General features: G+C 46.6%; 42 protein-coding genes, 1 pseudogene and 1 riboswitch (1 of these 44 running past the window's edge). Of the genes and pseudogenes, 21 read left to right on the top strand and 22 right to left on the bottom strand.

All coding sequences use genetic code 11. From position 1 onward, the window contains the following. Window positions 1-1,292, top strand: a pseudogene (locus ACED36_RS16360) (hypothetical protein); the annotation flags it as partial. Window positions 1,293-1,850: 558 nt separating this feature from the next. Here the strand turns inward: ACED36_RS16360 and ACED36_RS16355 are convergent. Both ACED36_RS16355 and ACED36_RS16350 read right to left on the bottom strand, forming a co-directional pair. Next, a complete protein-coding gene (locus ACED36_RS16355) occupies window positions 1,851-3,005 on the bottom strand; it encodes an amidase family protein (RefSeq protein WP_016962276.1) in 1,155 nt (384 codons plus the stop codon). A gap of 66 nt (window positions 3,006-3,071) precedes the next feature. Beyond that, window positions 3,072-4,226 carry a hypothetical protein gene (locus ACED36_RS16350; protein ID WP_017002906.1) on the bottom strand — a complete coding sequence of 385 codons (1,155 nt, stop codon included), beginning with the start codon at window positions 4,224-4,226 and terminating at the stop codon, window positions 3,072-3,074. Between the two features lie 431 nt (window positions 4,227-4,657). Next, a riboswitch (glycine riboswitch) is annotated at window positions 4,658-4,784 on the top strand. A 112-nt stretch (window positions 4,785-4,896) separates the two neighbouring features. On the opposite strand from ACED36_RS16350, the gene ACED36_RS16345 reads away from it, so the two are divergent. Continuing rightward, on the top strand, window positions 4,897-6,279 hold the full coding sequence (locus tag ACED36_RS16345; RefSeq protein WP_016962281.1) for a sodium:alanine symporter family protein: 1,383 nt from the start codon (window positions 4,897-4,899) through the stop codon (window positions 6,277-6,279). An 83-nt stretch (window positions 6,280-6,362) separates the two neighbouring features. Here ACED36_RS16345 and ACED36_RS16340 read toward each other — a convergent pair whose 3' ends face one another. Then, window positions 6,363-7,043, bottom strand: a complete 681-nt coding sequence (locus ACED36_RS16340) for an HAD family hydrolase (RefSeq protein ID WP_016962282.1) — start codon at window positions 7,041-7,043, stop codon at window positions 6,363-6,365. A gap of 622 nt (window positions 7,044-7,665) precedes the next feature. Between ACED36_RS16340 and ACED36_RS16335 the strand changes: the two genes are divergently transcribed. From ACED36_RS16335 to ACED36_RS16320, 4 genes are all read left to right on the top strand, one after another. Then, window positions 7,666-9,822, top strand: coding sequence for an adenosylcobalamin-dependent ribonucleoside-diphosphate reductase (locus ACED36_RS16335; RefSeq protein WP_017002909.1), 2,157 nt, complete (start codon window positions 7,666-7,668; stop codon window positions 9,820-9,822). Between the two features lie 91 nt (window positions 9,823-9,913). Further along, complete coding sequence (locus ACED36_RS16330; protein ID WP_016962286.1) at window positions 9,914-10,615, top strand: NrdJb; 702 nt, start codon at window positions 9,914-9,916, stop codon at window positions 10,613-10,615. A 188-nt stretch (window positions 10,616-10,803) separates the two neighbouring features. Next, window positions 10,804-11,394, top strand: a complete 591-nt coding sequence (locus ACED36_RS16325; RefSeq protein WP_017002910.1) for an FMN-dependent NADH-azoreductase — start codon at window positions 10,804-10,806, stop codon at window positions 11,392-11,394. Between the two features lie 224 nt (window positions 11,395-11,618). Continuing rightward, window positions 11,619-12,095, top strand: a complete 477-nt coding sequence (locus tag ACED36_RS16320) for a hypothetical protein (RefSeq protein WP_017002912.1) — start codon at window positions 11,619-11,621, stop codon at window positions 12,093-12,095. Window positions 12,096-12,191: 96 nt separating this feature from the next. Here ACED36_RS16320 and ACED36_RS16315 read toward each other — a convergent pair whose 3' ends face one another. Together ACED36_RS16315 and ACED36_RS16310 are read right to left on the bottom strand one after the other, a co-directional pair. Then, a complete protein-coding gene (locus ACED36_RS16315; protein ID WP_017002913.1) occupies window positions 12,192-13,586 on the bottom strand; it encodes a MipA/OmpV family protein in 1,395 nt (464 codons plus the stop codon). 163 nt (window positions 13,587-13,749) lie between these two features. Beyond that, window positions 13,750-14,385, bottom strand: a complete 636-nt coding sequence (locus ACED36_RS16310; protein ID WP_016962294.1) for a 2OG-Fe dioxygenase family protein — start codon at window positions 14,383-14,385, stop codon at window positions 13,750-13,752. A 344-nt stretch (window positions 14,386-14,729) separates the two neighbouring features. Between ACED36_RS16310 and ACED36_RS16305 the strand changes: the two genes are divergently transcribed. After that, window positions 14,730-15,500, top strand: a complete 771-nt coding sequence (locus ACED36_RS16305) for a hypothetical protein (RefSeq protein ID WP_026023797.1) — start codon at window positions 14,730-14,732, stop codon at window positions 15,498-15,500. Between the two features lie 81 nt (window positions 15,501-15,581). Here ACED36_RS16305 and ACED36_RS16300 read toward each other — a convergent pair whose 3' ends face one another. After that, on the bottom strand, window positions 15,582-16,724 hold the full coding sequence (locus ACED36_RS16300) for a glycosyltransferase family 4 protein (RefSeq protein WP_016962296.1): 1,143 nt from the start codon (window positions 16,722-16,724) through the stop codon (window positions 15,582-15,584). A 283-nt stretch (window positions 16,725-17,007) separates the two neighbouring features. On the opposite strand from ACED36_RS16300, the gene ACED36_RS16295 reads away from it, so the two are divergent. Beyond that, window positions 17,008-17,934 carry a glycosyltransferase gene (locus ACED36_RS16295; RefSeq protein ID WP_016962297.1) on the top strand — a complete coding sequence of 309 codons (927 nt, stop codon included), beginning with the start codon at window positions 17,008-17,010 and terminating at the stop codon, window positions 17,932-17,934. A 6-nt stretch (window positions 17,935-17,940) separates the two neighbouring features. Further along, window positions 17,941-19,374: a lipopolysaccharide biosynthesis protein gene (locus ACED36_RS16290; RefSeq protein WP_016962298.1), complete on the top strand. Its 1,434-nt coding sequence runs from the start codon at window positions 17,941-17,943 to the stop codon at window positions 19,372-19,374. A 257-nt stretch (window positions 19,375-19,631) separates the two neighbouring features. Here the strand turns inward: ACED36_RS16290 and ACED36_RS16285 are convergent, their stop codons facing one another. From ACED36_RS16285 to ACED36_RS16245, 9 genes are all read right to left on the bottom strand, one after another. Then, complete coding sequence (locus tag ACED36_RS16285) at window positions 19,632-20,405, bottom strand: class II glutamine amidotransferase (protein ID WP_016962300.1); 774 nt, start codon at window positions 20,403-20,405, stop codon at window positions 19,632-19,634. A gap of 105 nt (window positions 20,406-20,510) precedes the next feature. After that, complete coding sequence (locus ACED36_RS16280) at window positions 20,511-21,698, bottom strand: NnrS family protein (RefSeq protein ID WP_017002917.1); 1,188 nt, start codon at window positions 21,696-21,698, stop codon at window positions 20,511-20,513. Between the two features lie 192 nt (window positions 21,699-21,890). Then, entirely contained in the window at window positions 21,891-22,835 is a 945-nt protein-coding gene (locus tag ACED36_RS16275; RefSeq protein ID WP_016962304.1) for an ABC transporter permease, read from the bottom strand. Continuing rightward, window positions 22,832-23,800, bottom strand: a complete 969-nt coding sequence (locus ACED36_RS16270) for an ABC transporter permease (protein ID WP_371733543.1) — start codon at window positions 23,798-23,800, stop codon at window positions 22,832-22,834. The genes ACED36_RS16275 and ACED36_RS16270 overlap by 4 nt, the downstream gene beginning before the upstream one ends. Next, window positions 23,797-24,813: an ABC transporter ATP-binding protein gene (locus ACED36_RS16265; RefSeq protein ID WP_371733542.1), complete on the bottom strand. Its 1,017-nt coding sequence runs from the start codon at window positions 24,811-24,813 to the stop codon at window positions 23,797-23,799. Before ACED36_RS16265 ends, ACED36_RS16270 begins: the two co-directional genes overlap by 4 nt. 11 nt (window positions 24,814-24,824) lie before the next feature. Next, window positions 24,825-25,772, bottom strand: a complete 948-nt coding sequence (locus ACED36_RS16260; RefSeq protein WP_371733541.1) for an ABC transporter ATP-binding protein — start codon at window positions 25,770-25,772, stop codon at window positions 24,825-24,827. A 9-nt stretch (window positions 25,773-25,781) separates the two neighbouring features. After that, entirely contained in the window at window positions 25,782-27,437 is a 1,656-nt protein-coding gene (locus tag ACED36_RS16255; protein WP_016962308.1) for a peptide ABC transporter substrate-binding protein, read from the bottom strand. Window positions 27,438-28,055: 618 nt separating this feature from the next. Beyond that, window positions 28,056-29,066 (bottom strand): acyltransferase, encoded by a 1,011-nt coding sequence (locus ACED36_RS16250; RefSeq protein ID WP_017002920.1) that lies wholly within the window; start codon window positions 29,064-29,066, stop codon window positions 28,056-28,058. Between the two features lie 156 nt (window positions 29,067-29,222). Then, entirely contained in the window at window positions 29,223-30,065 is an 843-nt protein-coding gene (locus ACED36_RS16245; protein WP_371733540.1) for a TauD/TfdA dioxygenase family protein, read from the bottom strand. Window positions 30,066-30,386: 321 nt separating this feature from the next. On the opposite strand from ACED36_RS16245, the gene sbcB reads away from it, so the two are divergent. The 7 genes from sbcB (at window position 30,387) to purT (ending at window position 37,041) form a co-directional block, all read left to right on the top strand. After that, window positions 30,387-31,811 (top strand): exodeoxyribonuclease I, encoded by a 1,425-nt coding sequence (sbcB, locus tag ACED36_RS16240; RefSeq protein ID WP_016962311.1) that lies wholly within the window; start codon window positions 30,387-30,389, stop codon window positions 31,809-31,811. A gap of 122 nt (window positions 31,812-31,933) precedes the next feature. Continuing rightward, window positions 31,934-32,443, top strand: a complete 510-nt coding sequence (locus ACED36_RS16235; protein ID WP_017002923.1) for a hypothetical protein — start codon at window positions 31,934-31,936, stop codon at window positions 32,441-32,443. 116 nt (window positions 32,444-32,559) lie between these two features. Beyond that, window positions 32,560-32,907, top strand: coding sequence for a CidA/LrgA family protein (locus tag ACED36_RS16230; RefSeq protein ID WP_016962314.1), 348 nt, complete (start codon window positions 32,560-32,562; stop codon window positions 32,905-32,907). Continuing rightward, a complete protein-coding gene (locus tag ACED36_RS16225; protein ID WP_016962316.1) occupies window positions 32,907-33,611 on the top strand; it encodes a CidB/LrgB family autolysis modulator in 705 nt (234 codons plus the stop codon). The genes ACED36_RS16230 and ACED36_RS16225 overlap by 1 nt, the downstream gene beginning before the upstream one ends. A gap of 135 nt (window positions 33,612-33,746) precedes the next feature. Beyond that, a complete protein-coding gene (cdd, locus tag ACED36_RS16220; protein WP_016962317.1) occupies window positions 33,747-34,634 on the top strand; it encodes a cytidine deaminase in 888 nt (295 codons plus the stop codon). A gap of 122 nt (window positions 34,635-34,756) precedes the next feature. Further along, the gene (locus tag ACED36_RS16215) at window positions 34,757-35,641 is read left to right on the top strand and encodes a DMT family transporter (RefSeq protein WP_083248045.1); all 885 of its coding nucleotides are present in this window, start codon (window positions 34,757-34,759) and stop codon (window positions 35,639-35,641) included. A 224-nt stretch (window positions 35,642-35,865) separates the two neighbouring features. After that, window positions 35,866-37,041 (top strand): formate-dependent phosphoribosylglycinamide formyltransferase, encoded by a 1,176-nt coding sequence (gene purT, locus ACED36_RS16210; RefSeq protein ID WP_016962320.1) that lies wholly within the window; start codon window positions 35,866-35,868, stop codon window positions 37,039-37,041. A gap of 125 nt (window positions 37,042-37,166) precedes the next feature. On the opposite strand, the gene ACED36_RS16205 is transcribed toward purT, so the two are convergent. Continuing rightward, window positions 37,167-37,808: a thiopurine S-methyltransferase gene (locus ACED36_RS16205; RefSeq protein ID WP_371733539.1), complete on the bottom strand. Its 642-nt coding sequence runs from the start codon at window positions 37,806-37,808 to the stop codon at window positions 37,167-37,169. A gap of 198 nt (window positions 37,809-38,006) precedes the next feature. Here ACED36_RS16205 and ACED36_RS16200 point away from each other — a divergent pair, with 198 nt between their 5' ends. Together ACED36_RS16200 and ACED36_RS16195 are read left to right on the top strand one after the other, a co-directional pair. Beyond that, a complete protein-coding gene (locus ACED36_RS16200) occupies window positions 38,007-38,534 on the top strand; it encodes a hypothetical protein (RefSeq protein ID WP_371733538.1) in 528 nt (175 codons plus the stop codon). 194 nt (window positions 38,535-38,728) lie between these two features. Beyond that, a complete protein-coding gene (locus tag ACED36_RS16195) occupies window positions 38,729-40,150 on the top strand; it encodes a basic amino acid/polyamine antiporter (protein ID WP_016962323.1) in 1,422 nt (473 codons plus the stop codon). A gap of 122 nt (window positions 40,151-40,272) precedes the next feature. On the opposite strand, the gene ACED36_RS16190 is transcribed toward ACED36_RS16195, so the two are convergent. Both ACED36_RS16190 and ACED36_RS16185 read right to left on the bottom strand, forming a co-directional pair. After that, entirely contained in the window at window positions 40,273-40,683 is a 411-nt protein-coding gene (locus ACED36_RS16190) for a hypothetical protein (RefSeq protein ID WP_017002928.1), read from the bottom strand. Window positions 40,684-41,076: 393 nt separating this feature from the next. Then, window positions 41,077-41,454 carry a hypothetical protein gene (locus ACED36_RS16185; protein ID WP_016962326.1) on the bottom strand — a complete coding sequence of 126 codons (378 nt, stop codon included), beginning with the start codon at window positions 41,452-41,454 and terminating at the stop codon, window positions 41,077-41,079. 283 nt (window positions 41,455-41,737) lie between these two features. Between ACED36_RS16185 and ACED36_RS16180 the strand changes: the two genes are divergently transcribed. Further along, a complete protein-coding gene (locus tag ACED36_RS16180; protein WP_016962328.1) occupies window positions 41,738-42,442 on the top strand; it encodes a DUF2982 domain-containing protein in 705 nt (234 codons plus the stop codon). 4 nt (window positions 42,443-42,446) lie between these two features. On the opposite strand, the gene ACED36_RS16175 is transcribed toward ACED36_RS16180, so the two are convergent. Continuing rightward, window positions 42,447-43,100 (bottom strand): MBL fold metallo-hydrolase, encoded by a 654-nt coding sequence (locus tag ACED36_RS16175; RefSeq protein ID WP_016962330.1) that lies wholly within the window; start codon window positions 43,098-43,100, stop codon window positions 42,447-42,449. 254 nt (window positions 43,101-43,354) lie between these two features. Here ACED36_RS16175 and ACED36_RS16170 point away from each other — a divergent pair, with 254 nt between their 5' ends. Further along, window positions 43,355-44,194, top strand: a complete 840-nt coding sequence (locus ACED36_RS16170; RefSeq protein WP_016962332.1) for a UDP-2,3-diacylglucosamine diphosphatase — start codon at window positions 43,355-43,357, stop codon at window positions 44,192-44,194. 21 nt (window positions 44,195-44,215) lie between these two features. Continuing rightward, window positions 44,216-45,985: a GNAT family N-acyltransferase gene (locus tag ACED36_RS16165; RefSeq protein ID WP_371733537.1), complete on the top strand. Its 1,770-nt coding sequence runs from the start codon at window positions 44,216-44,218 to the stop codon at window positions 45,983-45,985. Window positions 45,986-46,074: 89 nt separating this feature from the next. Here ACED36_RS16165 and ACED36_RS16160 read toward each other — a convergent pair whose 3' ends face one another. The 3 genes from ACED36_RS16160 to ACED36_RS16150 form a co-directional block, all read right to left on the bottom strand. Next, window positions 46,075-46,626 (bottom strand): DUF882 domain-containing protein, encoded by a 552-nt coding sequence (locus ACED36_RS16160; protein ID WP_371733536.1) that lies wholly within the window; start codon window positions 46,624-46,626, stop codon window positions 46,075-46,077. A gap of 296 nt (window positions 46,627-46,922) precedes the next feature. Continuing rightward, window positions 46,923-48,578: a murein L,D-transpeptidase gene (locus ACED36_RS16155; protein ID WP_017002932.1), complete on the bottom strand. Its 1,656-nt coding sequence runs from the start codon at window positions 48,576-48,578 to the stop codon at window positions 46,923-46,925. A 101-nt stretch (window positions 48,579-48,679) separates the two neighbouring features. Beyond that, on the bottom strand, window positions 48,680-49,384 hold the 3' portion of the coding sequence (locus tag ACED36_RS16150; RefSeq protein WP_371733535.1) for a DUF1513 domain-containing protein. It continues 408 nt past the right edge of the window; the window shows 705 of its 1,113 coding nt (coding positions 409-1,113); its start codon lies beyond the right edge, outside the window; it ends in the stop codon at window positions 48,680-48,682.

Below are 49,384 nucleotides of genomic sequence, written 5' to 3'. Positions count from 1 at the left end.
CTGATTACCTCGACTTGGAAAGCCAAAACGCAGAGAACGACGGCACGGCCTTTGATATGGCCGCCAGTGACTTTGCGGCGTTTGATTCCAACGGCGATGGCATGCTCGATGGCAATGACGAACTCGGCGGTCACGACGTCAACAACAACGGGGTCGATGATCGCGCAGAAGATGCGGACGGCGACGGCCTCTCGAACCCGAACGATGACGACGATGACAACGACGGCACGCTCGATGTCGATGATGCGTTCCCGTTCGATCCAAATGAAGACACCGACACCGACGGTGATGGCGTCGGTGACAACGGCGATGCCTTCCCAACGGATGGCTCTGAAACAACAGATACAGACGGCGATGGCGTGGGAGATAACCAAGATATTGACCGTGACAACGATGGCCTAACCAACGACGGTGAGTTGAGAGTGCCTGAGGCTGTATTAGATTGGCTTTTACTCACTGGGAACAGTAACGTCTCCAATGGTCTACTCAATGCCAATGGCGGCTCGTGGACTTGGCAGGCTAATTCCTCACGTTTTTCTACCTACGGTTTTGAAGACAATTACCGCCTGAGCTTCAACGTTAAATCGTTGGGGACTTACAACATGATTGGTCTTGGAAACGTTGAGTCTTCTGCCAGCTACACTGATATTGACTATGCCTTCTATATCGTGGGGTCATCGTTAAGAATCTATGAGAATGGGTCGAGTCAGGGAACCTTTGGCACGGTTTCCATTGGAGACACATTGACGATTGATGTTCTGCAAGGGGTCATTGTTTATCGAAACAACGGCAACATACTCAGAACAACCACCTACAACGGAGGAACGCCAGACTTCTACATTGATACCAGCTTTTACAGTGGTGCATTGAGTTTGGGAGACTTCCAGCTGATCCCATTGTCACCCATGGCCAGTGTTGCTTTCACCATTGACACCGATGGCGATGGCTACTCAAATGACGTAGATTTGGATAGTGACAATGACACCATTCCAGATGTCATTGAGATTGGCCTGACTGATAACGATGGTAACTTACTGGTGGATAATCCTGGCTTCCAAGGACTCATCGCGTTCGCCCCCGACTCAGACAATGACGGCATCCCTAACTATCTAGATTTAGAAAGCCAAAATGCCGCTAATGACGGAACAGCCTTTGACATGAGTGCTAGCAATTTTGCTTCTTTCGATACAAATGGAGATGGCCAATTAAACGGAGAGGATGAGTTTGGCGGAAATGACGCAAACGGAAATGGTGCGGACGATCTGATCGAACCCTCAGGCGCGTCCTTATAGCAAATAGAGAGTTTGCAAATGGCCACGATTCTGTGAATTAAGCAAAGAGGTAAGTCAAATGACTTGCCTCTTTTTCCTTTGACAAATTCAATCAAAAACACCCCTATAAAGTGGCGAATTTTGAAACAATTGCTGATCACTATGTGCGCCAACATTTAACAGATTACATTCACAACGACACCCGTCGAAATAAAATCGTCAAATTCGAAAATTAGACTATTAATATCATGGCGTTACAAATCAACCCCCCAAATAACTCACGTGGTTATCCACAGATTCTGTTGATAGGTTCACGACAGGCCAAATGCAATTTTTTTCATTTAAAACATAATGTTAAGGCAATAAAATCAAAATAATAAATTTTTCTTGACCTGTTGGTAAATTACGATGTCATTACGCCATGAAATAATATGAAAATTATTGGTGCATTAAGAGTGAACAAACAGTATGCACATCACTATGTTACACAAGAGTGTCTGCTTGATAAGCAACTGTGATTTGAGGACTCAAACGGATGGAAAAAGGTAGGAAAGGACGATTCGTTGCATAACATTAAGATCAGATAAACCAGCGGCCCGCCGCTTCAAAAAGCAAACGATCTTCACCAGGGTGAGCAAGTAGAGAAACTCCCATAGGCGTGCCATTGACGTTCAAAAAAGGCAGCGTGAGTTGTGCTAGGCCTGCCACTTCAGCAATGGCATATAAACGGCGTTGATTTAAAAGAAACGTGTCATCAAGAAACATATCGTCAGGCGGTTGCCCAGGTGAAGTTGGAATCATTAACAACTCACCGCTAGAAAAAAAGCCTTGGATGCTGTCACTAAATAGTTCTCTTTTTTTCTTCGTTTCAACAAATTCTTTAAAGCTATTCCCTCGAATACGGCTCAAAAATTCTGCGGTTTCATCTGAAAATTTAGGCTTGTGAACATCAAACCATTGACCATACTGCAGATCAATTTCTCTTCCCAATATCACGGTGTGTATATTATGGGCTTGAGTTAGTGCAAGCTTGCCAAAATTTGGCACATCTTGGCTACGAATCTTCGAATCATTCATCGCCACCTCCCATTCCAGCATCGCTTCAATAGGTAACAATTCTTGAAACAAGGTCGGTGCATATTTTAAAGCCTTGAAACGGACAGCTTTAGGCGGTTTCGTCCAACATTTCTCTGCTATTTGCTGCAGTATAGGGAGCTTTTTGGACATAAAACCAACGGCATCAAATGATGGTGATAGTGCCGAAATGCCTCTCAAATCGACCATACCCTGTGAAGGTCGATAACCATAGAGATGACAGTAAGACGCGGGAATGAGTACACCACCACAACAATCGTTTCCAATCGCAATGGTGGCTGCACCTTTAGCTACCGCTAGCGCCGCTCCGGATGATGAACCACCAAGACGAGCGTCCGGTGCAATGGGGTTTTTCAATCTCGCAAGGAAAGGATTCTGCCCACTGATACTGGTACCAAAATCATCCATTTGCGCTTTGCCGATAAGACGACAACCTGAATGCATCAAAGCAGAAACCACACTTGCATCATTCTTAGCGGGTTCATTGCCATCAGACCAATCTGGGACACCTATTCCCGTGACCAGCCCTTTTATGCTAACAGAATCGCTCACGACGAGACGCTGTCGGGTCAGTACACCAACCGGAATATCCTGCCGTTCAGGCTTTATCGCTGTGAGAAGGTAATTTTCCTCTATCATCGATACTATTGACCTTTTTTCCGTCCAATATTCATAAGGTTATATCTAAACTAAAGATCCTGCTTATTACAGCATCATTTTTTGACATTGATTGACTAATGCAACACGACTCGTTCTGAAAGATTTACTCGTAAACAGCTCTTCATTGATTTCGAGTTTTCGACTTTGCAACCAGCTTTCAGGTGACGAGCCTTGACCATAAGGAATTTTATAAACATGAAAATGTTGATTCTGATGCTGATAAATTAAGTTTGCAGCAACACGAAGTGGCTTTAACTGTTCGTTAAGATATAAGCGAAAATCGCCAGTACAATCATTGACGATGTATGACCCATTGTCGCTGCGAATAGCGATATAGGGTTTATCAGATTCAGTATAGGATGCTAGCGCCCATACACCTGTTTTCTGAGTCAGCTTAAGGAACGGTAAGCTGCTAGTACCGGTGTCATCGTCTTGGGCTTCCAGTGCACCACGTTCTATTTTCTGCACCTCTTTTTCGCTGGGTTTAGCATGAACGACGCGTACTCTAGGTGGTGCAACTTCTGGTGACGTATCATCAAGCCAGCCAGTAACGAATGACCAATCCAACATTTTCATACCCAAAGCAACGACAACAACAAGCGACGACATCGCCATTGCAGGCAGCCAAAACTTCTGTGCCCAAAGAAGTAATCCCGGTGTCTTCACACCGGATTTTCTATCGAGTTCTGTTTCCATCACCTCGTTGTCGGAAAGCGCGCGTCGTAATTCTCCCGCCAATTTATGCTGTTCGGCAATGGCGCTGTCTTTTTGATTGGAGAGTCTGTTACGCTCTTCTTTAAGTAACACCAACTCCCCCTCCAACTGCGCAATTTTTCTCGAAAAGTCTGCGCCAGATGCGCTACTTGTGTTCGCACCTACGCTTTTGCCTTTTTGTGCCTGACTGAGTTGGACTTTAAGTAACTGATTTAATGCGGTGAGCTCATCTCGCTCTTTCTTTGTCTTGAGCAGTTCTCGCTCTAACGCGCCACCGTCACTGAAACTCGCAGACGCCGGTATAGACAACGCGTTTTCACCGCGTCCTTTAATGGTGTTGTCATAAGCGTGACGCACAAGTTGCATCAGGGCTTTAGACCCACCTTTGTCTGGGTGTACGCGCGTAGAGAGCAGTTTATATCTCTGCTTTACGGTCGATTCAGCGTCACCTGGCTTTGTGCCTAAGAGTTCATTAAACGTCGTCATTTCTTATAGGTTATTTACTAATTGGTTAATTTATAAGATGAAGATTTATCGGCGGAAATAGGGAAAACTTGAATGCAGATGACTCACTAGTTCTCTGCATCTATCACGAGCTCATGTGTATCATAAATAAGATAGTAACCTGTGGTACTTTCTGCCTCACGAATTGTTGACGTTTTGTACTGCATCTCCTTTTAATGTATCAATGTAACCACATCCAGTTAACACACCCTGCCAATTTCACCTTGTTTAAGTTCAAATTCGCCTAAGAGCCTTATTTATCATTGCATTCGTATTTCTGTGATCTATGATGCTTTCGACAATTTGACGTTCCGTTGAAGACAGCAGGAGAGAGATGGCATTGCCATCCGCCGAAGAAGTAAATCTTTCAGGCACCCAATATGTGCATTTGCACGTGGGTATGGACTGTTGTTGGAGGAGCCTCTGGAGAGATCCGTTAAATCGGGCGCCGAAGGAGCAAGCTTGCGTATTCGAGTACATCCACCGTGATATCGAATAACTTCAAGTGAAACTCTCAGGCAAAAGGACAGAGGAGATAACCGCAATAAAGTACCCACTTTACTGCTGCTTTTTGCGGCTATTCTCCTCCTTTTAATCAAAGCCTGCTTTTTCTTACATTTACTCAAGAAAAGTGGATATTAAAGGGGGATAAATGAACTATTCACTACACAACCTACTTGAGATCATCGATAACCTCGTTTGGGGTCCACCACTTTTATTACTGCTAGTTGGCACGGGTGTATATTTCACATTTCGCCTCGGTGCAATCCAGTTTCTTAAACTCCCTTTAGCACTAACGTATCTTTTCACCAAAGAGAAAAACGTAAAAGACAAAGGCGATGTATCCAGTTTTGCCGCATTGTGCACCGCCCTCTCCGCCACCATTGGTACAGGCAACATCGTCGGTGTAGCCACTGCCATCAAACTTGGCGGCCCAGGTGCGCTTTTTTGGATGTGGATGGCAGCCTTATTTGGTATGGCGACAAAATATGCCGAATGTCTACTCGCGGTGAAATACCGTGAACAGGATGCCAACGGTAATATGCTGGGCGGTCCAATGCTTTACCTTGAAAAAGGTGCAGGGCAAAAATGGCTCGCTCGCCTATTTGCATTCTTCACTATCGGTGTGGCGTGTTTCGGTATTGGTACTTTTCCACAAGTGAATGCCATTGTGGACGCGGGACATATCGCATTTAACATTCCCCATGAAGTCACTGCCATTGTGCTGACCTTGTTAGTCGCAGCAGTCACTATCGGTGGCATCAAATCAATTGCCGGCATGGCGAGTAAGATCATCCCAACCATGACGGTCATTTACGTCACAGCGTGTGTGGTGATTTTATTCAACAATGCCAGCGCGATTCCTTCGGCAATGAGTTTGATTGTTAACTCAGCATTTACTGGCGCAGCGGCAACAGGCGGTTTTGTTGGTGCAACCATCATGCTGGCAATTCAGTCGGGTGTGGCGCGAGGGGTATTTTCAAATGAATCAGGCCTTGGCAGTGCGCCTATGGCAGCAGCTTCTGCCCAAACGAACTCCTGTGTTCGTCAAGGTTTGATCTCTATGGTCGGTACGTTCCTTGATACCATTGTGATCTGCTCTATGACGGGTCTTGCTCTGGTTCTAACCGGCGTATGGTCAATGGACATAGAAGGCGCGAGAATGACCACCGAAGCCTTCTCTTTGGGACTTAACCAAAGCTATGGCCCGATGGTAGTCGCCATCGGACTCATGTTCTTTGCCTTTACAACTATCCTGGGCTGGAACTACTACGGCGAGCGCTGCGTGGTGTATTTGTTTGGACAACGCGCAGTGCTGGCTTACAAAATTGTGTTCTTAGCGCTTGTGCTGTCGGGGGCTTTTATTAAGCTGGATATGATTTGGTTAATTGCAGACATTGTTAACGGATTAATGGCAGTGCCTAACTTGATCGGCCTGATCTTACTGCGCCATGTCGTTGCTGATGAAACGAAAGCTTATTTTGATTCCCTGAAGCAAAATCTGAGCGAAGAATCTACACATGTGAATGTATAATTCCGCCTACCAACTCATGATAACTACACAAATAAAAACAGCGCCAGATGGCGCTGTTTTTACTTTAAATCATGATGGGAAAATCAGGCTGATTTAGCATTTAACATGTTAATTAGCCCAAGTTTTCCGAAAATAGCATCATAATGAACGAAGTTAGGAATCCGCGTGTGGTGCTGTACTTTTGTTCCCACCGCAACAAATTCATACCCTAACGTATTCGTCGCCATCTTGTCCCACTCACCATCACCAAAATACACGCGACGGCTAAACACGGCGCCAGTATCTTGCTTGGCGCGAAACGCGGCCAGTGCCATTATCTCACTGCGCGTCATCGCATCCGAGCACGAAGCAAAGCTCACACCACTCACGTCAAAACCTGCGGCTTTGAGCTTCATTCGTGCAGACTCTTCCCAGCCGCCCGTCGCAATAGCGAGCACGACATTTGGATGAGACTTCATATCGTTCACAAATTTAATGGCACCAGGCGTTGCTACCAGTTCATTCGCATTTGACGTGATGTAAGCACGCAGTTTATTCAGAAATAGGCTTTTTACCTCACGAAGAATTCGCATTCTTTCGTGACGCATACCTTGCTGTTCAATCAGTTCTTCTAAAATGCCTACGTCAGTCACATTAGTGAACGCGCCCCAGTCTTCTGTTAACTGCAGACCTAGCACTTCTTCGACGGCTGATCGAAAGCAGTCGGAATCGAAATCATAACTATCGATGAGCGTACCATCGACATCGAGCATAAACAGGTTCATTCGCGCCTTTCCTCAAATCTTGTCATTACTCTGTTCTCAAGGCTGATTTGATATCGCGCTTGGCTTTCTCCACACAGAAAAATCAACATTGTATTTACAATCGCAATCTCATGGCAACATTATTTGTTGGCTTCTAGAGATAGTAGACCGTCATCAAACTCGACGCACCATGTATTGAAAACTGGCGAACAGACAAAAGGTTGCGCTTTAATACAGTAAAAATAGCCATATGTGTTGAACGATTCCCTATCATCACGAGGAAATCACACTATTTTTTGTCATTTTGACGGAAGAATAGAGGTAGGATGACAAAAAAATTCAGCGCGCCGACTAAAAATCGCTCTTCTTTCAGCCTTTCACCTTGGTGTTTCTGATCTGACGAATATGGCTAATTTCCGGTCATTGTCTCTCTAATTGGTTTCATGATCAGAACAGTTTGAACACACAACACACTATACCGTAAAGAGAAGTAAAATTTGTTCCATAAACTCTGCTTGTCAAGACTTGAAGATCACACGATATAGTGGTTTGATCTGCGCCCTTGCCAATCAGAGACACAATATAGTGTCTTTGGCCAAGCTTCGCTCAACAAGTCGGCATTACTCTCGAGGTGCAATTCATAATGGCCAAAACCAAGTCAGCTTCTGAAATCGAACCTACTGGTGTTCTAGCAATTCCATACCAAGATACGTCTATGGAAATCTGGGACAGCAAGTACCGCTTAAAAAGCAAACACGGTGAAGCAATCGATGTCACACTCGATGACACATTCAAGCGTGTTGCTCGTGCACTTGCCGATCTCGAAGAGAAATCGGTACAAGACAAATGGTACCAAGAATTTTTGTGGGCACTTCGTCACGGTGCAATCCCGGCAGGACGCATCACGTCTAACGCTGGCGCTTTCGAGCACAAGCCTGCAACGTCTACCATCAACTGCACGGTAAGTGGCACCATTGAAGATTCAATGGATGACATTCTAGGTAAAGTTCATGAAGCAGGCCTGACCCTAAAAGCGGGTTGTGGTATTGGCTACGATTTCTCTACCTTACGTCCACGTGGCGCGTTTGTATCAGGCGCTGGTGCGTACACATCAGGCCCACTGTCGTTCATGGATATCTACGACAAGATGTGCTTTACCGTGTCGTCTGCAGGTGGTCGTCGTGGCGCACAAATGGGTACCATGGATATTCGTCACCCTGACGTGATGGAATTCATCCGTGCCAAGCGTGAAAATGGCCGTCTGCGTCAATTCAACTTGTCACTACTGATCAACGAAGAATTCATTGAAGCAGTGAAGAACGACGGCGAATGGCAGTTAATCTTCCCTGTCACTGAAAAAGAAGCACGTCAGGATAAAACTGATCTGCACAACGATGCCAATATCGTGTGGGCAGACTGGCCAAGCAGCGAAGGATTTGTTGAAGACGAAATCGGCCGCATTGCGTGCAAGATCTACCGCACCATGCCAGCGCGCAATCTTTGGAACGTCATCATGACGTCAACCTACGACTACGCAGAACCTGGCTTCATTCTGATCGACAAAGTTAACCAGATGAACAACAACTGGTTCTGTGAAGAGATCCGTGCAACGAATCCTTGTGGTGAGCAGCCTCTTCCACCGTATGGTGCGTGCCTACTAGGTTCAGTTAACCTGACCAAATTCGTTCGTGACCCATTCACAGAGAAAGCACGTTTCGATTGGGAAATGTATCGTAAGGTTGTCGCGACTTTCACCCGTATGTTGGACAACGTGGTGGAGATCAACCAACTGCCGTTAGCAAAACAGCGTGAAGAGATCGAAACCAAACGCCGTCACGGTATGGGTTTCCTTGGTTTGGGCTCTACGCTGACGATGCTTCGCCACAAATACGGCAGCGCTGCGTCTATCGCGTTCACTGAGCAAGTTTCTCAGGAAATGGCGATCACCGGTTGGGAACAAGCTGTTGCACTTGCCGAAGAGAAAGGCGTTGCACCTGTGATGGACCAGGAATTCGTTGTTACCGCTAAAATGCTCCGTCTACGCCCAGAGATGGCAACAGACGGCATTAAGATTGGTGACAAGGTGAAAGGCAAAGTTCTTCACGCCAAATACAGCCGTTACATGCAGCAAATTGGCGATATTCGCCCAGATTTAATTGCAAAGCTGGTTGAGAAAGGCGGTCGCTTTACGCACCACAGTTCAATTGCACCAACAGGAACAATTTCACTGTCGCTAGCGAATAACGCGAGTAATGGTATCGAGCCAAGCTTTGCGCATCACTACACGCGTAACGTGATTAAACCGGGTAAGAAATCGAAAGAAAGCGTCGACGTGTATAGCTTTGAGTTGCTGGCCTACCGCGAGATTATCAACACCAAAGCGATGCCATACAGCACCAAAGAAGACGAGCAATTACCTGAGTATTTCATCACCGCCGACGACATTACACCAAGTCAGCACGTAGAAGTTCAGGCTGCTGCGCAACGTTGGATAGACTCTTCAATCTCGAAAACCGCCAATGTGCCAACCGACTTCCCGTTTGAAGACTTCAAGAACATCTACATGGATGCGTATGATAAAGGTCTGAAAGGCTGTACGACCTTCCGCTTCAACCCAGAAGTGTTCCAAGGTGTATTGGTGAAAGATGAAGATCTTGAGAAAACCACGTACGTGTTTACGCTGGAAGACGGCTCTACCTTCGAAGCCAAAGGCAACGAGAAGATTGAGTACGACGGCGAGATTCACTCAGCAGCAAACCTTTACGATGCGCTGAAAGAAGGCTACTACGGTAAGTTTTAATCCTATCCCCGAGTAACCTCAAGATACTCGGGGATACACATTGTCAGGATGGCTTGCGATCAAGCTGTCCACTCTGAAGAAGTAATTCGTTATGACACGTAAAATCGAAAGCAAAATTGTTTCTTATAAAGTAAAAAGCAAAGACGTCGTTCAAGAATCACCGGTTAAATTGGTAGAAGACGTCGCGCCAGTGCTAGAAACCATGCATGAAGAAATGCCACGTCCAGAGGTTTTGCTGGGTACCACCTACAAGCTGAAAACCCCTGAGCACGTTTCTGAGCATTCTCTGTTCATCACCATCAACGATGTCGTGTTGAACGAAGGCACCGATCATGCAATGCGTCAGCCATTTGAGATTTTCATCAACAGTAAGAGCCTTGAGCATTACCAGTGGATTGTGGCGTTAACGCGCATTATCTCTGCCGTATTCCGTAAAGGTGGCGATTGCACATTCTTGGTTGAAGAGCTTCGCTCAGTGTTCGATCCAAAAGGCGGTTACTGGAATAAAGGCAAATATGTGCCTTCGTTGATTGCAGAAATCGGCAACGTTATTGAACAACATCTGATGCAAATCGGCATGCTGGATAATCCAGAAATGGATGAACACCAAAAAGCATTCCTTGAAGCGAAGCGTGCTGAAAACACAGCGAAAGTGGAACCAAAAGCAGAAGAAGAAGTGAACACAGGCTTCCCGCCAAGTGCGACGCTTTGCTATAAGTGCCACAACAAAGCGGTTGTTGTAAAAGACGGCTGCCAGACTTGCCTAAACTGCGGCGATTCTAAGTGCGGTTAAACGCATAATTGCTCGAGAAGGGCTTCCTGTAGGAAGCCTTTTTTATAGGTTCACATTCAGCAAGCGTTATCTCATTCAATATTTTCGAACACTACCCCCAGATTTTTCCGCTTTTTTGCCTGCTATCCTTTCTCTATAGTTGTTATCACAATAAGACACAGTAAACACGAATATTAATAGGGCATGAAATGGCAAATGTACTGGTTCTAAAATCGAGCATTCTTGGCGAGTATTCTTCTTCAACAACATTGATTGATGGAATGGTTGACCAACTTGGCCGCGACAATTTCATTATCGAGCGTGATTTGGCCGCGCACCCCGTTCCCGTGCTGGATGGTGAACTTGCGACAGGTTTACGTGGAGCGAAAAACCCCACTCAGAAACAGCAAGATGCGCTAGCGCTGTCGGACCAATTAATTAACGAAATCCAAGCCAGTGATACGTTGGTTATCGCTGCGCCAATGTACAACTTTTCCATTCCAACACAGCTAAAAAACTGGTTCGATTTTATTGCACGTGCGGGAGTGACATTTGCATATACAGAGCAAGGCCCGCAAGGTCTATTGACTGGCAAGAAAGCCATCATAGTGACAACGCGAGGCGGCATTCACAAAGACACTGAAAACGACCATGTCGTCGGCTACCTCAAAACGGTACTTAGCTTTGTTGGTATTACCGACATTGAATTTGTTTACAGCGAAGCCTTAGCAATGGGTGATGAACCTGCCAAGGCTTCAATGGAGCAAGCTGCAAAAGACTTACTAGGCTTAGTTTCCTAGCCCGCGCGTCCAATTCATTGCAAATATATTGCCAACATCAAACGCGAGAAGTAGCCAACACTTGGTCACGTTTCGCGCTTTGATTTTCTTTATTTGGGCTCCCTGAGCCCCCTTTTTTTACCTTATCCCCGAGCAACCTCTCAGCCTTGTTTATCTCCCATTTTCTTTTGTCCTTAAATCCCGTTTTATAAGCCATCAGCGAATTCATACTGTTGGAGTCATAAATGATTAAAAGCAATCCATTTTCAGATAAAGATCCCGATCGCGCAGAAATTTGGGACATGCTCGTCGCCAAAGATATTCAGGCTTACACCCAAGCGAATTGGTCAATGGTGGAAAACGACTTTCTGGAGCATGAATTTTTTGCCGTGAATGCAGGATTCGATCAAGACCCGGGGAAATGGAACTTGGCATTTTCACGTTTCGGAGATTACCGAGACTCATGGTTAGAAGCTGCGCGTGCAAGTCTTGATACGAAATACGCAGAGCCTCTAGAAGACGCTATTCATAAGCTCACCACGCTTGAACAAATCGAAGTAAAAGACGGCAAAGCCATCGCGCGTAAGCAGTTTGATGGCACCATTCAGGTTGTCGGCAAAGAACCTGAGGTGCTGAAGTGGCAAACGCTGTATTACCTGAAGCAAACCGAATCAGGCTGGAAAATTGTAGGCTTCACGGGTTACCTTCCCTACACTGCCTAAATACCAAACATAAAGAAGCGGGCCCTAAAGCCCGCTTCTTTGTTCATCAGATTGACCATCGCATACATTCCAACACGTAGGTCCTAGCTTCTTAGTCTAGAAGTCCATCTGCAAGTAAATCGTGTTGTAGTTACTGCCACCTTTGATTCGACCAAACTGGCTCGCTTTCTCAAAAATCGCCGAACGGTGATGAATTGAATAACCCAACCACAGATTGTTCAATTTCTTCTGACCAATCAAATCACCGACATTCACATCAACAGAAAGATCAATGTAGTTGAGCAAATGGCTTGGCTCATAACCTTTGCGCTCCATTTCAGAGCTTTCTACATAGGTGATGTTATTGACGTATGACAAACCTTCTGCCGCACCGATTCGCCATTCTGTTGGCCAATCGAACGTGTAATAGGCCTTAATCGCCATCACAAACTCGGCTGACGAGGCTTGTACCTCAGAACTCCAGTGCCAAACAACGCCAGGCGTCAAGTAAATATCCAGTGGGACGCCAAACAGAGAGTCAGTCAACGGATGCCCATAAAACACCGAGGTTAACGTATTACCATAGGGGTCTTTTTCCGTACCACCTGCAATGATCTCACCAATGTTAGAAGGCGTTGCCCAACCATACGCTAATCGCCAATATGGACGAGTCGAAATCTCTCGTTCGCCATCGCGTTTGTGATCATTGAAGAAACCGAAACCAGCGAAAACCTCCCCTTGCCAATTCTTGTCGATGGTAGCCGCATGGCGAACATTCTTATCAAAATACGTCGCGTATGCCGCCCCGACGAGATAAAGATTGGAATAGACGTGGTAACGCCCTTTCATGCCCGCTTTGAGATCAACGCCAGCTCCAATGTGTACCCCTTCATTTCGGTATTCTGACAACCCGTAATAGAAGCTATTGAAGTCTGCATCTTTGTAACGTGCCGAAACCGTCGCGTCGAGGTCAAAATCCTCTGTATGAATTGTTTTACCGAGCGTGGCAACACTGTGGAAACGATAATCTTTATCCGATAACACATCGAGATCTGCATACCAGCCATCACCAAGTTGGCGTTTTAGTTGGAAACCAAAGTCGCCGGTATCACCGCCGATATCGTTCTGCACGGCCGTCGGCAAATCAATAAATCGCATGCGAAGGATAGCATTGACCCGCCACTCATCTTCTTCCCAAAGACGGATGCCGCCTTCTGTTCCATTGATGAAAAACGCTTCATCTTGGTAGAACATCATAGGGACGAAGCTGGAGACATTCGCGCTGCCACCTTCGGCGTAAGGAACACCAGCAGAACGTAACGTGGCGGCTATGCCCCAGTTTTCGCTTCGCTTAAGGCGCAGTGTTTCGACAGTATCGACGTCAGGCTTCTTTGTCTCTATCGCCACATCGAGACGAGTTTCAGTGGTATCTGTGGCGTCAACAACTTCAGCCCAACACACAGGGGTTAATAAGGTTGCTACTAAAGCGAGGTATTTGGGAGTATTCAACATTAAAGACGCGGTTTATTAGTTCATATTGCGACCAGTTTAACTTAAGGACAAGTAACTGTGTGATTTTAAAGATAAGAATAAGCAAAATTATGGTTGATTCCCTTCGGGTCAAGGCTAGCAAAACTCATCATTTCACTTGCCCTAACCCGAACAGGAGAAGGCATCAACGTTCGCGCGCCGTCAACACAAACAAGTCAACATGTCCCAGCAAGGAAGGGTTAATAGGCCGGATCGGGTTTGCGTTGTGCCAAACGGCATGATCGTCGAGCAGCGCCACATCTCCGTCGTTCATTGCCAGCGAAAAGAACGGCTGCTCGGCTTTGTCTTTGTACACCAAAATTTCCCCGCCTTGCACGTTTTTCCGATGAATTGCCGCTATCGCAATATGATCAAAGCCATCCTGATGCACTCCTTCTGGCGACACGGGAGTGATGTCATTTAGGGTAATCACTCTCATTTGATGGATCTCGATGTCCTGCTGATCGTCCAGTTCATTGTTGTCTTTAAACAATCGACAAAGCTCAAAGAACCCTTCCGAATGAAGAACATTCGGCGACAAGTCTTCAAAATGGCGAACAACACCACCTTGGTGTTGGTTAATGGATCGGCTTTGCACAAAGGTGTGTTGGGGCATTTGGCGGACAGCGCCAGCATCACACTGCACGATGGAATAGCGTCTTAATCTGTATTGACCATCGGCGTGTGCGGTAGTTGGCAAATGGTCAAACGTCGGTTCGAGTTCTTGTACTGCTAGGTCGCTGATATGACATAGCTGCATAAGATAATCTGGATGATACATGTTACGTCCTCCATATCGATCTCTTAACGAGCATCTCTGGGTAAGAAACACACGATAACTGTCATTACATTAAGTTAACGTCACCACATCAATTTTGACAAACATTCACAGAGTGATTAATTAATCGATATGGGATATACGCACAGATAAACTATACATATTACAAATGCCAGAATAATAATTTGCATAATTTGATCTGCGCCTCGTGTAAAAACACAGATTGAGAACTTCACCTCGAACCTCGCCCTTCCATTCAGCTAACATTCATCTTCAGTCGATATGATGAAGTTGTAGTCACTCACAGGACGCTAACCGAGTGACCCTCAACCAACAGAGGTATTTAGATGGGAAGAATGTTTAAAGCGCTGATTATCGTTCCAATTCTGGTGATTCGTGTGCCGGCTTATGCTGAGCAACTCGACGTAAAAGTACCCGAAAATAGCCAGAGCATTTCTTATCAGCAGCCACAAGCCGGTCACGAAGCGAGCCTTTCAGAGCTGTTTTCTATTCCTTCATTCCGCGCCCAAGCCATCGCACAACCACATGCCGATTTAACCAAGCTTTATGCCTCAGCCCCAGCTGCTCAGGCAGAACTAGAACAACTTGCCAGCGATATTGCCAAACAAAGTAACGGCAACGTGTTATCCGCTGGATTGAAAGGACTGGAGCGCGCAACCGAAAAGGTCAATAAAGAACTCGATGGTGATGTATCACGCCTCACTGACCTTGTTCGAATCACTGTGGAAACGGACTCAATAGAAGATTTGAATATCGCTTATGAGCAATTAGCCGCGTCAGCGAAAACAATGGAAGTCATCAATCGTTTCCATACTCCTCGCCCGTCTGGATATCGAGATATTAAAGTCTTGGTTGCTTTGCCAGAAAGCAAAATGATTGCTGAAGTTCAACTTCACTTAAAAGCCATTTCTGGGGTTAAAAATGGTAAGGAACATGAGAACTACGAGCAGATACAAACCATCGAGCGCAGTGCGACGTTGAATGCTCGCGATTTGAGCCAATATGAAGTGGCAAAAATTGAAAAGCTACGAAAAGAGTCTCGTGCCTTGTATGACCATGCATGGCAAGGTTATGAACCGTACGGTATTGCCATTTAGTGCATTTCAAATACTTTAAGGGCGCACTTTGCGCCCTTAAACTGTTCATTAACCCCGCCGCGTCACTAGAGCCCACTAGCCTCAAACACTTTCGATCCATCCAGATAATCGCTTGGCTTGCACGTAAGCATTAAAGCTATCAACGACTCGCTTGTGAGCGTGGTAGCCCATTTTTAGCCGCTCTTGAAAAGTAAGCCGAGCAAACTGAGCCAAGCTGGTAGCTAACTGTTGTACATTTTGCTCATCCACTAAATAGCCTGTTTCTGGAGTGACGATTTCTTTACAGCCCATGATATTGGTCGTAATGACGGGCGTCCCCACCGCCATTGCTTCTTTAAGAACCAACGGCCCTGTATCAACACATCCTGTTTTGGAAAAGCAGAACGGTGCCACTAAGCAATCGTAGTCAGCCAAATGTTCTTTCACCCAATCATGAGGTTTTGCGCCGAGAAAAGTTACACGCTTAGAAAGTCCGTGCTCGCTGACCTGCTTAATTAGGTCTTCCTCCATATCGCCAGTGCCTACAATATCCAGTTGAAACTCAACCCGATCTTTCAAGGACGCTAACGCCTCTATGAGGTGATGCACACCTTTTTGTTCAACCAAACGCCCCAAGAACACAAGACGAAGGTGAGAAGAGGGCTGCTTCCCGCGAAGGATAAATTTATCTGTTGTCACACCACAATGGAGTAATTTGACGTTACCGCGCGCCACGTTATCAAAGTCATTGAGCATGTCTTGGCAGACTGCGACAACGAAATCACTCGCTTCGATTTTGTTCTTAATATCAAATGCTGCCTCGTACACATCGTGTCCATGTGCCACAAACGAACAACTGATATTAAGCAGTCTCGCTGCAACAATAGCGTGTGCAGCGGTATGTTGAGCAAAATGGGCATGCACATGATCCACTTTTTTCTCCGCCAATTGCATTGCAAGTTTAAGGCCATAGTAGAACAGTGAACGCTTAGGCAAACCAACTTGACCATGGACGAAATGCATAGCCTTGAGCAGTCCCCGTTGAGAAATCTGAGTCCAAAGATTCCAGTCAACATCTTGCGCAATTTCTGCCAAGTCGTAGTCAAAACGCTGCTCACTTTTATTGATATCAAAGGCAAACACCATAACCTCATGACCACATGCTTTAATGGACTCAACTTCGGTTTGAATAAAAGTTTCGCTCAGGACAGGATACGTAGGGGCGATAAAGGCGACTTTTTTCATTGGGACACGCTCAGGCTGCTGCTTTTTTATGTGTATTCAGCCAATAGCAAATAAAGTGCCAACTAAAGTTAGTGATATTTATTAATCAGTTAGCGTTAATAGAAGCTAACAACACTACGAAACCTGCATCGTTTTGTCAGTTTGACATTCAATATGCATCTTTTCGCCCGTACTAGGTACGCGCCCCTATCGCCCTTCTATAAAAATACTTATAAGTCAACAGCTTGAAATAATGGCACATTCTGTGCTGTTGTTGAGTTTCGTCTGGCCATAGGAGCACATCATGGACAAGGTTTCGGTTATCACCCCCTCACACAACTGTTTGCCATTTTTACCCAAAGCAATGGAAAGTGTGCTCAATCAAACGCACAAGAATCTTGAACTGCTGATCATTAATGACAACAGCAGTGACGATACAGAGGAGTACCTCACCACTATTACAGATAGCCGGATACGCGTATTCCATACCGCAGTTGGCAGTGCGGCCAAAGCACGCAACATCGGGCTTAGGCATGCTAAGGGCGATTACATCGCTTTTCTCGATGCAGACGACTATTGGTACCCCGATAAATTGGCACTGCAACTGAACTTACACAAACTCCACCCAGATATCGCGTTAAGTTTCACTAATTACGAACATGTTGATGAAGAGCTTCAGCCGATTGTCGATTGCTTTGCTTACTGGGGCCATTATCAACACGCAAGTGGCCAAGCCTTTCGGATTGACAGAGCGCTTGAGACGATTCTTATCAATAACATCATTGGTACATCAACCGTGATACTGAATCGCCACCAACTTGCACACCCCATTTGGTTTGATGACTCATTAAGCTTTGGCGAAGACTGGGATCTCTGGCTTCGCATTTGTGAGCAGCACCCTATTGGTGTGCTCAGCTCGGTGCAAACCGCTTACCTGATGCGGCAAAACTCTCTAACCCAAACCCAAAATCGCAAACTCGATAATTTGCGACATATAGAGAGGATATTTGACCAATATTGCCGAAAACATCTACACAGTGAGGTTTCGTATCAAGGGCTTACTAAAGGTAAAGCTCGCTTGCTTGAAGGCTATGCAGACTATTATCGCAGCAGACATCAGTACGCTAAAGCCATCTGGCTTGGACTAAACTCGCTTCGTCTTGATATGCACAAACGCCGTGTTCGCAGTCTGTTGGGTGATTGCAGAAGTGTACTCAAAATTGCTTGGTAAACCGTGATGGCTTGGATGACACAATCTTTCTACTACGCGATAGGCATTATCATGATGAAGGGCATTTCATTATTAATGTTGCCCTACCTGACGCATAAGTTATCACTCGTAGAATATGGCTCGTTAGAGTCACTGATCCTACTGGCAGATATCGGCACGATTCTATTCAGTTTTGGAATTGTCGATGCGATGTACCGCTATGTAGGAACCTCAGAAGGAAAGCAGCGCCAGCAGTTAGTCTCAAACTGTTTCACTCTCAGTGTCATCATTTGTTTTATTGGTAGTGGGGTAATCCTCTTAGTGACGCCATGGCTGCTCACTTTAATGCCAGTCGAGTTTGCTTGGTATCAAATCGCTTTGTTACTGATCCCTACTATGCTCGATGGCGTGATCGCCATACCGCTAACCTTGATGCGAATGAATGCTCTGGCCAAGCGCTTCTGCTATCTCAATGTAATCAAAGCTTTTGTGCAAGCCACTCTCACCGTCGTCCTGCTCGAGCTAGGATATGGGCTAGACGCCGTACTGATCTCAGGGGCCATTTCAAGTCTGCTTTTAACGCTCTGCCTTGTTGGATATCAACGAGGACAAATGGGAAAAATTGGTCACCTTGCAGATTCCAAACAACTCCTTTCTTTTGGCGTTCCCGTGCTGATTGGGGCAGTCTCAATCTATCTCGTCCAAGGCGCAGATCGCTGGTTCCTTGCCCATGGTGTCGGTATCGAAGAGTTAGCTGTTTATGCGGTTGCAACCAAGTTCACGCTGATTTTGGGCTTGCTGATGCAACCCTACGCACTATGGTGGTTCCCTACCCGAATCCCCATGTTGCAGAACCCAGATGGCAAACAACAATGTGCGGATAAGGCAATACTTGGCACTAATCTCGGTATTATGCTTGGGACCTTGCTCATCCTCACGGCGCCAATGGCAATTCAGTGGCTACTACCCGAAGTCTACGCCGATGCGAGTGTCGTTCTCGTATTCCTATTGTTGATAGCTATGATCAAAAATGCTGGTGATTACATGAATCTAGGCTGCTATTGTGGCGATTCCAGCCAAGCTCAAATGTGGATTCAGGCAGGGTGCGCGCTGTTTGCACTCATCGGATACAGCGTGCTCACTCCACAATGGGGTGTTTTGGGAATTGTCGCTGTGCTCTTTAGCGCCCATTCACTTCGCCTCATATTTTTCTATGTGATCAGTCAGCGAAAACAACCCCTCCCTTACCGACACGTCAAATGGCTTGCCTGTCTTGGAGTTTCGGGGCTTATGCTCACGCTGAACAGCATTTTGAATCAATGGCTATATCATCTTCCTACTATTGTCTTAACGCTACCGGTTGCCCTGATGACCTTGGTGTTTTACCTCAAACTCAATATCATCGACATACCGGTGACATTGCTGGTTAAATTGCGGTTAAAACGAAATCCGGCTCATTAAAATACACTTTGGCGACCATAGAGCACTCAGTGGAGCTCTAAAATGACTCCGCGCGTACTAACAGAGATAAGGCGTTTCGTCAGTAAAGAACAGCAACGTCAAATTAGAAAACTGAGTTGATCGGATTGCAGATCTGCAAAAACAGAATGGCATTGAACGAAAGGGCACACAGGGCCCTTTGTCCTGTTCATGATCACCGTGTCACCGGATAAGGTCATGACCATAGCTAATATTCAAGCGGTGCTATCATGCGTTTCCTATGCGATGTGAAATTCTGTCACTGTCACTTGCTCACCAACCATTTCAACAAAACTTTGAGCTGGAATACTTTTCCACTCATGTCTGTCTAGCTCAAACGGCTCAGATGCAAGTACAACACCGCTGTCGACACTTTTATAAAACATGGTTGGTGGCGTACCGAACGAGGCGTAACGCAAAGCCCAGTATTGATGACCATCGCTGATACACAATGCCGCCTTGAAAGGCTGATCATTAATGCCCTTATTGCCCATCTCTACTTCAATCATGCTAATCACTCGTCTTAATGCCAATTTGGGGTTTTGATCTAACCCGTGCTGCATTAAAAGGAGGAATATCAGCTCGCTATCTGTTGTACCTTTACGCTTTAAATAACAAGGCTCATCGAGCTGTCGCTCAAGTTGATAACGAACTCTTTCGAACTCTGGGATTTGCCCATTGTGCATAAAGAGCCAATTTTTAACGTTGAACGGATGGCAATTCTCTCGAGATGTGTTTGCACCTGTTGATGCCCTCACATGTGCCATGAAGCGATGAGATTTAGTATGTTGGGCGAGAGAACGTAGGTTGGCATCAGACCAAGCAGGTAACACTTCACGATACAACGCAGGCGTCGGCTTTTCACCATACCAGGCCGCACCAAAACCGTCAGCGTTGACCGCCGTCACTGCTTTCGACGCTTCCATGCTCTGCATCACCAATGAATGGTTAGGCTGATGTAGCATTTCATCCAGAAAACACGGTTTACCTTGGTACGCCAGCCATCTACACACGACAATTACTCCTTGATTATCATATCAGTAGTATGACGCAATCTCGGTTTATTGCAGTGCGACGTGCCACAGAACATTGACGTGCCGTAGATTTCTCAATAGCCGCTACCCTGGGTGCCCGTCTACGCGCGCCTTAATCAGCATCGGACCGAAACAAACAACAAAGCCACCAAAAGCCATACTCCAACCTATTCCCGCGATAACGACCCATGTTTGCAAATGTTCGGGCCAGACTATTGGTCCCAACACTCGCACCAGCGTCGCCAATACCAATGAAAAATACGCAAAGCTAAATGATGGGCCTTGATAAATCGCCCTGCCAGTATGTCCCATACTCACACGAGCAATCATTGCCAGAACAACACCAGCCAATGTGCCCATCGCAAAAAGGTGAATCAATGAATGTGAAATCCATGCATTACCGATATACAACGCTTTCGCAATCAAGCCGACAGGCAGCGCAAGATAAAACAGGTGCAATGACCAAACGAGAGGCTCACCGAATGATCGGACTCCTTGCCAACGGTATAAACGAATACACTGAGCGATACCCGCGACCCATAGTAACGACGCGTTGAACCACGTTGGCACCAAAGGGAAAAATGAGATAACAGCAAGCATCACAAGAGGAAGTATGGCCAACATCTCGAGCCATAATATGGGCTTGGGTGCTTCAAGCTGGAAACGCTTGGCGGTGAAAAACGGTATCACTCGCCCCCCCATGATGGAGATAAGAATCATGAACCACCACAACATCGCCTGCCACAGCGCATTAGCGGAAAAGGGTGGCATGCCCTTTACAGTGGCATAACTCGCCAAATTCGCACTGATTGCCACCAGCAACATCGGAATAAAAAACAGATTTCGCCAGCGTTTAGTGATCACCACTCGATAACCGATCTCCCACCCTGTCAGCACAAGAAATGACGTATCAACTAATGCGATGATAGATAAAGGCGTGTCCGTCCAAAACAGAACCCTCGCTGCAATCCACAGCATCACAATAAAGGCCAGCCGCCCACCGGAGGTGCCTTTCACACCCGTCCACGTCTGCACAGCGGTCATGAGAAATCCCGCGACAACAGCCATCGCAACACCAAACAACATTTCATGGGCATGCCACCAGATCGCAGGCACGTTAAGCGGCGATTGGCTTCCAGAGGTAAACAACCATACCCAAGTGCAGATCGAAAAAACGGCATAAATACCCGCCAGCAGAAAGAGCGGCCTAAAGCCAAGACGAAGTATGGGCGGGATTCTCTCTTCTTTTTCTTTATCAACAATATTGATCATCATGGGCACCTAGGAAGTATTGAAACTATAACATGTATAATATTTACATGTTTAAGGCTAATTAGAAAGAAGAGGCTGCAATTCGAGTACAAATCATTTCGACGAGAAGATTTCGGTGGGAAGATATATCTCGCTAATAGTCTGAATAAAAAGAAAAGCCAGCATTCGCTGGCTTTTTATTGAGTTTGAAAATCAGTTACCCGATTTAGGATCGAGCGCGTCTTGCAACGCATCACCGAGGAAGTTAAACGCCATCACGGTCACCAAAATGGCGATACCGGGATAGATCGCCAACCCTGGAGATTGCCAGATGACTTCTTGCGCATTTTGCAGCATGTTGCCCCATGAAGGCATCGGCGGTTGAATGCCTAGACCTAAAAATGACAACGCACTTTCCAGCAAAATTACGCCACCCAGCGCCATGGTGGTTGCGATGATCACGGGCGACAACACATTCGGCAATACATGACGACGAATGATCCGCCAAGGCGAAGCGCCATAACCGACAGCCGCTTTCACATAGTCACGCTCTCGTAATGACAACGTACCAGAGCGCACCAAACGCGCTGTCGTTGGCCAGCCAAACAAGGCGACAATCACAATGATGCGAATGAAGCTAGCGTTCTCACCTTGCGCCCAGCTTTCAGGCAGACCCAGTTTACTTAGGTCGACCGCCGCCATCACGATCATCAAAGGTAATGTCGGCAGCGACAGCGTGAAATCAGCAATACGCATTAGTACAGCGTCAAGCTTACCGCCAAAGTAACCCGCAAAGACGCCAACTAAGGTGCCTAGTATTGCCGTCATCAAGGCTGCAACCGCACCGACTGATAGCGACACTTGACCGCCATAGAGTAAACGGAGGAATACATCTCGACCTAGCTCATCGGCGCCCAACCAGTGAGCATCACTCGCAGGCTCAAACCGCGCAAAGAAATCCACTTCAAATGGGTCGTGTCCAAACCAACTCGCAAGCAGTGGTGCGCTAAAGCAAAGTATCGCAAACAGTATGATAAATACCGCACTCACCAAGCCGGCTTTGTGTTGACAGAACCGGTGCCACACAAGTACCCATGGCGAAGAAGCTTGGCGCTTCGGTGCTGCAACGGGAGCAGCATTGGAAACATGTTGTGTCATGCGGATGCCCCTTTTGTCAGGCTGATACGAGGGTCAAGTTTTGCATAGGCAATATCTGCAAGCAGGTTACCCAATAGCGCGGTAAAAGTGATCACCATGAGTCCCAACAAAGCGAGGTTATAGTCATTCCCCATGATGGCATCGAAGATCAGCTTACCCATGCCCGGCCACGCAAACACGGTTTCCGTGATCAATGCACCAGACAGTAAGAAGCCAATGTCCAACGCAATAATGGTTACTAAAGGGATCATCGCATTACGCAATGCGTGGTGAAAAATCACACGGGTTTTTGACGCCCCTTTCGCAATCGCTGTTCGAATGTAATCCTGACGCATGACTTCTAGCATGGTGCCGCGAACATAGCGGGAATGATTCGCCACATTCAAGACAGTCAACGATATGACTGGAAGGATAAGGTGTTGCAGTTCCACCCAAAAACCACCCCCTTCGGCCTCACCCGTGCCACCAGCTGGCAGCCAGCCAAGTGTGACTGAGAAGACAAGAATTAGCATTAGCGCTAGCCAAAACGCAGGTGTTGAGAAACCCACAAAGGCACTAAAGCTGATCACGTAATCCACCCAAGTACGATGTTTCAATGCAGCAATCACCCCAACAGGAATAGCGATCAGCAGTGAAAGCAAAGTCGCAATGCCCACCAGCTTTACCGTATTCCACACCGCTGGAATCAACACGTCTTCCGCAGGTTGGTAATACAGACGCGAATAACCAAAGTCACCCTGAACGGCGGCAGATAGCCAGTGCCAGTAACGTTCAATCAACGGTTGGTCTAATCCCTGAAGGGCTTTGAGTCTTGCGACATCTGCTGCTGTCATTGTCGGATCTGACGTTGCCATCAAATCAATCGGGTCTCCGGGCATGAGACCAATCAGCGCGTAAGAAACAAATGAAACTAAAAACAGGACAAATATGCTCTGTAGTGTGCGGCCAATAATGAAACGCGTCATACCGTGGCCTCCTTGCAATCAAACTTTTTTGCGTCAATCACTTCACTGGGGAAGTGGCAAGCAACAATATGCTTTTCATCACCGCCATACATCAACGCCTTAGGCGCTTCAGACTTGCATCGATCCGTCGCTTTCGCACAGCGCGGATGAAACGCACAGCCACTGGGCGGGTCTATCGGGCTTGGCACATCGCCTTGTAACGATAACCCTCGCTTGCGTTTCCCTCGCCCCACCTCAGGTACAGCGGCGAGTAGTGCCTGACTATATGGGTGAGCAGGGTTAGCAAAAAACGCATCGCGCGGTGCTTGCTCAACAATCTGACCGAGATACATCACAACAATGGTATCGGCGAGATAGTCCACCACGGCCATGTCATGGCTAATGAAGAAAAAAGACAGGTTTCGTTCGCGCTGTAACTCCGCAAACAAATTCAACACTTGGCTTTGCACCGACACATCGAGTGCCGACAGGGGTTCATCAGCAATGATCAACGAAGGTTCGAGCACCAAAGCGCGAGCGATACAGATACGCTGACGCTGACCACCGGAAAACTCATGCGGATAGCGATCGAGTGCGTCTTCACTCAAACCCACAGCGATTAATGCATCAATCACCTTGGCTTTGCGCGAGGCTTTGTCGCCAACGTTATAAACATCAAGCGGCTCCCCCACCAGTTCAGAAACTGGCATGCGCGGATTCAGTGCACAGTACGGGTCTTGAAATACTAACCCAAGTTTACGGCGCAACGCTTTAAGCGCCTCGCCTTTCAAGCCCGCGGTTTTCACACCGGCAAGCTCAACCGTGCCTTCAGCTGGCGCTTCTAGTAATGCGACCATGCGACCTAACGTCGATTTCCCGCAGCCTGATTCGCCAACAATCGCTATGGTCTCCCCTTCATTCAATGACAGGGATATCTTGGTCACCGCTTTCAGTTCTTGCGCAGGTTTTCCAAACCAACCTTTTTGACCAATGGGATAGCGCTGACAGACATTGTCTAGTTTTAATAATGTCATAAAGTCCGTCCTTATGTATGGTGGCACGCCACCGTGTGAACGGTGTTGAGTTCAACCGATTCAGGCATTGCAGACACACAGGTCGGCGTCGCTTTGCTGCATCGATCGGCGAACGGACAACCAGAACCGCGTAAATCGAGCGGGGGCACGGCACCTGGAATCGCAGGCAACACATCACGTGCAGCGCCAATTTTTGGCAATGTCGCCATTAGCCCTTGCGTATAAGGGTGCTGAGGATTAGCGAACAGTTCTTCAGCGGTTGCTTGCTCAACAATGCGTCCCGCGTACATTACGATGACGCGCTCAGCAAGCTGAGAGACAACACCCAAATTGTGGCTGATGAATTGAACCGCTGTGCCTGTGGTATCACGAAGCTCTTCCAGCAAATCGAGAACCTGAGCTTGTACCGTGACGTCCAATGCCGTCGTGGGTTCGTCAGCGATAATCAGTTCAGGTTCACATGCCAGCGCCATGGCGATCATGACACGCTGCCGCATCCCACCAGAGAGCTCATGTGGGTAAGCAGTTGCACGTCGAACTGGATCGGGAATGTGCACCCTTTCGAGCATGTCAATCGCGCGCTCTTTCGCTTCCGCTTTATTGTTACCACGGTGAAGTTCAAACATCTCCGCAATTTGATCCCCGACCGTCACAACAGGGTTAAGCGCAGTCATGGGTTCTTGAAAGATCATGGCGATACCTTCGCCGCGCACTTTCTGCCAATCCGCATCGCTGTTGCTTAGCAGGTTTTCACCACGAAAGACCACTTCACCACTGGCTTTCATGACGTTTGGTTGCAGCCCCATTAGCGTCAACGCAGCAAGGCTTTTGCCACACCCTGATTCACCGACAACGCCAAGGATCTCGCCTTTGTTGATATGAAAGCTGATATCGTTAACCGCAGGGTAGCCTTTAAAGGCCACCCGCAGACGACGAACATCAAGTATCTTGTCGTCCATGTACGGCTCCTACTTCTTAGTCGTGTACCACTCTTCAACCCAGTTGGTGGATGGGAACATATGACCCGTCGGTGTCACACCTTCCAACCATTTCGGCATCACGAAGCTGTCTGCACGGAAATACAGAGGCAGTGCTGGCAGGTCTTCCGCATAGATATTCTGAATTTCATGGAAGATCTTCTTACGCTTTTCGGTATCCAGCTCTGCTTCTACCTTGTTTAGCAAATCATCCATCGCAGCGTTTTGGTAACCAATGTAGTTTTGACCAGACCAACCGTTTTCTTCCGTTGGGATGTTAGTAGAAAGCAGCGTGGTACGCGGTGGACTCTCAGGTGATGAGTACCATGCAAACATGGCTAGGCCTTTGTGCTTGCGCTTGTTTAACGTTTCACCGAAATAGACACGCGCTGGCTGGTTATTGATGCTCACCTTCACACCAATCTGTTTCCACTGGGATTGAAGAACTTGCTGCACCAGCTCACGGGTTTTGTTACCCGCTGTCGTCATTAATTCGATGCGTAGCTCATTACCTTCCGAATCAACCATCACGCCATTTTTTAACGTAAATCCAGCACCTTCGAGCAACTGCTTGGCTTTTTCAGGATTATATTCGTAGCGTTTTACGTCAGCAAAAAAGGTCGTATCACGTGGGCTCACGTTCGTATCTGCGACTGGCTGCTTACCAGCGAAAAGCTTATCCACCAATTGCTCTCGATTCGCGCCATAAAGAAGCGCCTGACGAACTTCCTTAATGGCCAGATGCGGGTTGTTCATCGTGGTGTCTAAGTGCTCGTAAAGCAGACCAGGCTCGTAGTGAACCTTGTATTTATCACCGTGACGCTTTTCAAGTTGCAGCACTTGATCCAATGAAAGGCCGAGTTCACCGGGCAAATAGTCCACAGAGCCAGAAAGAAGATGCGCTTCTAGCGCTGAGGTGTTTTCAATGGCTTTAAATATGATTTCGTCAATGACAGGAGACTTACCTTTCCAATGCGGGTTTTTCTGAGCGGTGATGAAACTTCCTGCATTGACTTTCGAAATCACAAAAGGACCGAAATACAAACCTGGGTTTGTTGGTTCAGTGGCGTACTTGGTGGTTTTTGAATAACTCGTTGGATCCTTGCTATACACATCTCCTTCCACATGAGCAGGCATAGCAGTAGGAATGAACGTATTGTATTTGAATGTGATTTTGTTCAGAACGACTTCAAAGTTCTTGTCATCAAGCACAACCAGCTTTTCCATGGTCTTGGCTTCTTGAAGACCTGGGTTGCCGACACGCTCATCGGTTTCAATCGCGTAACCAAGCGCGATATCTTTGGTGGTGACAGGAACACCGTCCCCCCAAAACAAATCATTTGGAATTTGCACTTTGAGTTTGATGCCTTCACGACCATCATCAAGCACTATTCGCTCTGCTAATCCGTTTTCAAAGCTGGGCACGTCGACACATGCGTTACATTGTAACAACCAGTCTTTGCCATAAATCACCGTGCCGCGGTGCGCTGTACTCAGAATGTATGATGCCGCGACGTTCGAAACGAGGATCGGGTGAAGGCCCTCTGGGTATTGAGACATCCCAATTTTTAACGTTTCAGCGCTTGCTGATGCAGCCGAAAAAGCCAGTGGCGCAGCCATCGCCAACGCGAGGATTGTTTTTTTCATTTTATCAGTTCCTTTGTATGCAACAGGGGCAGTTCCGTTACCCAAAAACTATGCGCAATAAAGATGGTTTTCTTAGCCCCAAAACTAAATGCAGCGAAAAATTGCGCATATTCATCCAATGTTAAACATATGTTTCATACAAAGTCGACAGCATACTGTTTAGTATTTATGCGGAATGATAAAATAAATAGCCGAAATGCTTGGCTGAGTCGCATTTCAACATATTTAACATTTTTTATACTTATTATTCAGTAGGTTACAAACTAAAACAAAGCAAGTTATTGAATATAAACCCATACGATACGCCTTTTTACCCAACACTAGATTTCAACATGTTATGCCGAGAGACACACACAACTGGCGTTCGCCCTTTTATAAAAGGGGGCATAAAGAGAATAAAGAAGAAAACGTCGACAGATAGACAGGAAAGCATGGTGCATAGATAGGCTGAACACACAGCAATAACACTTCTCGAGTTTTAGCATCACCTTCTACATTAATGTTATCAGGCAGCACATCCCTCTTAGCTCTCTGATGTAAGACGTCGTTTCACCCACCCTATTTGTCACATAAACAAGGATGCTAAGGAGCGATAAGCCCCCTAGAAAAGAAAGACCATCAAATGCAGCGCTTAAGTAACGGGATACGTGATAGGCACCATGCAGCAACGAGCGAACCGAGGTAAACGACGAAAGTAATAACAGGAATGGAAATCAAAGGTGTGAACGACATTGCGCCGATTCCTGCAAAATTGAGTATTTCTAGAACCATCGGATGGATCAGGTAAACGCCTAGCGTCAACGAAGCGAGCGCTTTGGTAACATCAGTAGTCCAAAGCGGTCGGTTTTTTCGCTTAAACATAAACATCACACTGATCGACATGGGAATGACAGTAAGACTCAAGTAATCGTAGAAATAGAGACCTATTTTTACAGATGAAGCGGATGCCAAGAGAAAGAAGCCTAATGATGTAACAACAAATGTAGTCACAAACACGCCGACAATCATGCGAAATGGCGGATAGCGTTCTGTTTGGCGTAACAAATAACCCAAAAAGAAATAGGGTACATATAACAAAAACCAATTGATGAACAAACCCGCGTCTTGCCCATTCAGCTTTTCAACACCTGAATTAATCGCAGCGATCGACATACCCGCAACAACGAGCACCCAAAGCGCATTTTCAGAGGCTTGCATGACAACCATTCGAAAAAATGGTGTAAACAGATACAGCCCTACGATCATGTAGAGAAACCACATGTGATAATAAGGTGTACCGTTCAATACACTAAGAAGAAGCGAAGACACCGATTCAGGCTGATTTTTAACCACCCCTTTAACAACCTGCCAGCCGAGATAGACCAACGTCCAAAACACTAACGGGATAAGCAGCCTTGAGACGCGCTTTTTGTAGAAATCTTGCAGGGATTCCGTTTTAGAAGGGTCAAGTAACAAAGCGCCACTTATCATGACAAAAACAGGCACGCACCACCTGACTGCGCTGTCATACACATTCCCTATCCACCAAGAGATGCTACCCAGTTGTGCATCAAACACAAAGTCTGCCGCGACATGCAACATCACGACCGCCAGAATCGCGAGGATCCTAGCGTTATCTAACCAAACCATTTACTTGTCCTTGCTAACCAATAAAAAATTGCGAGCTTCGCCAACCGATTTTGGGTATGTTTTTTGATTAACTATAGCCCAATATTTACGCTATTTTTCCAAGGGTTAGAGAGACAATAACATTCTGTGATAATGACACTCACTGGCTCTGTATGTTCACAACGTGCTGTAAGCCTGAGGCTCATCGCCTTTTACGACGACACGATGCAATCTTCTTGGTTCGTCACCGTAATCGGTAACAGCGAAATGTTGAGTACAGCGATTATCCCAAATGGCGATACTTCCTGTTTGCCAGCGAAAACGTACCTGAAATTCTTCAACATGACTGTATGAAAATAGCGACGATAATAATTCTTCACCCTTTTCTAAGTCTTCGTCATCGACACGCTGGCAAAATTGCTCGTTGATATAGAGGGTAGGTTTTCCTGTTTCTGGGTGTACTGTCACTAAAGGATGATGAATATCCTTTATCCCGCTTGAAATGTTACTTACTTTGCTCTCGCCCTGCGCATCCACTTCATCAAATCGACTCCCTGCAAATCCATGCACAGCATGGGTTGCTGTTTTGCCGCGTAGTGACTGTTTCAACGCATCGGGCAGTGCTCGGTAAACCGCTTCCATAGAAACCCAGATAGTATCTCCCCCAGCAGAAGGAAGATGCTGCGCGCAGAGCACCGAGCATTTGGGTGGTGCTTTCTGCCACGTCATGTCCGTGTGCCAGTAGCTCTTACCAGGCGGATTTCCGCGTGTGGTTTCGATAACGCTGACTTGAGGGAAGCCCTCGACATGAGGGAAGAATGGGTGTGGTGCTTCCAATTCGCCAAAACGCGCTGCTAGCTCAAGCTGTTGTTGCGGTGAAAGGTGCTGTTTGCGAAAAAAGATCACTTTGTGAGTTAAGAATGCCTGATAGATTTGCGCAAACTCATTCTCACTACAATTGGCCAGACTGACATCATCAATGCTGGCGCCAATATGCTGGGACAGCGGCGTTATTTTCATTTTCTTCCCTTAATGTTGAATTCGATATTTATCGCTATATTTCCAATAGAACGGACAACAACCGCTTTCCATTCATCGATGATACCGCGTTACGCGTTATGAGCCATACGCAGACGCTGACCAAATCACACAGATGAACAATCAGATGAATGCCATGGGTAACAACGCTCGCCCTGTGCAACCTCTGAACGCAAGGTTAGTACTCGACGGCGATTAACGTCATTTAGGGCCTGCGCATCCGGTCGTTTTCTTTTGCATTGCAAGATTTCTCACCAATTTTGCGGTAACATCCCCACGTCTTTCAAACCCTTGGATACCACCGTGGCAAACACCAACGAACCAACTTTTTTCTTCTTTGATTACGAAACCTTTGGCATCAGCCCTGCTCTAGATCGACCTTGTCAGTTTGCAGGCGTAAGAACAGACAAAGACTTCAATATCATCGGTGAACCGTTGGTCATTTATTGCCAGCCACCCAATGACTATTTGCCTCAGCCAGAAGCGTGTTTGATTACCGGAATTACGCCTCAAACTGCCGTTTCTCGCGGATTGCCTGAGCCAGAGTTCATTGCCAAAATTCATGAGCAACTCTCTATGCCAGGGACATGTTCAGTGGGCTACAACAATATTCGATTTGATGATGAAGTATCGCGCTATACGCTTTATCGCAATTTCTTTGACCCTTACGGGTGGAGTTGGCAAAACGGTAATTCAAGGTGGGATTTGTTGGACGCAATGCGTGCCGCGTATGCACTTCGCCCTGAAGGCATTGAGTGGCCAGTAAACGCTGAGGGTGCCACCAGCTTTAAGTTGGAACATCTTTCCGTTGCCAATGGTATTGAGCACGCGAACGCGCACGATGCAATGGCTGATGTGATTGCCACCATCGAAATGGCGAAGAAATTCAAACAAGCCCAACCTCGTTTGTTTGATTACCTGTATACACATCGCAATAAAAATAAGCTAACAGCATTGATCGACATCGTCGCGATGAAACCGCTTGTGCATGTTTCAGGCATGTTTGGCACTGAGCGCGGTAACACCAGTTGGATTGTTCCCGTTGCGTGGCACCCAGACAACAAAAACGCCGTTATCGCCATTGATCTTGCGCTCGACCCATCCCCATTGTTTGACTTAGATGCAACGGCACTTCGTGAACGTTTATATACAAAGCGTGCCGACCTCGCACCTGATGAGTTACCTGCTCCTATCAAACTCATTCACATCAATAAATGTCCTGTCTTAGCTGAAGCAAAAACCTTGCGTCCAGAAGATGCTGAAAGATTGGGTATTGATCGCCAACGCTGTCTTGATCACTTGAAGAAACTTCAGGCACACCCACAGGTAAGAGAAAAACTGGTCGAGCTTTACGCTGAAAAGCCCCAGTATGGCGATGCTAACAATGTGGATGCGGCGCTCTATGATGGTTTCTTCTCGCCGTCTGATCGCTCCACCATGGATATCATTCGTCAAACCAAACCGGAAAATCTCGCGGCGCTTGAAATCAATGTCGCTGACAAGCGTATTCATCCGCTGTTGTTTCGCTACCGTGCCCGCAACTATTCTTGGACGCTGACTGACAGCGAGCAAAAGAAATGGCACCTTCATCGCCGAGATTATTTCGAAACACACTTGCCTGAATACATGGCGCGATTGGAAGATCTCGCTGAAGAAAATCAAAGCGACACAAAAAAATTAGCGATTCTAAAATCCATTTATCACTACGTCGAATCGCTTGTATCTTAGTGATTATCACTAACCTTTGCTGAATACCGCGTGATGTACGCTATACACCTCCAAAGAAACAGAGGTGTTACATTTGAATTTCCGTGATTTGAGTCCACACTTTTCTAATAAGAGATAGTGAGGTGGATGAGAAAATGGTAACCAAAGTAAACAGTCGGTGCTACCGCTTTTCTAACGTCGATTTTGAACCAGAAAGCCGTTCCTTGTTTTGGCAAGACAGTACAGTAAGCACACTCACCTATGAAGAGTGTCGCTTACTAGAAATGCTTTGCTACCATGCTGGAGAAGTGCTGTCTGCTCGTATTCTGTATGCTTCTACATCGTTACCCGACTCTTCTTTTTCTCAGCACCAAAATAGCCTGTGCTCACTGCTGGCTAAATCTTATCGCCATGGCGAAAAAACACTTCCGTTAGATGTGGTGGGCGATCATGGCTACCGCGTTGCGTTGCCTCAAAAAACCTATCAACGACAAGCTGAAGTGATACCCAATCCCTCAGAACCTGACCCTCTTGACATTCACATCGATGAACCCGTACAAGAATTGAAAACACAACGTAACGTTGTGCCCATCATTACAGGTACGCTTCTTTCTGTGCTCAGTGCTGCTGCAGCGATTATCTATCTGATGTAACGCCCTTCACGTTGCCTAACTATTGTGCAATGGTAGGAATTACCATGTTTTGAACAAGATTTTCATAGCGAGCTCAGTCTAGAATAGTTTCACGACTGTCTATCAGGGTCTTCGACGTGAAATATCTTCTTGGTTTCGCACTCATCGCGATTTATACCCTTGTGGGTAGCTTACTGACTCAACTGTTACACCTTCCTATACCCAGCAGTATCATTAGCATGCTGTTGCTTTTCGTGAGCCTAACAACGGGCATCGTACCGGGACGTTGGGTAAAAGACGCCTGCACGGTACTGATTACCATCATGCCACTGTTCTTTATCCCTGCCAGCATGGGGCTAATGGATCACTTTCATCTGTTGATCACCGATTCGATGCCTCTATTGGGCGCCACGATATTGAGCTCTACGGTGGTGCTGATTGTTATGGCAAAAATTCTGGATAAATATCAAGGGGAAGATAACTAATGTGGCTTATTGCAACCCTTGTGGTGTACTTCATCGCCCGTCATATTGCCTTAAAACTACGTCATCCTATTTTCAATCCTTTGCTGATCAGCTTACTTGTACTGATGCCAATGGTGATTTATTCAGGCAATACCTACAAAGAATACTTTGACCAGAACAAAGCCATAAATTTCATGCTTGGCCCTGCGGTAATTGCATTGGCGTATCCCTTATACGAGCAAATGCACGTGATTAAACGACACTGGAAAACCATCTTACTGGCATGTCTTGGCGCGAGTTTGCTCTCAATGACTCTTGGCACCACATTCGCGTTGCTGGCGGGCGGAGATCTCCAGATAGCAGCATCTGTGTTGCCAAAATCTATCTCAACGCCTTTTGCCTTGGGCACGGCTGAACATATAGGCGGTATTCCCGCGGTCACGGCTGCACTCGTGGTGGTTGCAGGGCTTTTCGGTGCACTGATTGGCTATCCGCTACTGAACATCATGAAGATTAAATCCTCTCTTGCTAGAGGCCTTTCAATCGGCGCGGTGTCTCACGCCATAGGCACGGCAAAAGCAGCTGAAACTCACTATCAGGAGGGCGCATTAAGTTCATTAGCGTTAGTGATATGTGGGATCATGACAGCCATTCTTGCCCCGTTTGTTTTTCATGTCATTGAGTTCTTTGTTAATTGCAGCCCAATCTCGACCTGTATCAAATGAAATCGAATTCATGTGAGGTCACTTATATTTATGAAATGATACGTTTCATTGCACTATTTAAGTGATCAAAATCACATTAATAGGCAGGCGTTTGCTCTTAAAATGATTCCCCATACAACAACACTTGGAGCAAGCATGCGAGTTAGCATTCAAGACGCGATTGCAGCCCTACCCTCACCACTCAAAGAGGCTATGGAACAACTCTGCACCTCGCCAGATTTTGACGCGACAATCAGTGCCCAAGACTATGAAAACCTACTCAAGCTAACGGGCTTAGCAGACAAAGACCTGCGTGTTGCCATGCTGCCTATCGCTGCGGCTTACTCTATCGCCCCTATTTCAAAGTTCTATGTTGGCGCGATTGCTCGTGGCGCGTCGGGTCGTCTCTATTTTGGTGCGAACATGGAATTTGAAGGTGTGCAGCTCAATCAAGCGGTACATGCCGAACAATCTGCCATTAGCCACGCTTGGTTGAAGGGGGAATCTGCGCTTAAAGACATCACCATCAACTACAGCCCATGTGGCCACTGCCGTCAGTTTATGAATGAGATCAACGGTGCGGATACACTAAACATTCAACTTCCCGATCGTGAAGCCAAGTTATTACACGAATATCTGCCAGAGCCTTTTGGCCCGATTGATCTCGGTATCGACCAGCCACTGCTGGTTCCTGTTAATCATGGTTTAACGGCCGAGGAAGACGATGCACTTATTCAGGCTGCTGTCAGCGCAACGAATCGCAGTCATGCACCGTATTCACACAATTTGAGCGGTGTGGCTATCCGTGACAATAACGGGCAGATCTTCTCAGGTATGTACGCAGAAAATGCCGCGTTCAACCCTAGTCTTCCCCCGTTGCAAGTCGCGCTCATCGCCATGAACTTGGCAGAAGTAGCATTGAAAGACATCCAAGAAGTTGTTTTGGTGGAAAAAGCCAATGCCGTGATCAGCCACTTGCAAGATACACAAGCGGTTTTGGAGGCCCTAAACCCAGACATTCCGTTGGGTTATTTGGCCATTTAATGCCCAGTTGATGCGTTTATCGTCATAACATTGAAAAACGCTGGGTAACGCCGGCGTTTTCGTTATACCCCGCAGACAAAGTTCGCTACTATCACGTCACTTTTCCTAATTTCTGTACACGCATGAGCCAATCTCACAACCCCGTTCTTGGCGCTTCTTGGATGCTCACCGCTGGCGTATGCTTTGCGATGATCAATAGCCTTGCGCAATATGTCAGCTTCAAAATGCAACTACCTTCCACCACGGTTGCGTTTGTTCAGTACTTTATTGCGCTGATTGTGATGATCCCTTGGCTGAGAAGCATGGGCATTCGCCAAGCACTTAAGACCGACCATCTCGGCATGCACTGTTTACGCGTTTTCTTCTCAGTCATTGGTATCCAACTTTGGCTATGGGCACTCGCTTATCCCGTTCCGATTTGGCAAGGCATTGCGTTACTGATGACCTCCCCACTGTTTGCCACAATTGGTTCAGGCCTATTTCTGGGTGAGCGAGTAGGCCCTGCCCGCTGGCTTGCTACATTGAGCGGTTTTGTAGGCGCAATGATCATTCTTGAGCCTTGGTCAGACGATTTTAGCTGGGCAACCATGCTACCTATCGGTGCTGCGTTCTTCTGGGCAACTTATTCCTTGATGGTTAAGAAACTGTCGCACAACGACTCACCCACCACCATGGTCGTTTACCTGCTATTGCTCATCACGCCGTTTAACATCTTGCTAGCGATACCAGATTGGACAATGCCAAAAGGAGAAATGGTGTGGCTTATGCTGCTTGGTGCAGGCCTGCTCACTGCTGTTGCTCAATGGGCTATCGCCAAAGCGTATGCCGCTGCGGATGCGTCATTCGTTCAGCCTTTTGACAATGCCAAACTGCCTTTGAATGTGTTGTTCGGATTTTTGGTGTTTGGTTGGGTCCCGCCGGGTCGCCTTTGGTTGGGCGCTGCGATCATCGTCGCTGCGGTGTTCTTTATTACCCATTGGGAAACGCGTAAAGCTAAAAATAGCTAATACGACTTTTTGTCGTTTTCCGCCGCCTTTTTAGGCGGCGGTACTTCTATCGACCACTTATCACTGCTAAGCATTAATCACCCCGTCATCGTCAACCCGTCGCCAATAAACACTCACTTAGTTCATTCTTCCTAAAACCTTACAAACCACACAGGCAAACGCTTGCGCAAACGATTGCTTAAGGTAAAATCACCAGCAGTTATTTGCATTGATGGAAGATAATCATGATTGGTACAGCAACTCGTCCGGGCGCCACACGCGTCCTGCTGTTGGGCTCTGGTGAGCTAGGTAAAGAAGTAGCGATTGAATGTCAGCGTCTTGGCATTGAAGTCATCGCGTGTGACCGTTACGCGGATGCACCCGCGATGCAGGTTGCGCATCGTAGCCATGTCGTCGATATGCTCGATGGCGATGCGCTTGCAGCCATCATTGCCCAAGAGAAACCAGATTACGTGGTGCCAGAAATCGAAGCCATTGCCACTGATCGCCTCGTTGAGCTTGAGAAATCCGGCGTGAATATTGTCCCTACCGCTCGCGCAACCCAACTCACCATGAACCGAGAAGGCATTCGTCGTCTTGCGGCAGAAGAACTTGGTGTGGCAACCTCCCCGTATGCCTTTGCTGATACCTCAGAAGCGTTTCACGCGGCAATTGAATCTGTTGGTATGCCGTGTGTGGTTAAACCTGTTATGAGCTCTTCAGGCAAAGGCCAGAGTGTTGTGAAGACCAATGCTGACATCGAAAAAGCGTGGAACTATGCACAAGAAGGCGGTCGTGCAGGGCGTGGTCGCGTTATCGTCGAAGGCTTTGTTGATTTTGACTATGAAATCACCCTTCTTACCGTCAGTGCCATAGATGGCATTCATTTCTGTGCACCCATTGGCCATCGCCAAGAAGATGGTGACTACCGCGAATCATGGCAACCTCAAGCGATGAGCGTAAAAGCCCGTCAGGCAGCCGAAGAACTCGCAAAGAAAGTGGTGGCGGCATTAGGCGGTTATGGCTTATTTGGCGTGGAATTATTCGTAAAAGGCGATGATGTGCTATTCAGCGAGGTGTCCCCTCGTCCACACGATACCGGAATGGTAACGCTGATTTCGCAAGACCTTTCTGAGTTTGCTCTTCACGTTCGCGCGTTCTTAGGTTTACCTATCAATGCGATTAACTTGTATGGCCCTTCGGCATCTGCCGTGGTGTTAGGAGAAGGCAGCTCAAACAACATTGGTTTTGATGGTCTTGCACAAGCACTACGTTACCCTGATACCCAAGTCCGTCTGTTTGGTAAGCCGGACATTGATGGCCGTCGCCGTCTTGGTGTGGCATTGGCAAGAGACACAGATACTAATTCAGCAGTGCGTAAAGCCGTTACCGCAGCATCTGCCATTCAGATTGATTTTTGATCTCGATTAATCTGTTTAGCGCTACATCTAATCGGACAAAACGAACCTAGATTGGCGCTGCCGAAATAAACCAGCCACCCAATGGGTGGCTGGTTTTCAATGAGAGAACGTCAAGTTTTCTTGTTTTATTTCGACTCGATCATCCACACTTCTTCTACGAAATACGAAGCCGCTTGCCCTTTCGGTGGGCGATCGCTGTTTTCATCTCGTGCTAACTGCGTAATTTTATAGCCGTCATACAGTGACATCACCTCTTCCGTCGTCACACTAAAAGGAGGGCCATCCATCTGATCTTGTGGGTAATCCAATGTCACTAACAATATTCGACCACCCGGTTGCAGCAAAGAAAGAAGCCTATCAACATATCGCTGTCGCATGCTTTGGGGCATAGCAATCAGTGCTGCGCGATCGTAAATCAACGGATAGGTGTCTAACGGCGCGGTAAAATAATCACCGCTGTAAATGGAGACCTCATCAAACTGATAAAGCTTCATGATAGGGCTGATCGCCGTCACCAGCGGCGTATAAAGGTGCTCCGAGAAAAACGCACGCACGGCGATCTCACTCAATTCCACACCCACCACGTCATCATGTTTTGTCGCCAGCCAGCCAAGATCCACTGACTTTCCGCACAGAGGGACAAATACCGCTTCTTCGCGTTTTGGGGTTAATGCTGCCCAATATTTTGTCAGCAGAGGGTTCGTGTCGGTAAGGTGAAAACCAATACGATTCTCCGCCCAGCGGCTATGCCAGAATTCCTGATCCATATCCAGATCTCATTATGTATTTCCATTGTGAGGCCATTTTAACAACGCCGTCAGGCCACATAAACTGATTTTTAAACCGATAAGATCATCAATATTCGTGATCACCGTCTCGATGTTCTCTTCATTCCTATTGTTTTTTGATAAATATATAACTACTGTATGCCTATACAGTATTGGATATACACACAGGACTTTGAGATGAAACAATCATATGCAACGCTTCATGCGGTATCTCATTCAGACCATTCTCGCTCTGCGGTTCGCCAGCATTACGCACGTATTGCGGCAGGCTCTAGGAGTTTTCATGAAGCTGACTCAAGTACCCTGTCGGCTAGCAGCACAACGTCGGGAAACCTGGTGCCAGTTAGCGTATATCAAAACAATATGAGTGAATTGGCCTACCTGCTTCGTTTGTTGAAAACGCATAGCAGCAGCCAAAAATGGATCACCTTGATTGCACCGCCTTCAAATTTTTGTTTATCCCTTTTTCAGCAGGCTGGCATTCAAGCATCTCAAATCCGTATTGCAAGACCAACAGCCACTTATGATGCGGCAGCGCTGATGCAAAAAGCGATGGCGTCAGACACATCATCCGCGGTTATCGCATTTGGTGATTTTCGCGATTTCGAACAAGCTTCAATGCGCAGCGAGGATCAACGAGATTCGGCGAAAAGTATGTTTGCACAAGGTTTCGTGATTAACGGATTGCCCGAACACCTGCACTAAAGCTGTCTTCAAAAATTACTGCCTCGCGGTATTTTGTGTATTAAATGCACTCAATGCCGCGAAACCTTTCCTATTTCAAGACATCTTGTGATTCTTCAATCGCATCCAATAAATTAGCAATCATTAATCCCATTTCTGAACAAATGCTCCCTATAAGTTCTTAACTATAATGACCCACTTCTGAAGTAGATTTTGTGGGCATTATTTTGGGCAAAAAACTGGACTTGAAAGCGCTAACGGCGCTAGTGATTGGCTCAATGATTGGCGCTGGTGTATTTAGCTTGCCGCAGAACATGGCTGCTATTGCGAGCCCTGCGGCCGTGACGCTAGGCTGGGCAATCACAGGTTTTGGCATGGTGTGTTTGGCTCTGACCTTTCAAGAACTCATCGTCAACAAACCGGAAGTGACGGGGGGGGTATTTGGTTATGCCCAAGCCGGTTTTGGTGATTTATGTGGGTTCTTCTCTGCTTGGGGATATTGGCTCAGTGCCGCCGTGGCGAATGTGTCTTATTTGGTGATAGTTTTCAGTACGCTGGGGCTTTTCTTCGACACCAGTTCGTTAACCCTATTTGGAAATGGCAACACGCTACTTTCCATTGGCTTGTCATCAATACTCATTTGGCTTGTACACACCTTGGTGTTACGCGGGGTGCAAACCGCAGCTATCGTCAACTATGTCACCACTATCGCCAAACTTATTCCCATCATCATTTTTATCGTCGCCGCACTGATTGCTTTCAAATGGCATACCTTTACGTTCGATTTCAGCGGCAGACAAATCGCCAATGAGCCCAGCTTATTTGATCAAGTCAAACAAACCATGCTGATCACTGTGTGGGTATTTATCGGTGTGGAGGGTGCCGTAGTGGTATCCAGCCGCGCTAAAAACCGAAAAGACGTTGGTCGTGCCACCATCCTTGGGTTACTCACCTGTTTGTTCCTCTATGTGTCTGTCACGTTGCTCGCTATGGGTGTGGTATCGACGCCAGAACTCGCTAAATACCCAAACCCTTCTACGGCAAAAATACTCGAAGCGCTGATCGGCAAGACTGGGGTTGTGATTATTGGAGCCGGTTTGATTATATCTGTGTGCGGGGCTTATCTAAGTTGGACCTTACTGGCCACAGAAACGCCTTATAGTGCGGCAAAAGAAGGTATGTTCCCCAAGTGCTTTGCCGAAACCAACAGTAATGGCGCGCCAACACGTTCACTATGGCTAACCAGCTCTGTCGTACAACTTTGCCTGATTTTTATGTATCTCATTGGTGGCGGGTATGACGATCTCCTCACCATCGCGTCGGAAATGATTCTGGTGCCCTATTTACTGGTTGGCAGCTACTTGTTGAAGCTATCTTACTCAGAACTAAGCAGTACGAGAGTACGGATTATATCAACACTGGCGACGGTTTATGGCGTGTGGTTGCTTTATGCCTCTGGCTTGCACCACCTATTGTTAGCGGCGCTTTTGTATCTTCCTGGCATCGCATTTTACATCTATGCAAAACGTGAAGCAGGCCAGCCCGCGTTTGAAGGAAGGAATAGAATTCTATTAGCGTTGGTGATTGCAGCAGGTATGGTGGCCGTTTATCTGCTCGTGCAAGGGGTAACACTGTAACTGCTGAATGTTCAAATAATGTGTTTCATGCAATACGGTTTTGCTTGTTGTGCTGATTTCTCAAACCACGCCATCTTTTCAGTGAGAGATGGCGTTTTTGTCTTCTAGAAAATAGCCTGAAGCTAGAGAGTAACCTGCAAAATGTCTCGCTCTTCTTGGAATTGAACGATCTCTACCTGTGTTTTCCGACGAATTTTTTCTAGCTCATTGGCATCGAGGGCATATGGCAGCATGATATTAAGCGCTTCAATATGCTGCTTTTTGGCTTCTTCAATCAAAGTGATAAGGTTTGAAACATCGCTGTAAAGCGATGACAGTGAGTGACTAACCTCGACAGTAAATGCCTCGCTAGGAAAGCGGCAACCTTCATCACTGATTACACTTGTGTTCCGACGTCGCCAACGTGCAATTTGCACTCTCAGCACTTGAAGAAATGTCCAGTGTTCACGACTAGACTCGCAGAGAAAGTGGGTATAATCAAAATTCACTACGCTGCTGGTTTGATTTTCACTGCCGCCAAAATATCCTGTCATCGCAAATCCTGCTGCTTTGTTTTATTGGATACATTCCCAGATAACGCCGAGACCACAACTCTTTCACCACCAACTTTCAGCATCTAGATGACTGTTTAGACACTTCAAACATTAATCTAGATTTGCAGACAACATGACGAAAAACCGTCGAATACTGCGACAATGAAATTCGTTGGTGCATGTTCAAATTACCACCCACTATATGCACTTTTCGAGATTAGTCTCGCAAATAAAGTAGAAGTTTGGGTTGGATCAGCGTTTCATTTTAGCGGCCTAGAAATACAACTAAACTCGGCTACACCGTTGTAACAGGCGATTAAATTTTGGCTATTTTTGACTACAAAAAAACCAGCTCGAAAGCTGGCTCCAAAAACCCGTGAAACGCAGAGAAATTTAAAGTGCTTTGTAGAGCACTTTGCTTCCCATTTGTAGGCGTTCAACCACACCTTCTTCAGCCAGTTTCTTAAGACCAGCAGAAGCCCAAGATGCTGCCTTAGATTCTTCCTGACCTGCTACCAAGCCAATTCCTTTCGGATTGATACCTTCAGCATTCTGACGAACGATGTCGAGAATTTGCTGTTGTTTTGGCGTCAGCGAAGCGTTTACAACCGCTTTGGGTGCGGCGTCGGTTTTTGGTTCAACGACTGCTTTCGCCGCTGCGACGACTTTCACTGGCTTTTCTTTTTTCAAAGACGCCACTGAAGCAGACTTCACTGCTTTAATGTGTTTTTGAAGTTTGCCTTGAACTTTACGTTTATGAGAGATTTTCATTAAATCGTCCTACTCCGATGCACTGCGTTAAGCATCCCCTGAATACAGCAGGGTGAAAAACAAAGCGCGTTTTATACCAAAATCCGGATGGGTTTTATAGCGCTAACCGTGTTTTCGGACAAAAGTTGCGCCAACTGTCGGAAAGTGTTTATCTTTTTGTTTGAAATATAAACAGCGCGCTTATCGCACTCCCGTTACCAAACGGCGTATTATGTTAAGCAACCGTTCATTAAGTGATCGCACTATGCTTTGAATATGTATCGATAGGAGGAAGCACAACAAGGTGAAAAGACAATTGCTGATCTATCCTCCCCACCAACATATTGGTAAGTACTTTACGATCGCTGTCGTTGTGCTGGTGATGATTGTGCTTGCCGTTGTTATTTTGAACCCTCAGATTAACCTTGCCCCAGCCTTACTTGGTCTGAGCTTGATTGGCGGCCTCGGGGTGTACATTTCGCGGATTATTGACCAACAAAATCTGTCGTTTTCGTTATCCGAGATGCACCTCCAACATCACACGCCAAAAGGCGGGTGGAGCGTTAGATGGAGAGACATTCGAGAAATTGGAATCCCCTCTGTTTCTCAAGAAGGCTGGCATCAACCCATGCCTTGGATTGGTATTCGGCTAAAAGACTACGAACCCCTGCTGGACGGCATCAGTTTTCGACTGGCCAGTCATATTATTATGGAGCAACGCAGTTTGCTGTTGGTGGCCTATCGCCGATCAGAGTCTCCGCCCAACACCAAACTTGAAGACATGATGTTTGACGATACGCCCTATGTCAGCGCGAGTGGGAAAGTCTACAAAGGCTTAGTGGCAATGCTCGCTAACAGAATGAAATATACCCGCGAGTTATTGGGTTTTGATGTCTTTGTAAGTGAAGACCTGTTGGATAGACCGTTGGAGGATTTTGTTGGGTTAACACGACAGTATTTGGCTTCTGCGGGCAGAATGCCCACAGAGACCACAAAGATAGAACGGTGATGACTTACCAAATAGGCATGCTGTCTGCAACGTAAGGGTTTTGCTGGCGCTCAACACCAAAGGTAGATGTTGGACCATGACCAGGAACGAAACGAATGTCATTGCCCAGCGGGAACAGTTTGTCTTTGATCGAACTGATCAGTGTCTCGTGATCGCCTTTGGGGAAATCCGTCCGACCGATGCTGCCGTTAAACAACACGTCACCAACCCAAGCCAGACGATCTTCATCGCTCACAAATACCACATGACCCGGTGTATGGCCTGGTGTGTGAACCACATTCAATGTGCTATCACCAATAGTTACGCTGTCGCCATCATTTAGCCATTGATCGGGCTCGAATGACTCGGTGCGCGCAAATCCAAACATTTCACTTTGCTTCGGTAATCCCTGCAGCCAAAACGCATCCTGTTTTTCTGGACCAATCACAGGCACTTTATAAGCCTCTGCAATATCAACCGTGCCACCGACATGATCAAGATGACCATGGGTAAGCAGAACCTTGGTGACTTGGACACCCAGCTCATCAACTTTGGCAATCAATTTAGCCACATCACCACCGGGATCAACCAACGCAGCTTCTTTGGTTTTATCACACCAGATAATTGAACAATTTTGTTGGAAAGCGGTAACAGGAACAATCTCGAACTTCAAAGCCATAATACAATCCGTATAAATGCGAAAACGCCCAAAGCATACCACGCTCTCCCGCGGATTTTCACGCTCTCGTCATGGTCGCCTCGCAAATAGCATGCCCTTGATTCGGTACTCTCTCACTGGCACTAAACGCCTATTGTCATTCCCTTGCCATCAATATGACATCGGGATGTCACCGTATTGACAACATTCTTTCATCCAAACCCAGTAGCCTAGCTTTCGTAGAGTGACTTATTTTGATCATTAGACGGAAGACTATGACTCCAATCTCAGTGCGTACTCTGTGGATTTCAGATCTCCACTTGGGCAACAAAGATTGCAAGGCTAAATATCTGTTAGATTTTCTGCAAAGACATGAAGCAGAAACCATCGTTTTAGTTGGCGACATCGTGGATTTCTATTCGATGAAATCAAGCCGACATTGGCCAGAAAGCCACAGTGAGATTCTCTCACTCCTCATCCATCGGGCTCATACAGGTTGCAGGTTGATTTATGTTCCGGGTAACCATGATGCGGCCATCCGAGACTATCTTAAATTCGATTTTGGCCGTATTGAAGTTCGTGCGCGATTTATCCATGAAACCGTTACCGGAAAACGAATTATCGCCGTACATGGCGATGAATTTGATAGCGCAGTTTGTCATAGCCGTTTAACCGAGATAGCGGGCTATATCGGCTACGACTTTCTGCTATTTCTCAACCGAGGATGGGCATGGACAAGACGTAAGCTTGGCTTTCCCTATTGGTCGCTCGCTTCTTACATCAAATCGAAAGTTCAATCCGCCAATATCGCCATTGCGCGCTTTGAACATGCTGCAGTGCAATATGCACAGAGGAAAAACGCTGACGCCGTTGTATGTGGACACATTCATCACCCAGACATTAAAACACTGAATGGAACGCTATATCTCAATGACGGTGACTGGATTGAAAGCTGCACTGCGTTAATTGAACAACATGAAGGCACGATTCAGCTTATTCGATGGACAGAAAAGCCCGAATTACTGGCGGAATCAACAGCGTTCGCTGACCACACTAAATGGACCATAAATACAACAAACGGGGACGCCTCAGATCGAGATACCGAAGCCGCGTAGTCACATACAGTAAGGACGCCCATGTTTAATATTGACGATGTTATCACCCATCATTACCCCACCTTGGCGGAAAAGCCATGGATCGCCCGACCGGTTTCATCCACACTTCGACGCTTACTCCACCAGCAAGCTTTTCATGATTTCGGCCACAAATACCCTTACCTCAAGGGCTTTGAGTTTATCGAACAGGTCTTGGATTATTTTCACTTTAGTTATTTCACCAGCGACCGAGAAAAAGAGCGCATTCCCGACTCTGGACGAGTGATTATCATTGCCAACCACCCTATCGGTTCGCTTGATGGATTAGCGCTACTCAAGCTGGTGAGAGAAATCCGCCCTGACGTTAAAGCCGTCGCCAATAACCTGTTAATGCAAATTGCTCCTCTTCACAATTGCCTGCTTCCGGTTAATAACATGTCGGGTAAAACGCCAAAAGAAAACTTACGCAAAATTGATGAATGGCTAAACAATGAGGGTGCATTGATCATCTTCCCCGCTGGCGAAGTATCGAGACTAGGCCCAACCGGTGTTAAAGACATCGACTGGCACAGTGGCTTCTTAAGAATGGCGACAAAAGCTAAGGCGCCGATCCTTCCCATTCACGTTGATGGCCGAAATTCTGCGGTTTTTTATGGCGCGTCGATGGTTTATAAGCCGCTTTCAACACTATTGTTGGTCAATGAAATGTTTGGGCAAGAGAACAACAACATCACCTTTACCATTGGCGAAACCATCCCTTTTTCAAGCTACAGTACCAGCGCAAATTTACCGTACAAAACACGAGTAAAGCTTTTTAAGAAGCACCTTTATAACATCGGCAAAGGGAAAGCCGGTCTCTTTCCCACGGAGTCTGCCATTGCCTCGCCAGAACCTCGTCTCACGCTAAGAAAAGAACTTGGAAACAGTGAGCGGCTTGGCGTTACGCCTGACGGTAAGGAAATCTACCTGTACCGATACAAAGATGAATCTTCCGTGATGCGAGAAATCGGCCGATTGCGAGAAATAGCATTTCGCGCCGTCGGTGAAGGAACCGGTCAGCGGCGTGACATCGATAAATATGACGAGCACTACTTTCATTTGGTGCTTTGGGACCCCACCGTGATGGACATTGTTGGCGCTTACCGTTTTTGTGATACCCAAGCGGTCATTGCCCAGCAAGGTATTGAGTGCTTATACACCCACACTTTGTTTGACTATGACCAAGGCATGACGCCCTTCCTTGATGCTGGGTTAGAACTGGGGCGAAGTTTTGTTCAGCCTAAGTATTGGGGCAAACGCAGTTTGGAATATTTGTGGCTGGGGATCGGCGCATTCTTGACTAAGCATCCACACTATCGCTACTTGTTTGGCCCAGTTTCCATCAGTAATGCCATGCCACATGCTGCCAAGGAGCTTCTCATCTTCTTCTATCGCACCTATTTTGGTGCCACGAACAAGGTCGCACAGTCTAAACAGCCATTCAATTTAGACACCCAAAAAGAGCATGAATTGCTAAGTCATTTTTGCGGTAACGACTATCAACAAGATTTGAAAACATTGAAAGTGTTGCTCGATAACCTCGGCACAGGCATTCCCACACTTTACAAACAATATGGTGAGCTTTGCGAACCCGGTGGTGTGCAGTTCTTGGATTTCGGTATCGACCCAGATTTCGCGAATTGTATCGACGGATTAGTGATGGTGGACATGACCAAACTCAAAGAGAAAAAGCGCCAGCGCTATATCCGAGCTGACCAAACCATAGCGAAATCAAAAGAAAAAGAAGCAGAAGCAGAAGCGATAAACGTCTAGCCGAAAAAAACAAAAAAGGCGCTAGCTCGAAAGCTGCGCCTTAATCTTTCACTGAGTAGCCTCCACAGAGGCTTGTTCAGGGAAATCTATTACCACGTTCTTACTGGACCAGTATCAATGTGGACAAACCCACTATTGGGGTAATAGCCAACGCCGCCCGCTTTGAGCGATCGCGCCGCATTACGAATATCTGCCAATGGCACGCCTTCAATATAGAAATCGAGAGCCTGCCCCGTCATGTGGTAACTTTTCTTCGCTTGACCGCCACCATTTTTACGCAGCATTTCATTCGTCGCCGGTGAACGATACCCTGAGATCATGGTAATCGGATTCTTCGCGCCGACCTGCTGATAAATCGCGGTTAGCTGATCGTATAACTTCTCATCCATATCTGTAGAAACGTTTCTGCGGTGATCACGACACAAATTGTTCAGCAGTTTCAGTTCATCTTCTAGATACTTTTGGCCATTAAAATAGCAAACATTAAGGTGTTCGCCGGTGTTTATGCTTGTCATTGCCAATTCGCGTGGCTCACCAGACGCCAAAGGCAACGCGAATGCAGCTTTTGGCAACGAAGCCGCCACAATAAACGCCGCACCGCCCAGCAAAAAGCGGCGACGTTGAGTATCCAAACCGTCCATAAAGCCCACTATTTCCCAAAATAAAAACTCAAAAAAAAGCCGCTCTCTGCTTTGACTCAGCAGTTCAGAGCGCTTCAAACATTTTGGAATTTAACGGCAGAAGAAGCAGGAATCAAACGGTCAAGTGTCTCTAAAATGAGCGAAACGCTGTAAAAAATACCGCTTCGTGCTGATTTTAAGTTGGTTTTTATCTTTGTCAGCGAAGTGTAAAAATATGTAATTGTGGCGTAGGTCTCAACTGACCTACGCTATCACACGGGTTCGTGTTACCCGCTTTTCAATTCGCTAGGCTAGGATTACAGGTTTTTTGCGGTTAATGATGCTGAAAGTGGCGTGCTGCGCTTGGGTCGTGCGTCATAATGATAGACATCATTGCGGAACTGCACTTCCCCATCTTCGTTAACCCATGCGGTTTGATAAATGGTGTGTACCGCGATTTTTTGTCTGAGTGATACCCACTTGGTTTCTGGGATCCGGCGATAATAGTCATAGTCACCAAATTCGAGTCCGGATCGGTTCAATAGTACTTGCGCTAATATCTCCGCTTTTTGAACCCGAATACAACCAGAACTAAATGCTCGGCTTTCTTTGTTAAACAAGCTTTTAGCTGGCGTGTCATGCAGATAAATCGCATTCCCATTAGGCGTATTAAACTTGTAGCGGCCCAAGGCATTAAAATTGCCAGGAGATTGTTGCAATCGATAAGGGAAGTTTCTCGCGGTCACGTTTTCCCAATCAATGTCTTCATGAGGGATCACGCTTCCATTCACCCAACTGCTTAACACTGTGTAACTGTGCTTTGCCAAATACTCATTATCTTGGCGTGCCTTAGGCAAAATGTCCTTTCGCATGATAGTCACGGGGACATTCCAACTTGGGTTAAACACAACGGAATCTAAGCGAGAATCAAACAAAGGTGTGCGTCGACTAGGGCGACCAACCACGACTTTGCTGTCGAGGATCATTTCGCTATCAATCCAAAGTTCCATTTCATAATTTGGAATATTCACAAGGATGATTTTCTGCCTTTCAGTCGGCCACAACCGCAAGCGCTCCATGTTCAGCGCGAGGATTTGAATCCGACTAATAGCCGATTTATTCAACCAGCGGCGTGTTTTGTCTCCAATCACCCCGTCTTCTTTTAAGCCATGGCGAGCTTGGAAACGCTTAACGGCCTGAGAAAGAACAGCGTTATAAAAACTGACCTGTTCGATTTTCAAGCGCTGCGCTTCAGTGACACTCAGCACCCCTTGCCGCTCAAGGTTTGTGATCAAACTATCTGCATTATCTAACTTGTCACCCGGACGAATCAAACCACGTTGAATGAGCTTAGGCCAATACGTTTCTTCGTCATCTTGGAGTTTGACGATGGCCTTAGCCATCTGCTTGTACTGTGAGGTGCTAGGGCGCAGCTCAAAGACGAAGCGATAAAGCTTATTCCGGCTAGCAAACGCAATAAGCTTGTTGGTTTGCGTCACCGTCGGCGAGGGAAGAGATTCTGTGATATCAGTACCGAAAAACCAGCTTTTTCCATTATCTGGGATCGATTCAATATAGCTGATCAAGGCAAGCAAGCTGTCGGTTGCAAACACATCATACGCACGCCAATCACCGCTGCTTCTTAGATCTCTAAGCACGACGGCACGCCATTCAAAGTTTTCACTTAGGCCCGCAAGAGAAATGATATTGATCTGTGTTTCGAGCTCATCTTTTGCACGATAATCATGCCAGATAGGTGAGAAAGAAAAATACTCATAAATATTCGCAAGCTCATTCGTGTTAGAAACCAATCCAACGTCTGACTCTGCTTGTTTTACCCAAGTGACTGCCGCCAATGAAGGCTTTTTTTGCATATCAGAAGGCTCTGATGCGCATAACGACGGTGCCCACAAAAACATTGGAATGAGTGCTGTTACCCACAATGTCTTGAAAAGCGTACGAGCTGAAAACATGCGCTACCTCCCATTTGAGATCTTAGTATGGCAAAGGACGCGGCTTTCGTTAGCGGATTTTTTATGATTCTAGAAAAACAAAGGGTTAGAAAAATGTCATTCTAAAGCATGACCCAATGATTATCCCAGGCCACCTCAGATGTCTGAAAAGTAATACTTTTTCTCGGTTCTTGTATTACCACTCTTCCTGTTCCCGCACTGATCGCGAAGCCTTCCCGTTGCGCTGACGCACCAGAAGCATCCATCAATGAAGAGATCGCCTGAAGCTCACCCGTTTCTATGTCCCATATTCCAAAGCAATTTCCACGAGGAGAAGTTGCAATAACCTGCGACCCCGTGCATGCCACACTGCCAATGTACTGCTGAAAACGCGTCCAGTGTTCAGTACCCGCCTTTAGTGCAGTAAAGTCACCATTATTTCTTTTTATCGCTAACAAAGGTGCGATGTGGTCAGGGTCACCTTTATATTGCTGCGCAATCACCACGTCCTGATTAGGGCTAACAGCAAGATGACGAATGCTAAGTTGGTTGTCTGTAAGTTGATGCTTTTCAACAATGCGGCCTGATGGAATGTCTATCAACACCAGTGACGGCGACATCGAATCAAGGTTTGTCGCTGTTCGATTATCGGTACGAATACCACCAACAGCGACAGCTAACGTCGTTTCGTTAACCACTTTTATCTCATGCGGCCCGATCCCAAACCCCGCTATTTCACGCTCTTTTTTAAGCACGCCATCTGGGTGAATGTGATAGACGCCGACAATACCCTCACTCGTCCCCTTAACGCCTTCGGTGGTAAACAA

This window comes from Enterovibrio sp. FF113 (assembly GCF_041439165.1).
Taxonomy (GTDB): domain Bacteria; phylum Pseudomonadota; class Gammaproteobacteria; order Enterobacterales; family Vibrionaceae; genus Enterovibrio; species Enterovibrio norvegicus_A.
Note: the sequence above shows the minus strand (reverse complement) of the source record. Positions and strands in the feature narration are given on the sequence as shown.

Coding starts and splice junctions, on each gene's coding strand:
- ACED36_RS16175 (WP_016962330.1), bottom strand. CDS start 43,100: ATGGCTTTGAAGTTCGAGATTGTTCCTGTTACCGCTTTCCAACAAAAT.
- ACED36_RS16190 (WP_017002928.1), bottom strand. CDS start 40,683: ATGACAGGATATTTTGGCGGCAGTGAAAATCAAACCAGCAGCGTAGTG.
- ACED36_RS16330 (WP_016962286.1), top strand. CDS start 9,914: ATGACACGTAAAATCGAAAGCAAAATTGTTTCTTATAAAGTAAAAAGC.
- ACED36_RS16200 (WP_371733538.1), top strand. CDS start 38,007: ATGAAACAATCATATGCAACGCTTCATGCGGTATCTCATTCAGACCAT.
- ACED36_RS16260 (WP_371733541.1), bottom strand. CDS start 25,772: ATGGACGACAAGATACTTGATGTTCGTCGTCTGCGGGTGGCCTTTAAA.
- ACED36_RS16160 (WP_371733536.1), bottom strand. CDS start 46,626: ATGGACGGTTTGGATACTCAACGTCGCCGCTTTTTGCTGGGCGGTGCG.
- ACED36_RS16345 (WP_016962281.1), top strand. CDS start 4,897: ATGAACTATTCACTACACAACCTACTTGAGATCATCGATAACCTCGTT.
- ACED36_RS16275 (WP_016962304.1), bottom strand. CDS start 22,835: ATGACACAACATGTTTCCAATGCTGCTCCCGTTGCAGCACCGAAGCGC.
- ACED36_RS16340 (WP_016962282.1), bottom strand. CDS start 7,043: ATGAACCTGTTTATGCTCGATGTCGATGGTACGCTCATCGATAGTTAT.
- ACED36_RS16315 (WP_017002913.1), bottom strand. CDS start 13,586: ATGTTGAATACTCCCAAATACCTCGCTTTAGTAGCAACCTTATTAACC.
- ACED36_RS16245 (WP_371733540.1), bottom strand. CDS start 30,065: ATGAAAATAACGCCGCTGTCCCAGCATATTGGCGCCAGCATTGATGAT.
- ACED36_RS16225 (WP_016962316.1), top strand. CDS start 32,907: ATGTGGCTTATTGCAACCCTTGTGGTGTACTTCATCGCCCGTCATATT.
- ACED36_RS16155 (WP_017002932.1), bottom strand. CDS start 48,578: ATGTTTTCAGCTCGTACGCTTTTCAAGACATTGTGGGTAACAGCACTC.
- ACED36_RS16165 (WP_371733537.1), top strand. CDS start 44,216: ATGTTTAATATTGACGATGTTATCACCCATCATTACCCCACCTTGGCG.
- ACED36_RS16350 (WP_017002906.1), bottom strand. CDS start 4,226: ATGACGACGTTTAATGAACTCTTAGGCACAAAGCCAGGTGACGCTGAA.
- ACED36_RS16305 (WP_026023797.1), top strand. CDS start 14,730: ATGGGAAGAATGTTTAAAGCGCTGATTATCGTTCCAATTCTGGTGATT.
- purT (WP_016962320.1), top strand. CDS start 35,866: ATGATTGGTACAGCAACTCGTCCGGGCGCCACACGCGTCCTGCTGTTG.
- ACED36_RS16290 (WP_016962298.1), top strand. CDS start 17,941: ATGGCTTGGATGACACAATCTTTCTACTACGCGATAGGCATTATCATG.
- ACED36_RS16215 (WP_083248045.1), top strand. CDS start 34,757: ATGAGCCAATCTCACAACCCCGTTCTTGGCGCTTCTTGGATGCTCACC.
- ACED36_RS16355 (WP_016962276.1), bottom strand. CDS start 3,005: ATGATAGAGGAAAATTACCTTCTCACAGCGATAAAGCCTGAACGGCAG.
- ACED36_RS16270 (WP_371733543.1), bottom strand. CDS start 23,800: ATGACGCGTTTCATTATTGGCCGCACACTACAGAGCATATTTGTCCTG.
- ACED36_RS16335 (WP_017002909.1), top strand. CDS start 7,666: ATGGCCAAAACCAAGTCAGCTTCTGAAATCGAACCTACTGGTGTTCTA.
- ACED36_RS16170 (WP_016962332.1), top strand. CDS start 43,355: ATGACTCCAATCTCAGTGCGTACTCTGTGGATTTCAGATCTCCACTTG.
- ACED36_RS16310 (WP_016962294.1), bottom strand. CDS start 14,385: ATGTATCATCCAGATTATCTTATGCAGCTATGTCATATCAGCGACCTA.
- cdd (WP_016962317.1), top strand. CDS start 33,747: ATGCGAGTTAGCATTCAAGACGCGATTGCAGCCCTACCCTCACCACTC.
- ACED36_RS16185 (WP_016962326.1), bottom strand. CDS start 41,454: ATGAAAATCTCTCATAAACGTAAAGTTCAAGGCAAACTTCAAAAACAC.
- ACED36_RS16300 (WP_016962296.1), bottom strand. CDS start 16,724: ATGAAAAAAGTCGCCTTTATCGCCCCTACGTATCCTGTCCTGAGCGAA.
- ACED36_RS16325 (WP_017002910.1), top strand. CDS start 10,804: ATGGCAAATGTACTGGTTCTAAAATCGAGCATTCTTGGCGAGTATTCT.
- ACED36_RS16280 (WP_017002917.1), bottom strand. CDS start 21,698: ATGATCAATATTGTTGATAAAGAAAAAGAAGAGAGAATCCCGCCCATA.
- ACED36_RS16265 (WP_371733542.1), bottom strand. CDS start 24,813: ATGACATTATTAAAACTAGACAATGTCTGTCAGCGCTATCCCATTGGT.
- ACED36_RS16255 (WP_016962308.1), bottom strand. CDS start 27,437: ATGAAAAAAACAATCCTCGCGTTGGCGATGGCTGCGCCACTGGCTTTT.
- ACED36_RS16250 (WP_017002920.1), bottom strand. CDS start 29,066: ATGGTTTGGTTAGATAACGCTAGGATCCTCGCGATTCTGGCGGTCGTG.
- ACED36_RS16205 (WP_371733539.1), bottom strand. CDS start 37,808: ATGGATCAGGAATTCTGGCATAGCCGCTGGGCGGAGAATCGTATTGGT.
- ACED36_RS16320 (WP_017002912.1), top strand. CDS start 11,619: ATGATTAAAAGCAATCCATTTTCAGATAAAGATCCCGATCGCGCAGAA.
- ACED36_RS16295 (WP_016962297.1), top strand. CDS start 17,008: ATGGACAAGGTTTCGGTTATCACCCCCTCACACAACTGTTTGCCATTT.